This is a genomic window from Photobacterium sp. 53610 (assembly GCF_036409375.1).
GTDB lineage: Bacteria > Pseudomonadota > Gammaproteobacteria > Enterobacterales > Vibrionaceae > Photobacterium.
The window spans coordinates 1092842-1148909 of sequence record NZ_JAXOFS010000001.1; the positions used below are offsets into that span (position 1 = coordinate 1092842).

At 47.8% G+C, this 56068-nt stretch carries 70 protein-coding genes (1 of these 70 only partly in view); 17 read left to right on the forward strand and 53 right to left on the reverse strand.

Going from position 1 to position 56068, the window contains the following annotated elements:
• Nucleotide 1: a 1-nt sliver of a flagellar motor stator protein MotA gene (gene motA / locus SPK40_RS04955; RefSeq protein ID WP_248139898.1), read on the forward strand. The gene continues 857 nt to the left of window position 1, outside the view; just 1 of its 858 coding nucleotides falls inside the window; its start codon lies beyond the left edge, outside the window; the stop codon is cut by the window's left edge — 1 of its three bases falls inside, at nt 1.
• Complete coding sequence (locus tag SPK40_RS04960; RefSeq protein ID WP_248139896.1) at nt 1-966, forward strand: flagellar motor protein MotB; 966 nt, start codon at nt 1-3, stop codon at nt 964-966. The genes motA and SPK40_RS04960 overlap by 1 nt, the downstream gene beginning before the upstream one ends.
• A gap of 58 nt (nt 967-1024) precedes the next feature.
• Nucleotides 1025-1336, forward strand: a complete 312-nt coding sequence (locus SPK40_RS04965; protein ID WP_051642023.1) for a hypothetical protein — start codon at nt 1025-1027, stop codon at nt 1334-1336.
• Between the two features lie 136 nt (nt 1337-1472).
• Nucleotides 1473-2423: a M23 family metallopeptidase gene (locus SPK40_RS04970; protein WP_248139894.1), complete on the forward strand. Its 951-nt coding sequence runs from the start codon at nt 1473-1475 to the stop codon at nt 2421-2423.
• A 14-nt stretch (nt 2424-2437) separates the two neighbouring features.
• Nucleotides 2438-2923 (forward strand): bactofilin family protein, encoded by a 486-nt coding sequence (locus SPK40_RS04975; protein WP_330959624.1) that lies wholly within the window; start codon nt 2438-2440, stop codon nt 2921-2923.
• A 181-nt stretch (nt 2924-3104) separates the two neighbouring features.
• Entirely contained in the window at nt 3105-3701 is a 597-nt protein-coding gene (locus SPK40_RS04980) for a hypothetical protein (RefSeq protein ID WP_330959625.1), read from the forward strand.
• Nucleotides 3702-3753: 52 nt separating this feature from the next.
• On the opposite strand, the gene SPK40_RS04985 is transcribed toward SPK40_RS04980, so the two are convergent.
• The 8 genes from SPK40_RS04985 to SPK40_RS05020 all read right to left on the reverse strand — a co-directional run bounded on the left by SPK40_RS04985 (nt 3754) and on the right by SPK40_RS05020 (nt 9426).
• Entirely contained in the window at nt 3754-4086 is a 333-nt protein-coding gene (locus SPK40_RS04985; RefSeq protein ID WP_248139889.1) for a DUF4144 domain-containing protein, read from the reverse strand.
• 71 nt (nt 4087-4157) lie between these two features.
• On the reverse strand, nt 4158-5411 hold the full coding sequence (locus tag SPK40_RS04990; protein ID WP_248139887.1) for an MFS transporter: 1254 nt from the start codon (nt 5409-5411) through the stop codon (nt 4158-4160).
• A gap of 57 nt (nt 5412-5468) precedes the next feature.
• Nucleotides 5469-6149 (reverse strand): SDR family oxidoreductase, encoded by a 681-nt coding sequence (locus SPK40_RS04995; RefSeq protein ID WP_248139885.1) that lies wholly within the window; start codon nt 6147-6149, stop codon nt 5469-5471.
• A gap of 31 nt (nt 6150-6180) precedes the next feature.
• On the reverse strand, nt 6181-6591 hold the full coding sequence (locus SPK40_RS05000; RefSeq protein WP_248139883.1) for a VOC family protein: 411 nt from the start codon (nt 6589-6591) through the stop codon (nt 6181-6183).
• Nucleotides 6592-6639: 48 nt separating this feature from the next.
• Nucleotides 6640-7134, reverse strand: a complete 495-nt coding sequence (locus tag SPK40_RS05005) for a GNAT family N-acetyltransferase (RefSeq protein WP_248139881.1) — start codon at nt 7132-7134, stop codon at nt 6640-6642.
• Nucleotides 7135-7260: 126 nt separating this feature from the next.
• Entirely contained in the window at nt 7261-7422 is a 162-nt protein-coding gene (locus tag SPK40_RS05010; RefSeq protein ID WP_330959626.1) for a hypothetical protein, read from the reverse strand.
• A 159-nt stretch (nt 7423-7581) separates the two neighbouring features.
• Nucleotides 7582-7899 (reverse strand): hypothetical protein, encoded by a 318-nt coding sequence (locus SPK40_RS05015; RefSeq protein ID WP_330959627.1) that lies wholly within the window; start codon nt 7897-7899, stop codon nt 7582-7584.
• A 69-nt stretch (nt 7900-7968) separates the two neighbouring features.
• Nucleotides 7969-9426, reverse strand: coding sequence for an aminotransferase-like domain-containing protein (locus SPK40_RS05020; RefSeq protein ID WP_330959628.1), 1458 nt, complete (start codon nt 9424-9426; stop codon nt 7969-7971).
• A 114-nt stretch (nt 9427-9540) separates the two neighbouring features.
• On the opposite strand from SPK40_RS05020, the gene SPK40_RS05025 reads away from it, so the two are divergent.
• Nucleotides 9541-10317, forward strand: coding sequence for an aldolase (locus SPK40_RS05025; protein ID WP_330959629.1), 777 nt, complete (start codon nt 9541-9543; stop codon nt 10315-10317).
• Nucleotides 10318-10327: 10 nt separating this feature from the next.
• Nucleotides 10328-11209 (forward strand): dihydrodipicolinate synthase family protein, encoded by an 882-nt coding sequence (locus SPK40_RS05030; RefSeq protein ID WP_330959630.1) that lies wholly within the window; start codon nt 10328-10330, stop codon nt 11207-11209.
• Nucleotides 11210-11271: 62 nt separating this feature from the next.
• On the opposite strand, the gene SPK40_RS05035 is transcribed toward SPK40_RS05030, so the two are convergent.
• From SPK40_RS05035 to flgB, 38 genes are all read right to left on the reverse strand, one after another.
• Nucleotides 11272-12087 (reverse strand): hypothetical protein, encoded by an 816-nt coding sequence (locus tag SPK40_RS05035; RefSeq protein WP_330959631.1) that lies wholly within the window; start codon nt 12085-12087, stop codon nt 11272-11274.
• A 211-nt stretch (nt 12088-12298) separates the two neighbouring features.
• The gene (locus tag SPK40_RS05040) at nt 12299-12817 is read right to left on the reverse strand and encodes a GNAT family N-acetyltransferase (RefSeq protein WP_330959632.1); all 519 of its coding nucleotides are present in this window, start codon (nt 12815-12817) and stop codon (nt 12299-12301) included.
• A 63-nt stretch (nt 12818-12880) separates the two neighbouring features.
• Nucleotides 12881-13420: a GNAT family N-acetyltransferase gene (locus SPK40_RS05045; protein ID WP_330959633.1), complete on the reverse strand. Its 540-nt coding sequence runs from the start codon at nt 13418-13420 to the stop codon at nt 12881-12883.
• Nucleotides 13410-14015 carry a YdeI/OmpD-associated family protein gene (locus SPK40_RS05050; RefSeq protein WP_330959634.1) on the reverse strand — a complete coding sequence of 202 codons (606 nt, stop codon included), beginning with the start codon at nt 14013-14015 and terminating at the stop codon, nt 13410-13412. The genes SPK40_RS05045 and SPK40_RS05050 overlap by 11 nt, the downstream gene beginning before the upstream one ends.
• 45 nt (nt 14016-14060) lie before the next feature.
• The gene (locus tag SPK40_RS05055) at nt 14061-14273 is read right to left on the reverse strand and encodes a DUF3565 domain-containing protein (RefSeq protein WP_248139864.1); all 213 of its coding nucleotides are present in this window, start codon (nt 14271-14273) and stop codon (nt 14061-14063) included.
• Between the two features lie 85 nt (nt 14274-14358).
• Nucleotides 14359-14874: a hypothetical protein gene (locus SPK40_RS05060; protein ID WP_248139862.1), complete on the reverse strand. Its 516-nt coding sequence runs from the start codon at nt 14872-14874 to the stop codon at nt 14359-14361.
• 81 nt (nt 14875-14955) lie between these two features.
• Complete coding sequence (locus SPK40_RS05065) at nt 14956-15402, reverse strand: GNAT family N-acetyltransferase (RefSeq protein ID WP_330959635.1); 447 nt, start codon at nt 15400-15402, stop codon at nt 14956-14958.
• A gap of 136 nt (nt 15403-15538) precedes the next feature.
• Complete coding sequence (locus SPK40_RS05070; RefSeq protein WP_330959636.1) at nt 15539-17326, reverse strand: M28 family metallopeptidase; 1788 nt, start codon at nt 17324-17326, stop codon at nt 15539-15541.
• 474 nt (nt 17327-17800) lie between these two features.
• Complete coding sequence (locus SPK40_RS05075; protein WP_330959637.1) at nt 17801-18496, reverse strand: penicillin-insensitive murein endopeptidase; 696 nt, start codon at nt 18494-18496, stop codon at nt 17801-17803.
• A gap of 160 nt (nt 18497-18656) precedes the next feature.
• Nucleotides 18657-18902, reverse strand: coding sequence for a hypothetical protein (locus tag SPK40_RS05080; RefSeq protein WP_248139855.1), 246 nt, complete (start codon nt 18900-18902; stop codon nt 18657-18659).
• A 62-nt stretch (nt 18903-18964) separates the two neighbouring features.
• A complete protein-coding gene (locus SPK40_RS05085) occupies nt 18965-19957 on the reverse strand; it encodes a trypsin-like serine peptidase (RefSeq protein ID WP_330959638.1) in 993 nt (330 codons plus the stop codon).
• A gap of 517 nt (nt 19958-20474) precedes the next feature.
• On the reverse strand, nt 20475-20837 hold the full coding sequence (locus tag SPK40_RS05090; RefSeq protein ID WP_330959639.1) for a GFA family protein: 363 nt from the start codon (nt 20835-20837) through the stop codon (nt 20475-20477).
• 270 nt (nt 20838-21107) lie between these two features.
• Nucleotides 21108-21326 (reverse strand): VF530 family DNA-binding protein, encoded by a 219-nt coding sequence (locus SPK40_RS05095; RefSeq protein WP_248139849.1) that lies wholly within the window; start codon nt 21324-21326, stop codon nt 21108-21110.
• 173 nt (nt 21327-21499) lie between these two features.
• A complete protein-coding gene (locus tag SPK40_RS05100; protein ID WP_330959640.1) occupies nt 21500-21853 on the reverse strand; it encodes a DUF1428 domain-containing protein in 354 nt (117 codons plus the stop codon).
• A 25-nt stretch (nt 21854-21878) separates the two neighbouring features.
• Nucleotides 21879-22268 (reverse strand): YciI family protein, encoded by a 390-nt coding sequence (locus SPK40_RS05105; RefSeq protein WP_330959641.1) that lies wholly within the window; start codon nt 22266-22268, stop codon nt 21879-21881.
• A gap of 33 nt (nt 22269-22301) precedes the next feature.
• A complete protein-coding gene (locus SPK40_RS05110; protein WP_330959642.1) occupies nt 22302-23156 on the reverse strand; it encodes a YciI family protein in 855 nt (284 codons plus the stop codon).
• 118 nt (nt 23157-23274) lie between these two features.
• Nucleotides 23275-24552 (reverse strand): RNA polymerase sigma factor, encoded by a 1278-nt coding sequence (locus tag SPK40_RS05115; protein ID WP_330959643.1) that lies wholly within the window; start codon nt 24550-24552, stop codon nt 23275-23277.
• Nucleotides 24553-24621: 69 nt separating this feature from the next.
• The gene (locus tag SPK40_RS05120) at nt 24622-25035 is read right to left on the reverse strand and encodes a GNAT family N-acetyltransferase (protein WP_330959644.1); all 414 of its coding nucleotides are present in this window, start codon (nt 25033-25035) and stop codon (nt 24622-24624) included.
• Between the two features lie 108 nt (nt 25036-25143).
• Complete coding sequence (locus SPK40_RS05125; RefSeq protein ID WP_330959645.1) at nt 25144-25623, reverse strand: GFA family protein; 480 nt, start codon at nt 25621-25623, stop codon at nt 25144-25146.
• A gap of 218 nt (nt 25624-25841) precedes the next feature.
• Entirely contained in the window at nt 25842-26378 is a 537-nt protein-coding gene (locus SPK40_RS05130; RefSeq protein ID WP_330959646.1) for an RNA 2'-phosphotransferase, read from the reverse strand.
• A gap of 389 nt (nt 26379-26767) precedes the next feature.
• The gene (locus SPK40_RS05135; RefSeq protein WP_330959647.1) at nt 26768-27082 is read right to left on the reverse strand and encodes a hypothetical protein; all 315 of its coding nucleotides are present in this window, start codon (nt 27080-27082) and stop codon (nt 26768-26770) included.
• 213 nt (nt 27083-27295) lie between these two features.
• Nucleotides 27296-27544, reverse strand: coding sequence for a DUF3297 family protein (locus SPK40_RS05140; protein ID WP_248139833.1), 249 nt, complete (start codon nt 27542-27544; stop codon nt 27296-27298).
• A 456-nt stretch (nt 27545-28000) separates the two neighbouring features.
• Nucleotides 28001-28588 carry a hypothetical protein gene (locus SPK40_RS05145; RefSeq protein ID WP_330959648.1) on the reverse strand — a complete coding sequence of 196 codons (588 nt, stop codon included), beginning with the start codon at nt 28586-28588 and terminating at the stop codon, nt 28001-28003.
• A gap of 752 nt (nt 28589-29340) precedes the next feature.
• Nucleotides 29341-29607, reverse strand: a complete 267-nt coding sequence (locus SPK40_RS05150) for a hypothetical protein (RefSeq protein WP_248139829.1) — start codon at nt 29605-29607, stop codon at nt 29341-29343.
• A 30-nt stretch (nt 29608-29637) separates the two neighbouring features.
• Nucleotides 29638-30180 (reverse strand): hypothetical protein, encoded by a 543-nt coding sequence (locus SPK40_RS05155; protein WP_330959649.1) that lies wholly within the window; start codon nt 30178-30180, stop codon nt 29638-29640.
• 103 nt (nt 30181-30283) lie between these two features.
• Complete coding sequence (locus SPK40_RS05160; RefSeq protein ID WP_330959650.1) at nt 30284-30838, reverse strand: TFIIB-type zinc ribbon-containing protein; 555 nt, start codon at nt 30836-30838, stop codon at nt 30284-30286.
• 579 nt (nt 30839-31417) lie between these two features.
• Nucleotides 31418-32452, reverse strand: coding sequence for a flagellin (locus SPK40_RS05165; RefSeq protein ID WP_248139824.1), 1035 nt, complete (start codon nt 32450-32452; stop codon nt 31418-31420).
• A gap of 15 nt (nt 32453-32467) precedes the next feature.
• Nucleotides 32468-33367, reverse strand: a complete 900-nt coding sequence (flgL, locus tag SPK40_RS05170) for a flagellar hook-associated protein FlgL (protein ID WP_248139823.1) — start codon at nt 33365-33367, stop codon at nt 32468-32470.
• A gap of 10 nt (nt 33368-33377) precedes the next feature.
• Nucleotides 33378-34751: a flagellar hook-associated protein FlgK gene (gene flgK, locus SPK40_RS05175; protein WP_330959651.1), complete on the reverse strand. Its 1374-nt coding sequence runs from the start codon at nt 34749-34751 to the stop codon at nt 33378-33380.
• Nucleotides 34751-35272 carry a rod-binding protein gene (locus tag SPK40_RS05180; RefSeq protein ID WP_248139821.1) on the reverse strand — a complete coding sequence of 174 codons (522 nt, stop codon included), beginning with the start codon at nt 35270-35272 and terminating at the stop codon, nt 34751-34753. The genes flgK and SPK40_RS05180 overlap by 1 nt, the downstream gene beginning before the upstream one ends.
• A gap of 21 nt (nt 35273-35293) precedes the next feature.
• Nucleotides 35294-36415, reverse strand: coding sequence for a flagellar basal body P-ring protein FlgI (locus tag SPK40_RS05185; RefSeq protein ID WP_248139820.1), 1122 nt, complete (start codon nt 36413-36415; stop codon nt 35294-35296).
• On the reverse strand, nt 36415-37077 hold the full coding sequence (gene flgH / locus SPK40_RS05190; RefSeq protein ID WP_248139819.1) for a flagellar basal body L-ring protein FlgH: 663 nt from the start codon (nt 37075-37077) through the stop codon (nt 36415-36417). The genes SPK40_RS05185 and flgH overlap by 1 nt, the downstream gene beginning before the upstream one ends.
• Before the next feature lie 23 nt (nt 37078-37100).
• On the reverse strand, nt 37101-37886 hold the full coding sequence (gene flgG, locus SPK40_RS05195; RefSeq protein ID WP_248139818.1) for a flagellar basal-body rod protein FlgG: 786 nt from the start codon (nt 37884-37886) through the stop codon (nt 37101-37103).
• 17 nt (nt 37887-37903) lie between these two features.
• On the reverse strand, nt 37904-38635 hold the full coding sequence (flgF, locus tag SPK40_RS05200) for a flagellar basal-body rod protein FlgF (protein WP_248139817.1): 732 nt from the start codon (nt 38633-38635) through the stop codon (nt 37904-37906).
• Between the two features lie 10 nt (nt 38636-38645).
• Complete coding sequence (flgE, locus tag SPK40_RS05205; RefSeq protein ID WP_248139816.1) at nt 38646-39833, reverse strand: flagellar hook protein FlgE; 1188 nt, start codon at nt 39831-39833, stop codon at nt 38646-38648.
• Nucleotides 39834-39859: 26 nt separating this feature from the next.
• Nucleotides 39860-40543: a flagellar hook assembly protein FlgD gene (gene flgD / locus SPK40_RS05210; protein ID WP_248139815.1), complete on the reverse strand. Its 684-nt coding sequence runs from the start codon at nt 40541-40543 to the stop codon at nt 39860-39862.
• Nucleotides 40540-40977, reverse strand: a complete 438-nt coding sequence (flgC, locus tag SPK40_RS05215; RefSeq protein ID WP_248139814.1) for a flagellar basal body rod protein FlgC — start codon at nt 40975-40977, stop codon at nt 40540-40542. The genes flgD and flgC overlap by 4 nt, the downstream gene beginning before the upstream one ends.
• 5 nt (nt 40978-40982) lie before the next feature.
• Nucleotides 40983-41342 carry a flagellar basal body rod protein FlgB gene (gene flgB, locus SPK40_RS05220; RefSeq protein ID WP_248139813.1) on the reverse strand — a complete coding sequence of 120 codons (360 nt, stop codon included), beginning with the start codon at nt 41340-41342 and terminating at the stop codon, nt 40983-40985.
• Between the two features lie 174 nt (nt 41343-41516).
• On the opposite strand from flgB, the gene flgA reads away from it, so the two are divergent.
• From flgA to SPK40_RS05255, 7 genes are all read left to right on the forward strand, one after another.
• Entirely contained in the window at nt 41517-42230 is a 714-nt protein-coding gene (flgA, locus tag SPK40_RS05225) for a flagellar basal body P-ring formation chaperone FlgA (RefSeq protein WP_330959652.1), read from the forward strand.
• Between the two features lie 91 nt (nt 42231-42321).
• A complete protein-coding gene (gene flgM, locus SPK40_RS05230) occupies nt 42322-42603 on the forward strand; it encodes a flagellar biosynthesis anti-sigma factor FlgM (RefSeq protein WP_330959653.1) in 282 nt (93 codons plus the stop codon).
• Nucleotides 42604-42610: 7 nt separating this feature from the next.
• On the forward strand, nt 42611-43042 hold the full coding sequence (gene flgN / locus SPK40_RS05235; RefSeq protein ID WP_248139810.1) for a flagellar protein FlgN: 432 nt from the start codon (nt 42611-42613) through the stop codon (nt 43040-43042).
• Between the two features lies 1 nt (nt 43043).
• Nucleotides 43044-43817: a lytic transglycosylase domain-containing protein gene (locus SPK40_RS05240; RefSeq protein WP_330959654.1), complete on the forward strand. Its 774-nt coding sequence runs from the start codon at nt 43044-43046 to the stop codon at nt 43815-43817.
• 172 nt (nt 43818-43989) lie between these two features.
• Complete coding sequence (locus SPK40_RS05245; protein ID WP_330959655.1) at nt 43990-45186, forward strand: amino acid ABC transporter substrate-binding protein; 1197 nt, start codon at nt 43990-43992, stop codon at nt 45184-45186.
• A gap of 226 nt (nt 45187-45412) precedes the next feature.
• Nucleotides 45413-46072 (forward strand): Bax inhibitor-1/YccA family protein, encoded by a 660-nt coding sequence (locus SPK40_RS05250; RefSeq protein WP_248139807.1) that lies wholly within the window; start codon nt 45413-45415, stop codon nt 46070-46072.
• Between the two features lie 128 nt (nt 46073-46200).
• Nucleotides 46201-46530: a TusE/DsrC/DsvC family sulfur relay protein gene (locus tag SPK40_RS05255; protein WP_248139806.1), complete on the forward strand. Its 330-nt coding sequence runs from the start codon at nt 46201-46203 to the stop codon at nt 46528-46530.
• Nucleotides 46531-46569: 39 nt separating this feature from the next.
• On the opposite strand, the gene yccX is transcribed toward SPK40_RS05255, so the two are convergent.
• Complete coding sequence (yccX, locus tag SPK40_RS05260; RefSeq protein WP_248139805.1) at nt 46570-46842, reverse strand: acylphosphatase; 273 nt, start codon at nt 46840-46842, stop codon at nt 46570-46572.
• Between the two features lie 87 nt (nt 46843-46929).
• Here yccX and SPK40_RS05265 point away from each other — a divergent pair, with 87 nt between their 5' ends.
• Nucleotides 46930-48330 carry a methyl-accepting chemotaxis protein gene (locus tag SPK40_RS05265; protein WP_330959656.1) on the forward strand — a complete coding sequence of 467 codons (1401 nt, stop codon included), beginning with the start codon at nt 46930-46932 and terminating at the stop codon, nt 48328-48330.
• 133 nt (nt 48331-48463) lie between these two features.
• Complete coding sequence (locus SPK40_RS05270; protein WP_330959657.1) at nt 48464-49654, forward strand: class I SAM-dependent methyltransferase; 1191 nt, start codon at nt 48464-48466, stop codon at nt 49652-49654.
• Between the two features lie 162 nt (nt 49655-49816).
• On the opposite strand, the gene cyoE is transcribed toward SPK40_RS05270, so the two are convergent.
• From cyoE to SPK40_RS05300, 6 genes are all read right to left on the reverse strand, one after another.
• Entirely contained in the window at nt 49817-50680 is an 864-nt protein-coding gene (cyoE, locus tag SPK40_RS05275; RefSeq protein WP_248139802.1) for a heme o synthase, read from the reverse strand.
• Between the two features lie 13 nt (nt 50681-50693).
• On the reverse strand, nt 50694-51005 hold the full coding sequence (cyoD, locus tag SPK40_RS05280; RefSeq protein ID WP_248139801.1) for a cytochrome o ubiquinol oxidase subunit IV: 312 nt from the start codon (nt 51003-51005) through the stop codon (nt 50694-50696).
• Nucleotides 51005-51610 carry a cytochrome o ubiquinol oxidase subunit III gene (cyoC, locus tag SPK40_RS05285; protein ID WP_330959658.1) on the reverse strand — a complete coding sequence of 202 codons (606 nt, stop codon included), beginning with the start codon at nt 51608-51610 and terminating at the stop codon, nt 51005-51007. Before cyoC ends, cyoD begins: the two co-directional genes overlap by 1 nt.
• Nucleotides 51600-53627, reverse strand: coding sequence for a cytochrome o ubiquinol oxidase subunit I (gene cyoB, locus SPK40_RS05290; protein ID WP_248139799.1), 2028 nt, complete (start codon nt 53625-53627; stop codon nt 51600-51602). Before cyoB ends, cyoC begins: the two co-directional genes overlap by 11 nt.
• A gap of 8 nt (nt 53628-53635) precedes the next feature.
• Nucleotides 53636-54535, reverse strand: coding sequence for a ubiquinol oxidase subunit II (gene cyoA, locus SPK40_RS05295; protein WP_330959659.1), 900 nt, complete (start codon nt 54533-54535; stop codon nt 53636-53638).
• A gap of 527 nt (nt 54536-55062) precedes the next feature.
• On the reverse strand, nt 55063-55821 hold the full coding sequence (locus tag SPK40_RS05300; protein ID WP_330959660.1) for a sulfite exporter TauE/SafE family protein: 759 nt from the start codon (nt 55819-55821) through the stop codon (nt 55063-55065).
• Between the last annotated feature and the right edge of the window lie 247 nt (nt 55822-56068).

Sequence of the window (56068 nt, forward strand, 5' to 3'; positions counted from 1 at the left end):
ATGCAACGATACAATCAGATCATCATCAAACGCAGACGCCAGAACGACCATGATGTCGGACATGGCGGTGCATGGAAAGTTGCTTTTGCTGACTTTATGATCGCCCTGATGGCTCTGTTTCTGGTGTTGTGGATTCTGGCGATTGTGGACCAATCAGAACGGAAAGCTATTGTTGCGCACCTCAACAGCTCAAGCCTGTTCGATCAGGGAGTCGGCAACCCGTTTGACAGCTCCACCAGCCTGTCCCCGATTGACTTAGGTGGTGAAGCCTCTGATTTAAGTTCACATAACGCAGCTGTGACGGTCACCTCTTTCTATGATGGTAACGGCGATGGCCAGTATACAGAATCTCTGGTTCAGGGCACTTATGACAGCCAGGAGCAGCTCAAAGTGCTGGCAAAAGTCGTTGAAGAACTGGCAAAACAGGCTTCTGCAGAAGGAAATGTGCATGTGGATGTCACCCCGCAGGGTCTTCGGATTGTCCTGCAAGATGACTTCCGCGAAAACATGTTCCACCGCGGCAGCAGTCAGCTCACCCCATTCTTTGAGGATTTACTGTTAGCGCTGGCCCCGATTTTCAAAAAGATTGAGAATCCATTGATTATCAGTGGTCATACCGATGCCATCCGCTACAGCCGTTCCATCAGTGATAAAACAAACTGGGAACTGTCCGCTTCCCGTGCCAATGTGGCCCGCCAGACCCTGATTGCAGGTGGCGCACCTGAAAAACGTGTACTGCAGGTTGCAGGCATGGCTGATAAGGCGCCTCTGAATCCGGAAACCCCAAGTGCCAGCGAGAACCGCCGCATTGAGTTGTTCGTACTGACAGCTGCGGCTGCGCGTATGGTAGAAACCCTGTTCAGAGGCCCGGCGAAACATGAAGACGGCCCGGTGCTTCAGCAAGCACGCAAGGAAGCCGAATTTAACCAGCCTGTGATTCGACAGGATTTCGTCAAAGCGTCTTAACCTGCAGACGGCAAAGGCCCCCCCTTTGCCGTCTGCTCACCATTAGCGAAAGAAACCAATGAAAAAAGCTGCATCTTCTTCTGTTGTTGACCCCCGGGTACGCCGACCAGACGGACTGCAAAAGTTATTTCTCTGGCTGATCGTCCTGGATTACTTCCTGCTCAGCCATTTTCTGCTGAGGATGCATCAGATGACTCTGAATGCAGGGACAACAATCAGTCTGTTACTGTTTGGCTATAACGGGCTGCTGGTTTACCTGTGTTTCAAGCGAGCCCGGCGTGGTGGTGACTACTACATCATTTACCCAACGCTTGCTGCCATACTGCTGGCTTTTATTCTTTTTTTGTATTTCTTCTTTCTGGTTGCTTAATGGGACATCGCCGCAGGATGCGAAGCAGGAAACTTATGCCACAGAGCACAATTTTACATCACCATTTCCTGATATAAGTTAATTCTGCCAGCCGCTTGTCGCCTAAGCCTTAGAGATAGCGAATGAGCTTAGCGTAATGAAAGATCAACTCACAATCTCGATATCAACAATTAATGGTTCATACCATTTTCAGTTAGGAAAGTATCTGCGACGCAACCTGGTTGCCACTTTTCTGCTGTTTATTGTCACTGTCATCGTGATGGCTTTTTCCATTCAGTATTTATGGACAACCGTCAATCAGACAGAACAGGAAAAAACGCAGTTAAGTCGTCATGCGACGGAACTGAAAGATGAAATTTCAACCCTGGAAAGCGACAGACAGTCGCTGGAGCAGAATCTGGCTGATCGTCGTTATGAGCTGGAGCAGATTACAGGGCGCGTTAATGACCTGGAAAACGTCCTGGGCATTGACACTGAAGATGAACAACCACTGAATGACCGGCTGGATACGGCGGCGCTGAACTCCGCGGTTCGAGTTGCCATGCTGAAGGTGATTCCGAACGGTAGTCCGATGGATTATCGTCGCATTTCATCCAGCTATGGTTCCCGTAACCACCCGATTTTCGGGAACAAACGCCGTCATTTAGGGATTGATATGAGCGGGAATTCCGGCACACCCATTTATGCACCGGCTGATGGTGTGGTTGAGCTGGTCCGACCGAGCAAAAAAGGCTATGGCAATCTGATGAAAGTTGATCATGGCTATGGCTTTATGACCTTGTATGCGCACTTAAAGACATTCAAGGTCAAAACCGGGGATTTCGTCCGAAAAGGCGATTTGATTGCCCTATCAGGCAATAGCGGTACTTCTACCGGCCCCCACCTCCATTACGAGGTACGTTTTCTGGGTCGGGCACTGAACCCCAAATTTTTCATCAACTGGGGACCCGATAACTTTGACTATCTGTTTAACCATGAGAGGAGCATCCAATGGGACTCTTTAGTAAAAGTGCTGGAAACACAAGTAAGCACTCAACTGCAACTATCATTGCACAAGGCTGTTCCATCAAAGGGGATATCGAATTAAGCGGTAATATCCAGGTGGATGGCTATATTGAAGGGCGTATTCGTACGGAACAGACACTGTCAATCAGTGCAACCGGCCGGGTATCCGGTGAAATCTTCGCCAACAAAGTCGTGATTAACGGTCTGCATGAAGGTGCTTGCCACGCGGCCAGCATTGAGATTCTGGAGAAAGGCAAAGCCAAAGGTGTCATCTATACCAACGATATTTGCATCGAGCGTGGCGGCTGCTTCCTGGGTCAGACCCACCCGGCTGATGAAGAAAAAGTCGTGACACTGAATAAAGAAGAAGCGGCGAAAGCCAGTGCTGATTCCAAGGGAAGCCAGAAAGATGCGGCCCCACTGACACCGCCGACTCAGCTGAAACCAGCAGAAGCTGCAGGCAGTACTGATAAAAGCGCTGCTGCAGGCACTGCGTCAGTTGCAGCCAGCAAACCCGGGGCATCTCCCGCCCCTACCACAGCGGCAGTCGACAATAAAAAGCAAGCCAACGCGAGAAAATAATCCCCAAAAACCGGAACATTTCGTTCCGGTTTTTTTCGCTTTATCTTCCCTTACTGCTCAACGCTGCCTGTTCAAACTGTTAGCTGTCTCTAAAAATTTCAGCTTGCTTTGCTGCCTGCAAGCAAAGCCCTCTATTGAATACGATAATGGGTGCATCCATCATCGAACATAGGGAACATGTATGAAATCAACACTCTCCTTGGCTGCGGCACTATTGGGCAGCCTGAGCCTCACCGCCTGTACAACGACCACGCACGAATCCGGACAGACAAATGTTGCCAATGCAACCCAGGAAATCCTTGCTGTTGAAAACTGTATTGGTTCAACCGAACCTCCCGTGGCATGGGCCAGCAAATTGATAGCTGACGACGACCCGCAGCTTCTGACAAATTCACTGGGTGAGCCAAACCAGGGCAAACTCTGTCAGGGGCAGGTGTACAAAGTCAAAGACGGAGAAGCACTGACAATTTACCGCGCCTGGAACAGCACCAACCCGAACAGTCAGTATGGGGCCTGGTGGGCGACCAGTCAGCCAGACGGCAAAGTCGCCCATTATCGCGCAGGCTATGAGATTTGCTATCAGTGGTCGCCATTAGACAAAATGACACGTTGCGAACTGAAACCGGGCAGCAAGCTGGTAATCGGGAATGGCCAGAGTGCCCAGTGCTCCCAATGGCTCACCTACCCTGTTTCCGCTGATCAGCAGCTTTACCTCGAGAACACTGAGTCTCTGGTCGGAAATTGTCAGACATACGATGCCGTTTTTGGCTGGGAATAATCAGCAAAGAATATAAGCTGAGAAAAAGCTGCGGAAATATTCAATCGATTTTCTACTGCGCACTGTCAGCCAAGGCTGCAATGGCCTCAGAAAAAGTGGGAAAGGAAACCTTCGCGGCACAGCATGCGCCCTGGCAGGACTGATGAGACTGAATCATCGTAATCATTTCCGCCAGGGGCATTTGACGTTCTGCAGATAAATGCCAGATGCTTTCTCTGGCCTGACTTTCCAGACAAAAAACCTGACCGTCTGAGTCAATCAGCACATCACCCGCCTGGAATCCAAAGCAGTGCAAATCGGCATCCGATTCCCATACCGCTTGGTCAGCCAGATAAACCAGCTCCGGGTCACCGTCATATTTCAGTACAGCTGGCCAGATAACCATGAACACCCATCCTTCAAAAAATTTTGACTCATGATGCCTGTCAACAGCGTACTCTGGCAAGCAGACATCAATCAGGCTTCCACGGCAGGACCTTCTGACGGAATACGCAAATACAACAGAGAACTCAGGATTAACAGGCCACCACAAATCATCCAGTTCATACTGATACCATACACTTCAGAGATATACCCAAACAGCAAGGAAGACGCCATCCCGCCCAGCATCATGGTAAAAGAGCTGATTGAAATCATGGTGGAGCGGTTTTCATCCTCAGTGTTTTCATTGAGCAGAACACGCTCTGAGTTAATCCCCATGGTGAAAAAGAAGAAAAAGACCAGATAGCTGACAGCAAACGCTTCAAGTGTTTTCGTCATCGCCAGTACGAGCAGCACCCCACCGGCAATGATTCTGGTGGCAAGCAATAACATTCGGTGCGACCCGGCAAAAGCCCTCAAGAACTTCACGGAAAATAAAGAGGCTGCTGCCGCCATCAGAAAATAAAGTGCCGACACAACGCCGAAGAAAGACGTGCCATAGTCGCTGCCTTGAATAATTGAGGCTAAAAAAGGCTGCCAGAAGTTCTCAAGACTGCTGAGGACCACACCAAAAATCAGCATTGTCTGCATCAGTGGCTTCAGTACATCTTGGGTCATCGAAGCGCGCAGCGCTTTTTTCATTTGTCCCCTATAGCCAGGTTGCTTCTTTGCATCTGACCCTGTCATAGAGCTTCTGCAGACATCTTCCTGAATCAACAAGACCGTAAACAGGAACAGACAGAGCGTCGCGCCACCCACAACCAGCAAGTTGATATTGAACTGACCGGTAAAATCAAAAGGCTCAGACTGAATCGCATCCGGTAACCATCCGCCAAGAAAAGCACCCGCCGCAAGCCCGACCGTCACACAAATATTCACCACTGAGAGCGCCTGATGATAGGTCAGATGTCCATCAGCCCGCTGAAAGGAATCGTAAAACCATGCGTCTAACGTTCCGGAATAAATTGCACGTGCGCTCCCGAGTAAACAGGCCGCAAGTAAAATCAGGCCGAGTCCGGAAGCAAAATAGAGTGCAACCACGCCTGCCAGGTTCACGACCAGTGACCACAAATATGTAGATTTTCGGCCATACCGGTCAGCAACACCACCTAATGGAATTTCCAGCATGGCGGTACTGCCAACCCAAACCGCCATCACGAGACCGACATCCTGAAGATTGAGCCCCCGGGACTGAAACAGCAGTACCAGAACGGGGAGCATGATCCCGACGATCAACGAGTGAAAACTCTGCTGACTGGCAAAAAGGATCATTAATTTTTGTTTGTTCATTCCACATCCATGTGTTGAAGCCCAAATCCTTCTTCATTACTTGCTTAGTGATTCCTCTCACCAGGCATGCACTTTCCCTTCCCAGGTATAAAATTGACCGCTCATCTCTGGCGACAGTCTGTCCACCAGCTTCACGATCCCCGAGACACTTTCCTGCACAGTGATTTCAGCTCCCTCGCCGCCCATATCGGTTTTCACCCAGCCCGGATGAATCGGACAAACCGTGATGCCATCATCACGCAAGTCAATTGCCAGTACTTGCATCACTTTGTTCACGGCAGCTTTGGAACTTCGGTATGCATACATACCCGTTCCTTCGCCATTGAGTGAGCCCATCATACTGGAGACAGTCACAATTCTGGGCCGATCCGAACGTCTCAGATTAGGCAGAAATGCCCGGCTGACAATGAACGGTGCGATGGTATTCACGGCAAACGTCTCCAGCCAGCCTTTCTCCGTCAAAGTTTCCAGGCTTTGTGCTTCCGGTCCGATCACACCGGCATTGTTGATTAAGATATCGACATGATCAGCAATCGACGCTGCAAACGCATTCACTGCTTTTTCATCGGTGACTTCTAAAGGATGCAAATATAAATTGGATGATATCGCCAGATCATCCAGCCCCTTGCCAGGCTGACCACGGTATGTGGCGATCACTTTATCTCCCCGTGCAAGAAACTGTTTTGTCAGTTCAAGACCAATGCCGCGCGATGCGCCGGTAATCAATACATTTTCCATCGCAAAACTCCATTATGCTGAGATGAATTCTTCACTCTTTTGACGGTAAGGCCGCCATGTCCATCCACACCGCTTCCCAGACATGCCCGTCCGGATCAGCCAGATTACGGTTATACATAAAACCAAGCTCTCTCAACGGATGAATATCTGCCGTTCCGCCAAGTCTTGAGGCAGCCTCATTCATGGCATCTACTTGCTGGCGATTCTCACAGGATAACGCCAGCATCACTTCACTGGCATTCGCCGGCGGAATTGGCCTGTCGGTAAATGTGCGCCACTTGTCATGTGTCAGCAGCATGACATGTATTGCTTCGCTCCACACCATACAAACCGCCGTGCTGTCCGTGAATTGCGAATTCACAGAAAAACCCAGCGCCTGATAGAAACGTGTTGAAGCATCCAGATTTCTGACGGGCAAATTGATAAAAATCTTTCGGGTCATGTGAGATTTCCCTTTTGAATGAACAAAATAGGTACGAACCCACTAAGGCTAGCAGGCCATCTCATTCTCGCCAGAAAGATGCAGACAGAAAATATGTTGCGGACCAGCAGGCCCGCCATGATACAACTCACCTGTATCACGAAATCCTGCCTTCAAATAACACGGATAAGCAGGCATATTGCGGCAATTCACGGTTAAATACAGTGCCTGCACGTCCGGATAATGAATGCTGACATACGCTGGCAATGCGCTTATCCCCTGACTGGCAATGCCTTGCCCCTGAAATGTTTGATCGATCAGTAACGATCTCACACCCAATGCGCCTTCGGGACAAAAACGATACGTCTCGGCATAGTCTGTATCCAGAATAAAAAATCCAGCGACCTGACGATTCACTGTAATTAAACAAGCGTGCTCATGAGATCGTAAATTCGCCAGGATTTCTGGCATTCTGCCAATGTTAAATTCAGCCTGGTCCGGTTTTACTGTGAGTGCACCGGTTTCCTCTTGACGGTCGTCGGTATATTGCTCAATTCGAATCATTCCTTTTCCTTGTGTTATACGGCATGAACTAATGTTGAAACACATTTCATTGTCTGCCCTTGTTCATCCGGCTCCATTCAATCGTACACACGAATCACCGGAGAAACGTCAGACGCCAACAACCCATTAAAAAGCAGCCAGATAATAAGCACTCATCTTCGGGTCGGATTCTGCAGGCTTTTTGAAAATAAACTGCTGATTACTCAGCCAGGTAAATTCCTTCGCCCACCACATTGTCAGATATTCATGCTCTTGATTCCCGTAAACCGTCTTCCAGCGTTCATTCACTTTTTCCTGCAAATAGTGTCACTGTCCTGACCATTGTAATAATCAATATATCTGTATCGGCCATTGGTGAAGCCACTCCGGTACATCGTTCGCAATATCATCCGCAGAAGCCGTTGTTCAGAGGAGCCTCTCTGTCACAATCGCTCGACTGGTTTCCATTCACATATCTCCTGCGAGTGATTCATAGTCAGGCAGTTCGGGGACTAGCATCTGATAGACGCCCAACTTTTCCATACAAAGAAACATCTGATACTTTTGATAGCTGTACTTTTTATTCGCATAGGCTTCATAACCGCAGACCTGCTTTGCCGCTTTCACTGCCAGCGGGTTTGCTAAATTCCCCGGTTCATCAACCCACATATAATGACCCTGATAGTTTGATAATAAAGCATCAGCCCCAGCCGTATGCGCACATCCAGTCAATATCATCAGAAACAGGCCCGGTATAACCGCACCTTTCAGATTGCGAAAAATCATGATTCTTTCCCTGAAAATTTTGATTCAAAACTTGAGATCACTCGGAGCCGTCACCTTTAAAAATCAACCTCACCTTAGCACTGAAGCCAATTGATTGACAGATTCCCGGATTTCATCTTCATTTAATGCACCAAAGCCAAAACGAATATAACTCAGTTCTCTTTTTTCACCCGCATCACATCGTTCGAAATGATATTGTTTCAGCTCTGATATATTGAACGATTGATCAGCAGTCAGTTTTGAAATATCTATCCATAAAGCCATTCCGCCCGCCGGTAAATCAAAACGGACTTGATCGCCAAACACCTGCTGAAACATCCGGGCTGCAAAGTTCCGCCTGCTTTCATAACATTTCCGGACTTTCCGGATATGCTTTTTCACCTCGCCCGCTTCCATCAGATCGGAGACCGCCAATTCTGTCAGTGTATTTCCCTGCCGGTCTATCAGCATCACTTCCTGAGCGGCTCTGTCAATCCACCTTTCATCCGCGACCAGATAGCCCAACCGAAGGCCGGGGGCGAACACTTTTGACATCGAACCAATGTGAATCACATTCTCTGAACCGGGTAAGCTGGCAAGCGGAGGAATCGGTCTGGATTCAAAATGAAACTCATGGTCATAGTCATCTTCAATCACAGCGAAGTGATGAATTTTAGACAATTTTAACAGCATCAGCCGTCGCTCCATCGACATCGTCACTGTTGTCGGATACTGATGATGGGGCGTGGTAAAAACACCTGCGACTTGATGGTGCTCAAGTATCCGCTTCAGCGCTGCTGTATCCAGACCATGTTTATCCAGTTTGCAACGGACGATCTGAAATCCATTCGATTCAAAAGCAGCCATTGCCGGCGGGTAGCACCTCTCCTCAAAAACCATGACACCATTTTCAGGATTCAAGAGCCTTGAGGAGAGATAAATGCCCATCTGGCTGCCACGGACAATGCAGACCTGGGCCATTGAAACCTTCATGTATCTGTCCATCGTCAGCATGTTCCGCACGGCACTGCGCAGCTCAGTGGTTCCGCGAGGATCACCGTACCCCAGCTTTGCCAGCCGACTCGCATGAATAATTGCTCGCCGGTAAGCCCGCGATAACACTTCATAAGGGATTAGCCGGTCATCCGGTATCCCGTCGTTCGCAACCGGTACTCCATATTCAGCTGTCATGGCTACCTCAGACATCGAGCGCATCAGCGCTGATGGCAACCGGGGTTGCGTTACGCCGTTCACCAATGCCAGATTTTCTGCCGATAAATCCTGCTCTGGTAATACACAGGCGACAAATGTGCCGCGCCTTGGTTTTGTCACCAGCCAACCTTGCGATTCCAGCTCTTCATAAACAAGCTGAACGGTTTTCCGGTTTACCCCCAGCTCCGCAGCCAGAGCCCGTGATCCCGGCATCATGGTATCGGGTTGTAATCTGCCTGCCTGAATGTCCCGCACCAGCTGATTTGTCAGCCTTCGGTGGAACGACTGTCCTTGGCTCTCTTCCAGCCAGTATTTCATCTGCCAGGGTCTTTGCATGTATTCCCCCCTCCATCTGGACCATTACATATTTTAAATCTGGATGTTATTTCTGGTCCAGATGACCGTTAGTATCCCGGGACAAATGACGTGATGCAACAAAAGGAGCCGATAATGAAAACTGCTACGCTTCCCAAGCAGGAACTCATGCGAACCGCACAGGAACGTATGACCGACCTGATTGAAGATGCCGCCCTCACTGAACGGCAAAAGCTCGCACTCACATGCCGCATTCTGTTTGATAAAGGTCATGACGCCGGTCTGGCCGGACAGATCACCTGCCGCCGGGAACCCTCCGAGACTTTTCTTACGCAGCGGTTTGGACTGGGATTTGATGAAATAACAGCTGAGAACCTGCTTGAGGTTGATCAGGACCTGATCCCGCTGGATGGTGAAGGCATGGCCAACCCGGCAAATCGATTTCATACCTGGATTTACAAAGAGCATCCGGACGTCAACTGCATTATCCATACACATCCGACACACGTCGCGGCTCTATCGATGCTGCGGATGCCCCTGACCATTGCTCAGATGGATACCTGTGGTTTGTATGAAGACTGTGCTTTTCTTAGCGACTGGCCGGGCGTGCCTGTCGGCAATGAAGAAGGCGTCATCATTTCCAAATCACTGGGCAAAAACCGCGCCGTATTACTGGCACACCACGGACAACTGGTTGTCGGTAAAACCATTGAAGAAGCCTGCAACCTGGCCATTCTGATTGAGCGCGCTGCACAGCTGCAGCTGCTCGCGATGTCTGCCGGGCAAATTCAGCCCTTGCCACAGTCCCTGGCGCGTGAAGCCCACGACTGGGTCTCCACGGATAAGCGAAACAAAGCCAATTTTGCTTACTACGTCCGACAAGCACTGAAAAATCACCCTGACTGTCTTTGAGGAAAATACGATGCAACTTTCCGGTATTATTGCTTACCCAATTACGCCCTTCAGTCATGACGGGGAAAAAATTCAATTTGATGTGCTTGGTCAAACACTGGAAAACCTGATCGATCAGGACTGCGATGCGATTGCGCCACTGGGCAGCACGGGCGAAAGCGCCTATCTCAGCCTGGAAGAATGGAAGCAGGTTGCTGAATACACAGTGAAAACGGTGAACCAACGGGTTCCGGTGATAATTGGTATTGGCGAGCTGACCACCAGCCAGGCCATCCTGAAAGCACGGTTTGCTGAATCCGTGGGGGCAGATGCCATCATGGTCATTCCCGTCTCTTACTGGAAGCTCTCGGATACAGAGATCTTTGACTATTATCAGGCGATCGCCGCAGCGACATCTCTCCCAATCATGGTCTATAACAATCCGGCCACCAGTGGCATTGATATGTCCCCTGAACTACTGATCAGGATGTTCCGAACGATTCCGAATGTTTCCATGGTGAAAGAAAGTTCAGGCGACATTCAGAGAATGCACCGGCTTTATGAACTGTCTTCTGGAGAGTTACCCTTTTACAACGGGAGTAATCCTTTAGCGCTTGAAGCCCTCTGTGCCGGAGCCAGTGGGTGGTGTACCGCTGCGCCTAATCTGCTGGGCAGACGACCCAAAACTCTGTTCCGGCTGGTTTCTTCAGGTGAGCTCGCAGCCGCACAGGACATTTTCTACCGGCAGTTGCCGCTTTTAAGATTGATGGTCACTGCAGGTATTCCGAAAGTGGTGAAAGCCGGACTGGTCATTCAAGGCTTGAATGCCGGCGTGCCAAGAAAACCACTTCAGGGCACAACAGCAGAAGAACAACTTGTCTTAAGGAACCTGTTGGCCAAATTCAACCGATAACCAAACAACATGACGAGCTTTACGCTCGTCATGTCATTGTTGTAGGTTGCACCTTTTACACATCAAACTGACATCACAATCAAATCTTCAGGTAAATATTTTAATTTCACGGTGTCCCCTTCGATTTCAACCACGTTATCTAAACCGGTCATTTTACCTTCAGACACCACAAAAACGCGCTCTTCTCTCAGAGACTCCAGATACTCACGAAATTCTGCCAAATGATTGGGGTGTGCAATATCCGGATCGCGGCTGTATTTATCAAGCCGTCGCCAGAGTTTAGGGAAAATGGGTTTCATCGTTGAAAGCGACGATTCACCAGAGTAAACCGCCCCTTTATTGGTCATATCATCAGCCCAGATATTCTGGCGAGTCGCTCGGGTTTCAACGACCGCCTGTGCTAACGCGATCCGCAAATCGTCAAACAGCGTATCGTAAAATAAAGGATATGCATGGCCTCGGGTAATCTGTTGATAATTCACACTCTCTTTCATGCGATCAACGTTTAAATACACCTGAGAACCGTCGGGTTCAACTGGGTCACCCAGATACACAAACGCAATGGGGCGTCCGTTCGGGCCAATCTGATTGGTTAAAATATACCCTCGTGCAGTCCCGACACCTTCAGGCACACCACATAATTCAAGATTGCTGACTGTCGCATTCGATGAAAAAGGTGTGGCCGCCTTTGATTCCATCGTATCAATTCCCTCAAACCGCAACTGAATCGTCCCGGTGCTGGTACTGATTCTGGGTGGTCTGCCCCGACGTTTGAGTTGGAACAAGTGAGTCGGATCATCCGGCCGAAAACGGATTGAATCCCCGTCCGGTCTGCCAGCTTGCGGAACAAATTCACCTTTAATCACTGTAAAAGACATACGATTTCTCCTTACCGCTTTAACAGTTGAAGTGTTCGGATGCAGCTATTTCCAAATAAAACTAGCCCTGATTTCAGGGAAAGGAACCGGCAGACAAGGGAAAATAAGGTACGTTGATCACATCTCTGAAGAATAATACCCGGCTGTTGTTCTCAGACCCAATGAACAACCAGCCGGGTATCGTCTGAAAGCTTTCATGGCAGGCAACGACTCAGCAGTCACAGGTGACCCAATAACGGGCGATCGGTTCGGGAAACACTTTTCCCTTCACCACATTTTCAAATATTCCCCCGTTATTTTCGATCACCTTCCGGGATGCAATATTATCTTCATCCGCAGTGATCAGTGCGTTCCGGATACCCAATTCGCTGGCTTTGGGCAACACCAGTTTCAACATCTTTTTTCCATAACCCCGACCACGATAAGACGGTGCAACATCGAAACCAATATGTCCGCCCTCCAGAGCCAGAAAATCATTCTCGATGTGATGACGCACCCGGATTGCTCCCAGAATCACTGTGTTCTCAATCAGCCAGAAATGGCTGCACGGGACATAACCTTCTGGCAGGTTGATGCCTTTTTCCTCATCTCGTAATTGCTGAACATAAGCCGAGAAGTTTTCTGTCCCTTGCTGATAAAAACCGGCATTTTCAGGATCGTGATTCACAAAGTCGTGATAGAAGTCGGCAAATGCCGCTTCTAAATCAGACGAGAGCAAAACTAATTCCATGCTTAACCTTTATATTCCCTTTGTTCAAAATGACATCTTTCGATAAATACCAGAAAGTTACGCTTAGACATGAAATAATATGAAATACATAAGCAAGTCCACATCTGTCTCTGTTGAAAGTGTATAACGCTCTCCGACAATACTCTGCACTGCAGACTTCCAGAATGTCAGTGCGGGTGTGTTTTCAAGTAACACGCGAATTTGCCATTGTCCGGGATGGCGATTGACAATACATTGCAATGCTTGCCTGCCGACACCTTGCCCTTTGAACTTTCGGAGAACAAAAAACTGTTCAACATCGTACACAGACTGAGTACCGGGGTATAAACGCACCAGCGCAAAACCTGCTAGTTCATCCCCGTGAAAAATAAAGTAGGGAAAATGGTCTTTCCTTTCCCAATACTTGTGCAGGCTCAGCGCATTAAACGGATATACACCGTCGTCATTCGGGTTCCACTTCAAAAAAGCTGACAGTTCATAAAGATAATACTGAAAAAGGTTTTCGAGTGTTGGACGCTCCCGGATTGTAATATCTCTGAGCGTGACCTTTATTTCTTGTTTATTCATCAAGCTAGATTCACCAAAAGACTGATTACCTGTCATTCAGGCCCTTCCCATCCAAAATCTGAGGAATACATTGTTCAACTCTGGAGGAACGGGTCCGGGATTGTTTGGCGCCGGAAAAATGTAAAAGATAAGCTCTCTGCCGACCCGGCGTCAGAGCTTCAAACGCTTGCTTCAGCTCGGGCATTTCCTCGAGTTTTGTCTGAAACTCCTCGGGCACCTCAAAAGCCTCAGTCGTCTTAAAGTCAAACTGAACCCCTGATTTTTCAATATCAATGGCCTGACTGATATAGCGGCTGAGTGTATCCGTATGCCGTTTGACCTCATCCAGACCAGTAAACCGCGCCCTCCGGGCTAACTGTGTGTTCTCACCCGGCGCTTCCAGAATTTCAGCAGAATCATCCAGTAATGCCCCTTTCAAAAAGAGCACACAAAAAGATGCCTTAAATCCCTGCAAGATAACAATATTATTCCCCTGACAGGTATAACAGGGCTTCCCCCACTTCAGGGTTTCCGTCAACTCGCAATCCAGGGCGATCTTTCTCACCAGAAGAATTTCATCCTGCCACTGGCTGGTATTTTGGATATAGCCGTCCACTTTCGGGTGAGTCTGCCCCTTATGATGTTTGTTCATCAGTGCTTCCTTTTCTGAAAATAAACGATAGTCCTTCGTCTGAAGTCAGACGGGTTTGATATCAGCCGGTTCGCCCAGATCGCATTTCTTACAATTCAAAAGGAATCCCAGCTTCTCCTTCCGGCGCGCTGCCGTTGTGACCCAGGGCCGACATATAAACGGCGGACGATGTCTGACATGCTGAAAATGGCCACAGCCAAGTTCCGCAACCCAGTCTCCCTCTTCATCCTGATGATAGCCCACAATCGGTTGTTTCAAATGTCATTCCTTTTGAGATGCACGGCGAATACAAGGTTTTCGGCTGTTTTTGATGTACGGTACATGAGCATTCACAGTGAGCGCTTTAAATCCTTTTCCGCATCTTATCCAGCAACGCTAAACAGCCTTGCATGAGCAAGACTTCCATTTCCCGGTCGCTGAATAACGGCCGAATCCCAAAAAATCCGCGGAAGGTGAAAAACTTTTTAACAAAAGCAGACCATGGCACGGTTTGAGAAACCTCGAATGTTTCTTTCGTTTGTTTCGACCGGGCATAACATAACCGGGAAACCAGTTTGATCTTGGGTCTGTAAAACACAGAGAAAAAAAGTCCTTCCCCGGACCAGATATCGATGAAATTCCCATTCTGTAATTTCACAATGACAACATCCAGAATCAGATCGTTTTTTTGAAATTGTGTATCGGATGTAGCGCGCTGAAGACAAAAGATCTCCTCCAGCTTCACTTGCATCTCGTCTTCCATCTGATAATCCGTAACGTTCAACCATCGCTCGAATTTATTGATGTTCCCATTCGGTGCGACCGCGAGTGTACCCAGGTAAACCGCGGGCTTTTCTTTCTGAAAGAGCGTTGAAAACACAATCTGTCCTTTTCAAACTTTCGACACAATTTCACCAGATATGACGACAGGAATAGCGGTCATGAGATGGCCTGAATCTCACTATCTCACTTTCCATTCATACAAAATATCCGGCATGCCCTCTTCATTTTCACTATCACCGCCTATTGCAACGAAACCATGTCTTTCATAAAAGTTTCGGGCATTGACGTTCACCTCGAATGTCCGCAATTTTAAGGAACCCTTGGCATTTTTCTTCGCGAGATTGAGCAGTTGACGCCCGATACCAAGAGACTGGCTATCCGGATGTACATATAATTGACTGATTTCCTGATCATTTGCAGCCATAAACGCGACGGGAATTCGTGATTTTTCATTACGTGCAACATAAAGAACATAAGTCTTTGCCAGAATTTCTTTCAGGAAATATGCCTGAGACTCAAAAGAATGAAGTGGCGGAATACCTGTCGCACGCTGCATCGACATACGCCATAATTCAGTCACAGCAATAACATCACCGGCTTCTAATTCATCAATTGTGATATTCACGTTTTACTTCCGATATGATCCAGAACTCATCCCTGCTTTTAAGATAAATCATAATTGAATCACCCCACTGAAAAAAGAAAAAAGCCACGCATCGATCTGCGTGGCTTTTGTGACGTCATGAACAAACATCAAATGATTATTGACGGTCCTGATCAAAGTCTCCGTGGAAGTGGCCGTGGTCAGAATGACTTTCCGCCGCTTTCAGCTTCTCACCAATACGCAGTTTCTGTACTGGCTCAGAGACACCTTGCATACGCGTCATTGATTTCGCAGCCGGCTCTTCTTTTGGCGGGAACAGCGGCTTACTGAATGCGTAATAAGTCGTGACATAAGCCAGCGCCTGAGTATTGGTATACAGAGCTTCCTGACTAATGTTATTCAGATCATCACAAGCCTGGTGATAGCACTTGTCATAAGCAACGTCGATCTCACCACCAAATTTCTCAACTTCCTCTGCAGTCTTCACTTTCTCAGCACCAGTGAACAGACCACCGAATGCAACCCCCCAATCCGCAAAACCTGCATAGTCAGAGCGTTTGGAAAGTGCTTGCGGAATGGTTGATTCAGACTTGGCGCCGAAGAACTGATTGAAAATAGACTCGATATCCGATGTACCATAAGGCGGTTTGAAATCACCGGTATAGGCATTATCCGGGCTGTCTTTCGTATCAGACAAGTCACCATCCATCACACCATAGATATAGTTTGGCGAACCGATCATGTCGAAGTTCAGATACAGTTTCACTTTATTCAGTTTGCTGTAACGCGCTTCAACCATCTCAATCTGTTCTTCTGTCAGCTGACTCGGATCTTCCAGTCCGAGCTCTTCCAGAATTTCTTTCTGTGCCTGATCGTAAATCGGTGCGAACAGTTCGTTTGTGTAGTATTCAGAACCAACCAGACCCGCTTCTTCTGCAGCCCACCAGGCAAAACGAACCTTGTTCTTCACAGGTGCTTTCGTTTCAGCCAGCGTCACCGCATATTCCAGCAGACCCGCAGTACCTGAACCATTGTCGTTAATCCCCGGGCCTTCAGGAACAGAGTCCAAATGCGCTCCCAGCATCACAACCTGATTCGGATTTCCGCGCTTGGTTTCAGCAATGACGTTTTGCGTGACAACCATTTCATCCTTCACATTGACGGACAGTGCAACAGGTACCGCTTGCGTAACACTTAAATCAAACCACTGCTTACCCAGGTCATACCGCGCACCATATGCAGGAATTACGGCAGCTGTATCACTACCCAGAGTGCCGTTGACGACAGCCTTACGGCCTTCGCTGTTCCCCTGGTTGAAGACAATCACTGCTTTCGCACCAGCATTCTGGGCGTTGACAACCTTATCGCTGAAAGAACAGCCACCGCGCTGAATCACCGCCACTTTTCCGACCACATCTTTACCGGCAAAATCTGTCGCTTCACAGCCATCCGTGTCATCGTAATCAGGTGAACCAAAGTTGAAATCTGGCGTCACAAAAACAATAGGTCCAGTCAGCTCGCCATTCGAATTACCGGAGTAAGACATCACCGCATAATCCGGTTCTACACCTTCCCCGGCTTCACGAGTGCTGATCAAATCAACACCATTAACATTTAGCTTCGTGCCGTTTAATTCTTCCCATGCACGGAAATCAAATTCCTGAGTAGAAACACGATAGCCATGCTCTTTCATGACATCGATAATGTAATCCACCGAGTACTGGTAGCCATCGGTTCCCGCTGCACGTGTCACTGAATTGCCGTCTGTCGTTTTCGAAGCACGAGCTTCAAGTTCTTCCAGATGTTCAACGACAGCGTCACGTTCAATCTCGCTGCTCACATATGCTGCAGCGCTCGTTGGATCTTTCCAGTAGCAACCGGTAAGCATCGTTGCACTAATCACTGTCGCGAGCAGTGTCTTTGTTGTTGTCATGCATACTTGCATTTGTGACTCCTTGTTTTTAGCCAACAATTAAGAAGCGATTTAACGCACACATTGTTGACTAAACACAAGGTTAAAAAAATGTTAAATCAAATGACTTAGCAAATAAAGGAATCAATATCAAACTAAATGCGCAAAATTATGCAACAATGAACATAAAACCGACACGTAATCACACTTCGTGCAAATATTCTTAAGGTATTGTCTTATTGATAAAAATATACACTAAAGGTGGGTTTGAGATCGTCACAGTGATCGCCAATTATTACACGCCCGCACAAGCAAAACGTTTGAACAAAAGGCATCACTGCCTGAGCGATTCTGATGGCTCAGTTGATTGAGACGCCATCGATCCCATCAGGGCTGTTGATACTCAGCAAAAACATTGGCGTTTTCCGGAAAAAACGCATAGAAAGGGAAATACGAAAGGTTTCGTTGAACGCTTCATGAATAGTGATGAGCAGCTTTCCGCAAAGGTTATGCCTTATTTTTGTTGGCAGGTATTTCATCGCATGGTATTTCAAAATCAACATGATAATGATCATCATGCCTGACCCATGAACGTCGTTTTGAAAACTGAATATGCTTTTTCAAGTAATCACCATACTTAGTCTGAAACAAGTATGGTTGCAGATCAGGATCGAAAATCACCCGCCAAAGATCATATCCTCTTTTGATGGCTTCCTGATGTAACTCAATAAGATGGGCACCCATCGCCTCATAATCGATGGTCAGTGTTTGATAATGCCCCTGAAGGTCGAATTCAATATGATATCCGAATTTATTCAACGGATGAGTTGGCAAATGTACCGACTGCCCTTTCTGATTGACAACCGGCGTCATAAAGTCAACAGACAGACCATTTCGGTGAGTTTTGTGCGGATAAAATTTCCCGCCAGATTTGAAACCTGTCTCAGCATATTTAAAGACCTTGCCGGGAGCCTTTTTCTCCAGACCTGAATACGCATCCAGAATGATACTGTAAACTTCTGAATGAACATAAGTCCGCCCCAGCAACCTGGCAATATCACTATATCCAACAAAGTTTGGCCCTTCCGCCGGTAACTGCTTGCCATTTTCCAAATGACCGTTCGACGTTGTTCCAAAACACACACTTTCTGCAGCAGAAGCACCAAAAGAAAAACAGCACAGTAACGCAATTATTTTTTTCATGACCATTTATATCAAACGTATTTCCAGCCATGGGGCCACTGAAGCCCCGCAAAAATATCATTTCACTTAATGCGGCTGAGCATCTCAGAATCGTAATTTTTTCAGCAAATAACCGGATAACAATATGGCTGATTCATCCAGTCCGTCAACAGGCGACTCTTTACTTACGGGGAATTTGCTGCAAACTATCTATCGTCTCCTGTGATGCCGTCAGCCATATCTGCACCGGGAACGATTCCAGAACAGTCACATCCTTCACCAGGCCATTTTTCTCAAACACCTCCACCTGTGCCAACACAGGATCATTCGCCTCTGCACTTCCCAAAATCATGACTCGCTTCCACGAGTCTGTCGCCGTACATGCCTGCAGCAGCATCAGAAATATTATCGCAACGTATCTCATCATGTTTCCTCATGAAAGAGGCCCAACATCGTTGAGCCTCCCTCGTTTTATGATTTATGGGTTGATTAAGGATTCTTCGCGATCCAATCTTTGAGCGTGTTATAGACGGTGCTTGTAATTTGAGTACCACAGTTTCTTGTTGAAGAACCTGTCGTATGCACACCCCTGACATAATTGTTGCTATCTTTAATGCCACTACCGCTCTGACCACCAGCCGTATCAAGCGTATAGCAAACACGACGGGAAGAAATAGCATCGGTTGAACCGGAATCTGTCCACATCGTGCCAAAAGGCTTATCACCCGGATAACCGGTTACGCTGTGCGTACCACCAGAATAGGTTCCCCAGCCCGAATTACCGCCGTTAGGCTCACTGTTCAGTACAATGATGGCGTAATCATAGTTTGTATCGCCATTATTGTGCCATGCCGTCGTTGTGACCGCATTTTTCCAGGTTGCAGTTCCCCAAGGCTTATAGGAGCCATTTTGACCTGCAGTGAAATTCAGCGATTTATACCAGGTTCCTGAACCATTCGAGACACAATGGCCTGCGGTTAAAACATGTTTTTTGGTGATTAAAGTTCCCGTACAGCCAACATCAATCCGGCCATTATAGGAGTGGGGTGCCGATGTCGTGTTTGTCACCCGAACCCGATTGTCCGCCCCAATTACTTTCAGTGTTGAGAAAGTATCATCGGGCAGAACAGGCTTCGTCGGCTCATGCGGCTCTGTCGTAAAGATGCTGGCATCTAATCCTTGTGCTTGCATCGTTTTGACTGCGCTTTCTAAAAGTGCCAGAGTTTCTTCCGATATCTCTGCTTTGTATTGGGTACCATCTGCTGAAACCGCAACTGCACTCATGGCAGCAGCTTTCTCTGCGATCGAATATTCACGCGGCTGGAAGTATGCTTCTGCAGCGGGTACCTGGACGACATTCTCACCCTCAATAAAGGTTGCTTTTTCATCCATCTCAACAAAGTGAGTAAGTTCATTTGCATTTGCATTTGCACCGGAAATACAGATTCCTGCTAATGCAAGTACGATCAGTTTCCTGTTCATTCTTTTATCCTGTTATTTAAAATAATAAAACCATTCAATTCCATGAATGATGCGAAATCATTTTCAAGCCAACTGTTTTCGCAGGTTTAAATATAGAACAGAAGAACTCACCGTCCACAAACCAATTTTGAATCCACTCAATTTAAAACATTTCATTTCAATCAAACCAATTTTCACAATAAAACAATATGTAATTATCTAACTTTCAGTTAATAATTTCACAACATCATGAAAAATGACAGCATCATTAATAACAGCGAACCCGGATTTAAGAACAATACATAATGACAACATTACCTGTAGTTAAAATAATAAAAATATAAATTCACAAGCAATAATTACACTTTGTTACAATGTTTATGCATCCCCCAGAGATGAATCAATACCTCGGGGGAAGCACTGTCATTTCAAATTATTTTCACATGATTCAGAAGAAAAGAACCCACGGTATGACTGTGTTTTCTGTACGCAACCATCAAGAAAAGCATTCATCCGTTGGTTCATCAGCCCTTCTCAGTTATTCATCCAGGAATTTCCAGCTATCTGCGCCATCAAAATGACGTACATGCACAGACGATGTCACTGCCATTGGAAACATATGATAATTCACTGCGACCCGATCACTTTGAGCTTTCGGTGTTGATGTGTAATGCGTCATGCAGCCACAGTTTTGACAGCGGTGGAACGAAATGTAGCGGTCCCCGTGTTCATAACTTTCAAGACCAGATTTGCCAACAGTGATTTCAACTTCTGACTCTGTAAAATAACCCCATAATGCAGCATATCGACGACAAACAGAGCAATTACAGCGTGTCGCTGTTTTCGTTAAATGACTAATTTTTAATTGTACATTGCCGCAATGGCATTCTCCGGTATACATCGTTGAAACTCCTTTTCACTTCAGACGCGATGTTGATATCGCATGGCTTAGTCACCATACCTTCAACAACTTCAGAAAAATATGCCTGAATAACACTTTCTAAAACAGGAACTCAAAAATATGGGACAACAAAAGGCATCATTCATCGTCAAAACAAGATTTGCTCCGAAACTACGTCCGGAGCAATATTCCAGTTCCCATCAGAAGAACATCAGCAACCGTGACAAATCGTAATACTCATCGCCGATAGCATGATGCTATTTCATTTCCTTAATGAAATGTATTGATGTACAAGGTCTCGACCTTGTCTCTTGCCCATTGGGTTTTGCGCAGGAACTTCAGCGATGACTTGATGGAAGGATCGTTATAAAAACAGTTGATGTTGATTTTGTCATATAACCCATCCCAACCGTAATGTTCGACCAAACGGGTTAGCACCTTCTCAAGTGTTAATCCATGTAAAGGGTTATTGGGTTGCTGTTGGCTCATTGAGTCATTTCCAGGCTAGTTTCAGATGCCTTCCCCGTGTTCAGAGTTGGCTGCAGGACCAGAATTCTACCAGAGAACGTCAACTTGCCTAGTCTGACGATGAATGAGTTCAGAAAAGGTCTGAACTCATTCGTGGATATCTGCTTGCTTTCCCATTTAAAGTTCAGCTGAAACTAACAATCGACGATGGTTTCAAAACCACCATAAATCAGGCGCTTCCCGTCAAAAGGCATGGGATTTTCTTTCGGGTCACAGAATGGGTCTTTCATGAACTTCGTCATACCTTCATCCCGTGCCGCTTTTGACGGCCACTGAATCCATGAAAACACCACAGTTTCATTCTGCTTACACTGAACCGCCAACGGAAATGAAGTCACTTCTCCGTCCGGTACATCATTTCCCCAGGTTTCCACCACACGTTCAGCACCGTACTTTTTGAATAACTGCGCGGCCGCTTCAGCATGCTGCTGATATTCGTCTCGTTTATCTGTCGGCACAGCACAAACGAAGCCATCTACATAACTCATGGTGATTCTCCTCTGCAAATGATGCTCACCGAACATCTGCGTCTTGATAACCCACATTATTTTCTGCCTGAAGCTCGCGTACCGGCCGGATTTCAACGCTGCCATAGCGTGCCGGCGGAATTTTACTCGCCACCTGAATCGCTTCATTCAGATCCCGGACATCCAGCAAATAAAAGCCGGCCAACTGCTCTTTGGTTTCAGCAAACGGCCCGTCCGTGATGTCAATCTTGCCATTCCGGACACGCAACGTCGTTGCTGTCTGAGTGGAAAGCAGCGCCTCGCCGCCAATCATATAGTCCCGGGAACGCAGTGATTCACCGCAATCCATGCACTCCCGATTCAGCGAATCCCATTCGGCTTGCGTCAGTGATTTCATTTGAGACTCGTCGTAATACACCAAAGCCACATATTTCATGACAGCCACACTCCTTGTTTGAGTTAAGAAAGTTTACTGCGGGTTGGTGTCGCTGCCTGGCAGCATCACCATCCAGCCAATACCAAACTTATCCGTCACCTGGCCATACAAAGGTGACCAAAAAGTTTTCTCAAGGGGCATCCGCACAGATCCACCATCAGCCAGCGCATCAAATACCCGGCGCGCTTCGTCTTCAGAATCAATCGTCAACGTCAGGTTAAACCCGGTAAAAGGCCCTTCATCACCACAACCATCTGAAGCGAAAATTTTCATATCCCCGATCCTAAACTCACAGTGCATGACCTTCTCTTCGAAGCCCGGAGGTAACATACCCTCAGGTATCGGGTCAGGACTTTCATTGAACCGGAACATCAAACCAACACTGGCACCCAGATGCTTCTGATAATATTCAAGTGCTTCGTCACAACGTCCGGAAAAAAACAGATAGCAGTTCGACTGAGCTTTTTGCATCGAAAGTGTTTGCCGTAATTTGTCTTCCTGCTCCCGAACCGAGCCATCAGAATCGATCCCGGCAAAATCATCCATTTCAAAATAAGGACGGATTTCAATGTCAGAGGCTTCTTCCATCGGATTCGGGCATTTTTTCACCCACGCGATCGCGTCTTCCATTGAGCGCACATTCCACACCCAATAACCGGCCACGAGTTCATTCGTTTCCGCAAAAGGCCCCTTCGTTACGGAACGGTCTCGTCCATCGAAACGCACCCGAACACCTTCACTGCTGGGCTTCAATCCTTCGCCGGCCTCCATAATGCCTGCTTTGACCAGGGTTTCATTAAAATCACCCATTGCCTGCAATAACGCCTGACTTGGCATTTTACCGGCTTCCGAACTTTCACTTGCTTTCACGATGACCATGACTTTCATTGTGCTTCTCCAATATGTGTGGATTCAGATGAATTTCAGAGCACTCCTTTCTGCTCTCTACACAATAGTCGAGTGGAGATTCGTGAAATCGACAGCGCGTGAAAAAAAATTTCACTTTTTATTTCGATGAGGAAAGTTCCGCCAGTTTACGCTTGAGAATACGTTGCTCAGGAACTTGCTGGGTCAGGCTCAAAGCGTGTTCAAATGCCGCAATCGCCTCTTGATTTCGACCGGCCCGACTCAACAATTCTCCGTAGGTCGCATAAGTCAGATGATATTGTTGCAGGACTTTTTGCGTCAGCAGACGCTCAACTAAAACCAGACCAGCCTGAGGCCCCTCACACATCGCCACAGCAACGGCCTGGTTCAGTTCAATCACGGGAGATGGTGCGACCTGAAGCAGCAAAGAATAAAGTGACACGATTTGCTGCCAGTCCGTGCTGTCAGCATCCGGCGCTTGAGCATGGACGGCAGCGATTGCAGCCTGAATCGTGTAGTAACCAAAATCTCGGGTCCCCAGAGCGCTCTGGACCAATGCTATCCCCTCCTGAATCAGAGATGCATCCCATAAGGTTCGATCCTGCGCTTCAAGCAGAACGATGTCGCCATCCGAATCCGTTCTGGCTGGCCGACGGGATTCGGTGAGCAGCATCAGTGCCAGTAAACCAGAGACTTCAGCATCCGGTAACAAAGACAGTATTAAACGCGCCAAGCGAATCGCTTCTGCCGTCAGCTCGCACCGTATCACATGCTCCCCCGCAGAGGCGGAGTACCCTTCGTTATAAACCAGATAAATCACAGACAGTGCAGACTCAATTCTGTCCGGCAGTTCACTTTGAGACGGGATTTGAAAGGGGATCCGGGCATCACGGATTTTGGCTTTCCCTCGCACAATGCGTTGCGCCATTGTGGATGGTGTTGTCAGAAAGGCGCTGGCAATTTCTTCCGTGGTTAAGCCACAGACTTCCCGGAGTGTCAGCGCAACCTGCACTTTAGGATCAATCGCCGGGTGACAGCAGGTAAAAATCAGACGCAGCTGATCGTCTTCAATCACATCGGCATCCGGTTCGCGCGAGTCTTCGCTGCTTTTGGATATCACGGGTGAATCGATCGGGGATTCGAGCAGTTCTGAAAGAATCTCACCCTGGCGTTTCTGACGGCGCAAATGATCAATCGCTTTGAAGCGGCCTGCAGAAACCAGCCAGGCACTGGGATTGTCCGGAATTCCTTCCTGTCGCCACTGCGTCAGCGCGGCACTGAAAGCATCATGAAGTGCCTCTTCCGCAAGTTCGAAATCGCCCAGCAATCGAATTAAGGTTGCATACACTTTACGGGCTTGATTACGGTACAGATCATCAATTTCTTTTTGTACCCGATCATTACTGTCATTCGTCATCCATTTATCTTCCTTGCGATACAACGAACGATGATGCAAGCGCCTCGATTTCAATGGTGTACAGGCATCTCAAAGCACCATCTGATAAATCCGGCTCGCCTCTCCATGAAGATCATAGCCGTCTTCGATTCGTTGCCAGCCAAATTTTTCATACAAACCATCATGTCCGGTTGTGAGATATAACTTTTCATATCCCATTGTTTTTACAATTGCTTTGGCATGTTCAAAAATTCTCCCGGATAAGCGTTGTCCCCGATGCTCAGGGGAAACATAAACACTCGAGAGCCAGGGATATAAATCATGCCGGCTGATAAAGTCATTCATGATCAGACCAAAGCATCCCACGATCTCTTGCCCGCAGAGCAGTAAAAAGAACTGCGGAATGCGCTTCATATCTTTCTCTGAGTTCGAAATTGCATCAGCATAGAAAGCATAATTATCTGGCCCGCCCCAAATCGCGTGGATATAGTTGATGCCTTCCACCAGGCCGCCAGTGTGGTCATGGATACAAACAATCTTGTACATTTCAGACTCCGATGAAGACGGACACCTGAATATGGTCATTCAGGAGCCTTAAGTTTTTCTTATCCTTCACTTTTCTGGCCAGTCGGTTGTCTCATGGTCAGGATGCTGACGGTTTGACACTTTTATGGCAAGAAATCCATCGGGATCATTGTCTTCAGTTGTCCCGTAATCTTTGAGCTCACGAAGCTGGTCAACCTGTGGAAGTCGATTCTCCATACCTAACTGAAATTTCAACGGGATTTTCTTCGGTTCATCGAAAGAAGCAATTGAGAGTGAAATATGTTTATTCTTGTCATGTTTAAAAAATAGTGGCGTCCCACAGTTTGAACAGAACCCCCGCTCGACAAATTCAGAACTTCTGAACACAGAAGGCTGCCCCCGAGTCCAGGCAAAATCTGATAATGGAGCACCAATTAAAGCGGCGAAAAGATTCCCCACTGCTTTTTGACACATCCGGCAATGACAAACATGCGGGTTGTTTAATAGGCTGTGTGCAACAAATCTGATTTTGCCGCACTGACATCCACCGAATAATGCTTCAGACATGAAATCTTCTCCCTGATTTTATCTAACGTCTTAGTATAAGCTACATCTCGAAAAATCAAACCGGGAGATTTAAATTATCACATCAGAACCCTTGACGATAATTGGCATACAGAATCAGGTAGAACCATACAAAAACACACAGACTTAGCAAGATGGATGTACACATAAAGCATCACAGAAATAATCAATTCACATGAAAAACCATTTCTGACTATAATTTAAATCTGTTCTAAGTATTCTGCTGGAACAATATCTGTCAGCCATACATTGTTATATGTTTTATAGAATAAAAATCCATCTGTATGCATTCGTTCAGAATCAATTTTGAATATAACTGGTTTGCCGTATCGTTTTCCAACAGTCTCAGAGATTTCAATAGACTCAGTTAGATGTACATGATGTCTTTCGCCTTTCACTAGTCCGTGGTTAAATATTGAGCTCACATTTTGCTCAGCTGTTCCATGAAAAAGTTGGCCAGGAGGCTCTGTGGCGGTGAGATCCAAGTCAACTTGAATCGTGTGTCCCTGATTTGCCCGGATTTTAGTACCCGTCTCATCAATCACGAATCGACGCTTGTCATTTGTTGCAACAACAAATTCTAATATTTCTTTGGACAACCGTATATCTTGAGAAAGTCTGATTAAATCGTCAATCGAAGCCCAACCATTACGGTCAAGAACTAAAGCAATTGATTCTGGCTTATGTCGTAGAATGAAACTCAAGTACTTTGATATCTTTGTAATTTCTTTATTCATGAATCACTCAACTCAAATAATATGTGTATAAACCTTTGGGGATTTTGTTTTAAATCATAGCAAATTGAAACACTTAACAGAATCATCCCTTCTGAAATGATTTAATTCATTTAACAATAGTCATTTTTAGTAAAACTAGATGCTAATATTTGCTGAGATGTCGCTGGATTAGCATCTTCAAGTTTCTCACCACAATTAGGACAAGTAAATTCTGACTTACATACAGTGAATAGGCGCATAGCATAAAAATTATGGTATTCATCACATTGTAGATAAACTGTTCTACATTGCGTGCAACAAATGAAGACTAACCCAGATTGGCCCTCGCATAAAGGACAATATCTATGCTGTGTCGATAGATACCATACTGGCTGATTTATTTTCATTCATCAATACATATTGGCAATATCATAAGCGATAGTTAATACCTGTCCTTTGCTTGGAGAATCACTCGGAATAACTTCAATCTCTTGTACTTCAAGATCGCCACCATATTTTTCATTGGCAATTCTCACCCCAGAAATAACTTCTCCTATATATTGATTGAGATCAAAATTCAACTTCGAATCAACGTTATCTGCAGTAATTATTTTTATAACAGCGACACCTTTTGCTAATGTCTGATCAAATTTAATTGATACCAGAACCCAATTGGATCCTGTAATGTTCGACTTTCGATAATGGATACTTTTTTGTATATTCATATAACCTTTAAATAATATTTAATGTAAATTAATTCATCACCGCACATATTCTCCGAGAAAGGAATTAACCATAGAAAGAATGTTGTGAAAATTTTTAAAACGTAATATTTATTTGTAGAATGGAAAACCTGATTGCAAGAAAATGATTTAAAGAATAGTACATAGAGCCTGATAAAACTCTATGTACTTTATTGAGCAGTTAAAGGTGCAACATTACTTGTAGAATGCTTCGACTTCACCTTTCAGCTTGATCAACATCGGTTGGCCCCAACGGTCCTTCGCTTTCGGTGATGCGATTTTCACCCAGCCTTCACTGATGCAGTATTCTTCAACATCGGTACGTTCTTTACCATTTAAACGAATGCCAATCGCGTGTTCAAAGCACTCTGCCACATAATGCGGGCTGCGCGGGTTACCTGCCAGATGATCTGGTAAAGCTGGTTTCGAGTTGTTGTCGCTCATCATAATGACCTGATAATAGTTATCAAAAGGTGCATTCTAGACAAGTAGCACCATTGGCTCAACTGTTCTAGCTGACAACAAAGCTCGATTAAGCTTTTGATCCTAGCCGTAAATGCAATAGCGAGCATAAGGTAGATCATGGAACTCACTCTCATACGCCAATTTACATACCAAAACTGCCAGCTCTTATTGGATATGTCTCCAACACCTGTGGACATAACTCATAAAAAACATCAGACAATTCAGAACTATTGTGTAAGTGTTCATGTTATCCGCATGCTGCAAAGTCCTGTTGTTGAGAACGCTTTTCAACGCATGCTGGCTATGCCTCTCAAGTAATGACCATGAAATACAACAGAATAATAGTTTTGACTTCATGAACTATTTTATTCACCGTATTTTATCATGAAAAACATAAACATTTCAGTCATTACCATGTATGGATTTTTAACAAACTCAATCAAATACCTTTGATAAATATGGTTCCAACGCGCCTGGTGTCATGGAATATGCAGAGTAATATGTATCACTTCCAAAATCTTTACTATGTAAATACCATTCCCCAGAAAAAAGACCCATTAGTACTTTCGAAACTTGGTATAACTTTATAAGCATGAATATAGCCACCAAGACAAAAATAAAATAAATCGGAAAATGCATTATTGATTCATGATTTTCATAAACATTTATACCTGATAATACTGTCAAACCAAATATAATCATAGCCTTTGGTAAAATCATCAATAAATATTTCCTTCTGAGTTCTTGCTCACTCTTACAATGTAAATTGAATAAAGAGCTTCTTGACTCGGTAATGGGAATACCATGGATATTAATATTCCAACGAGTTTCAGAAGTTTCTACTAATGTAGTCTCATCTTTTTTCCAACCATCAATTGTAATAGAAACAACAATAGCATATATCAACTTTACGACGATTAGATAAATCAACATCGCTTGCGCATTCAAAGCAGCCCCAACACATGCCAAACCTATTGAGAATAAATGAATAATTGGTCCAAACATTATTTTTTTGTCACTCATAATATACCACAAATATTTTATTCAAATAAAAAATTGAGAACGTCGCATTAAAAAACATCTTACTCTTCCCTTATCCCGGACTTCATCATTTCCAATCAGGCAGATAAAATATCGAGTTAAGATAAGTTTTTTCATAAAAAATGAATTTTTAAACCCAATAATTAATTGATATTTCCACCTCTATAATCGATATCACCTTGAGCAAGCATGAATAATTTGCTTCTGTAAGTCATATTCTTCAAACTAAACTGCAAACAGATAGCTTACCATTATTCAAACTGACTCATATATTCGGGCAAGACTACTTTGTTCCAACATGTTGTCTAATAGCATTCCCCCTTCGGTTGAATATGTTCAATGCCATATGCAAGCCGGGCACAGTCACACAAGCACGCTACCGCCCCTGACAATCAAATCTCGTGTCAGAAAATATGTTCAATTAGCAGACAATATAGGCGGATAGCAGCACGGTATTACTAAACGTATTTATTTAATTTATGAATCTGTGCTGGAATACAAAGTGACAATCATAAGAAAGAGAATTGAACCGTTGAAATGACCAATGTGACAATGCCAGAGCTGATTCAACCTTGTAAGCAATGCTTTAAATCCCCCATCGAATTGATATTAAAAGTTATCGTAACCTAACAGAAAAAAGAAAGGACACCACGATGCTTGATTGTTGCATCACGTCGCCCTTTCTCAGTTTCTGACTTGAAATCAGTCCATCCATCAGTACAGGAAAATTTCTGTTATTCCTCGACGAACTCTACTTTGCCTTGAATGACACCTTGCAGGATCAGCACACCACGAATCACAGCGATCGCCATAATCAATGACATCACACCACTACAAGCAGCCAGGACATAGATGAGCATACGTTCATCTGAGAAGTCATTCGCATTGGCTTCTAAAATATGGTTATAAGAAACTCTGCCTAGAATAAAACTCATTAAAAATGGAATCAGCAGGCTGAGTTTAAACTTTTCACGGGTGACTTTTTTGACTTCATCTGACATACGACTTTTCCTGCTCAAATATAAATATAGTTAAGGTGCAATTTGCAACGCATCTGCAACGAAAAAGTCGCTTTTTAATACAACAGACCCCATGGCCTTGCTGCTTTCAAATCCGACCCATTGCATCATTGCGCCAAACTTTTTTTCATCATGATGATAAGTCAGCGTATCAATCAGTTCGCCACTTGCTGTATATGCCTCAAAGGTAATATAAGGCGCTGAAGCACAACAAGATGTGAACGCCCAATATCCCCCAAACCGGGTAACGGGTTGATTAAATGTGAATGTAGACTGGTTACCATCACCGTTTACCCCCAGAAACACGCTGCCTTCAATTGGTTTTGGACGACCGGCAGAACCAAAACTGAAACTCTGTTCTGTTGCATAGCCGTAATAAGGCGATGTTGAACGAAATATGCCTTGTTCACCAAAAATCGATAAATCACCTTCGACTTTTTTATCAATCCCTTCCCAGCCTTCCTGCCACTGGCCCTGAAAAACATCGATTTTTTCCAGCGAGGCATTTGCACTTCCCATGGCCAGAATAAAAGCCATGTAGATCATCTTTTTCATATTTCTTACCCAAACGATGATTCATGACAACGTCATCAGTGAAATTGAATTCGGAAAAATCAGCGGGAATAACAACCCGCTGAACTCAACAATGAATTTGTGTTTACTTTTCTGCTGAATACGGATCTTCCGCCAGAAGATAAGCTCGTAAATCCGCTTTTTGTGGTTGCTGTTGCAGCCATTCACGGAAAGCTTTCACTTGGGTGTAGTTTTCTTCTCCGAATTTATCCCGGTAGATATCGCTGAAGTTCTGTTTAGTACTTTGTTCACGAATCTGGTGCTGCCATTGCTTGGTGACTACAGCGTTCAATGTACCTGCCAGCCCCTCAGTTTTCAGCAGTTCCCATTCGCCACGGTCGAGCCACAAACCACCCACCGCTGCACTGTAATCCACCCGGTGATCATTCTGCGCAGAAATTCGGAATTTATGCATAATTGTGCCAGTCACCGGACACAACAAGGCTTTCTTCGTGTCAGCTGCTTCTTGCTCGAAGCTGATTTCATCTGAAAACTGATAGTCCGGATTTCTGTCTTTCCAGGCGACGAAATCTTCAATTAAAATCCAGTTCCCCTCACAGCCCGAACAGGTATGGGCTCTGAACTGGCCTTCAATAAAACTGGGATTCAAAGTTCCTTGTTTACAACTTGTACACTTCATTTTATTTCCTTCATGATGCGGTCAAACAAAACTGCTGCAAAAATGTTCATCATCGCAGTCGTTTTATTTCACAGTATTTTTTCAGAATGTATTTCCAGTCGGATTCTACCGAAATCAACTCAACCTGCTGAATCTCTTTCAGGATAAAAATATAGCAATAGCGATGCTAAGCACAGAGCAAATACAATGACAATTGACTTTACATCCGAATTTCGCTGCAAGATGAGTTTGTATATCTGATGATTAATTTCGGTTTGTCTGTCCTAACAGCCAAGGCTGCGCATTTAAATTTCACGGCAATGCTGAGTGAAGTGTAAACATCTGAAGTACGCCAAAGTAACATTCAGTTCTGTTTAGTTCTGTGCAATCAAACACCGTACACACTGTGTTATAGGCGACACGTCTTCAGCTTTATTAACCTTTTCTGAATTAGAATCTGGGCAGGCAGAAAAGACGCCATTCAGACCTCACAAGAACAGGCTGATTCAAGTGGGAGGTAGAGATAAAAAAACGGCCTGCATTGCAGACCGTTTTGAACCGGAAGTTTTATTTCCGCTTCCGGGTGTTTCAGCAACACCGCTACTTCAGCAGCGCGACGACCGTATGACGATGGACATTCGCCTGAGCGGTTACCACCTGATAGGTTGCGGCAAACGAACGGTTGCTCCGGATCGTTTGAAGCTTCTCGTCAATATGATCTGTACTTTGAACCGCCATCGCTTTGCCGACTTTGCTGTCGACATCCGCCTGGAAGTTTCTGAGCTGATCCAACCCTTTTTGTACCTGTTGCAACCCCTGATTGACCTGACGCATGGTGTGACGGATTTGTTCCCCGTCAGCCAGCTTCAGCGCCATATTTTCAATGCCCTGCGGTTCAGGTTGCAGTTTAATCCGGTTGGGTTGCCCGGCCGGGTAACGATGCCCCTGGCCGCTGATGGTTACATGATTGCCAATCGCCTGAAAATCGGAATGACGTGCAGAAAAAATCACCTCGCCTTTATCGGTCGCGGCTGCACGTAAACCCAGAGGGATCACTGCTTTGTCGATCATCTGTGACAACTGACGATCAGTCTTCGTCGCATCCATGGTCAGCAAGGCGGTGCCTCGGTCCGGAATGCTCAGTTGCAGCTGCTCGCTTTGCTGGCGCTGACGAACCAGGTTCAGTCCGTTCACCGTAAAGCTTTGCGTCGGTTCACCCTTCGACTGAAATTCAAGCTGCGTATTCAGAACACGATCACCGTCAAAGCGGCTGCCATTCAGCGTCTGATTGACATTGTTCTGATGGCGCTGGAGCTGATCGATACGTCCCTGCGTGACAGCCGTTGAGCTGCCCAGCATCTGCGTCAGGATTTTTTTCATTCCTTGCAGATCACGGCCGACACTCACCAGGCCCTGATACGCAATTTGCCCGCGTGTTAGCTGCTGCTGTCCCTGAGAGAAAAGTTCGCTGGCTGTCGCATACCCATTCTGGACCACAGCCGGACGCGCAGCAGGCTGATATTCCTGTATCGCGGAAACAGTTCCACCGGCCGGAGCCGGTGGTGCAATCGTTGCTTTGTCATTTTTCAGCAGAGATACCGACTGTTGCCGGATCTCTGCAGTAGAGTTCACCATAGTGTTCTCTCTTCCTTATAAGCGATCGAATAATGACAGATCGTTAATTTTGGTAAAGCTGGCCTGAGTCGCCTGCAGCGCAGACAAATAATTGCTCAGTCGCACAGAGGCTTCCGCGTAATCCAGATTTTTCAGATCACCTTCAACCTTGTCGACGAACAACTTGTTATCCGCATGGCCATCGGACATCAGATCCAGGTTGTTATGACGACCACCCATGTCGGTCATTGCGCCCAGCACATTGCCGTAGGTGTCATCGATCGCAGCCAGAGTCGCATCCACTTCCGTGCGGAAGTTTGCAGTCGGTGCCTGGAACTCAGCGATCAGATCATCAATCTTCTGGAAAACCGTCGCACCACCGCCTAAATTCAGCAGCTCCTGAGCGGTCACGTTTGATTCCATAGTCACGCCTTTCGCAACAGTCACCAGACGTTTGTCAGTGTTGCCGTTCAGCGTATAACCCGCACCGGTATCGGTCAGCGCCTGAGTACTGGTCAGGGTACCTGAGAACAGGTAAATCCCTTCTTCATCCTGTGCATTAAAGGTGGCAATCATGCCATCTTTCAGGCTTTCCATCTCAGAGATAATGCCTTGGCGATCTGCGGTTGTCATGGTGCCGTTTGCACCCCATAGCACAAGATCACGTAAACTCCTCAAACTTTCACTGGAGGTGCTTAAATACGCTTCCTGGCTTGACAGCGTGGTCTTCACGTTGGCGATGTTGTCCTGATACTGAATCAGGGCACTGCCTTCGCGGTTCAGGTTCAGCATTTTGATGGAATCGATCGGGTCATCCGACAGTTTGGTCAGACGGTCGCCGGTCGACATTTGCTGCATCACTTCGCCCAGACCAACGTTATTTTTGTTCAGGCTGGCGAGCATCATCTGGCTGAATTGAGTATCACTGATACGCATGAGTCATTCCTTAAAACATTGCGAGCACGGTATCGAACAGATTGTTCGCAGTACTGATTACCTTCATATTCGCCTGATAAGCATTGGCGAAGACCATCAGGTTCGCAGCTTCTTCATCACTGTTCACTGAGCTCAGGTTTTCTTTCACGGCAATAGCCTGTGAATTCAGGCTATCCGCTGCCTTGGCGTCTGAAGACACCTGACGGGCCTTAATCGCGGTATCGCCAACCATTGAAGTAAAGGCATCGCTGATAGAAATATTGCCGTAACCTGTCACCGCAAAAGTCTGGTTACTCAGGCCGATCAGCGAGGTCAGTACATCACTGTTACCCGGTGTACCATCGGAAGACAGTGCCAACTCATCTGGCTGCAGCGTTGTAATTTTCAGGCTCGAAGACGGGCTGGTCGGATCGTAGGCAAACAGTGGCTGACCCGCGTTACCGTTCAGGTCCTGACCCGTGGCCAGCGTATTGTTGAATGCATCTGCAATCGCAACCGCCATGTCATCCAGTGATTCGCGGAATGGCAGCAGTGTATCCACCTGATAGTCGCTGATCGCACCCAGTTCACCGCCAATATCACCGTTAATCGGGAAACGCTGACCGATAAAGTCAATTTCCATATCCGCCAGATACGGGTCTGTTGCGTCCGGAACGGCTTTCAGTTGCGAAGCCTGATCACCAATCACCAGCGGCTGACCGGATGCCAGCGTCACCTGCATGCTGCCATCCGGCTGCATATTGGTTTTAATCGACATCATTTCAGACAACTGACCAATCAGCGCATCGCGCTCATCCAGCAAGTGCGACGGGTTACCACTGGTCGCACTCATCTCGACGATACGTTTGTTCACATCTGCGATATTCACCAGCAGACTGTTGCTCAGTTCAACGGCGGCAGTACGCTGATCGCTCAGGTCTTTATGCTGTGAATAATAGGACTCAGACAGCGTGTTAAAACGGCGTGTCAGCGCATCCGCTTCACTGATAATCTGCTGACGCAAAGGTGCAGACTCTGGCTTGACCGAAGCATCATTCAGCGCTGCATACAGGTTGTCTAAACCCATTGAGATATTGAAGCTGTCGGCACCCATAATGCTTTCCAGCTGTGACATATTGCTGAGATAGCGAGAGTTATATGATGCCTGACTCTGAGTTGCCCAGGTTTGTTTCACAACAAATTCGTCAGACACGCGGCGAATACCAGTGACTTCCACCCCACGGCCAGCCGAGTTCGCCATTGGCGAACCCGGGCCGACCGCAGCATACATAGCCTGCTGACGGCTGTATCCCGGTGTGTTTACATTGGCAACGTTCTGCGCGGTAACGTCAAGTCCAGCACGGTTTGCATTCAAACCGGATAACGCAATATTGATAATACTCATTAAGATCCGCGCTCCATTTTCTTCGCATCAATCTTAGAAATTAGCGGCTGCTGAAATGCCATGCTGCTGATCGCAGAAGGGGATTTGCCAGCCTTCAACTGCTCTTGATTTATGGCGACCTGGCTTTGGTTGGCGTTAAACTTGCCCGTTGGCATCAAAGAAGCGTTATTGGCTGCAATTTGATCCCGGTTCAGTTTTGTATCCATTGCCTCTTTGGGTCCAAGCTGTTTGACCAGCATGTCTGCAATTCCGGCACTCTGACGTTTCGCCATTTCCATCGCCATCTGACCGTCATAAAAGTCACGGAATACGCCCTGCTCCTTACTGGAAAAAGGGCTGTCTTCCGCAGCCAGTACATCGCTGCTGCTCCGCATCTGGCGAAGAACCATCTGCAGGAACATCGCTTCAAACTGTCCGGCAACTTCATGCAAAGCCTGCTTTTTGTCAGCCTGATACTTCAGGCTGTTCACTGCACTGTTATCGTGATAAAGCATGGCATTTGCCTGACCATCAATTTTCATTGTGTCTCCTTCCCCGTCAGGTTAAATGACCACCAGCTCAGCATTCAGCGCGCCGGCTTCATGCAGTGCCTGCAGAATGGACATCAGATCATCCGGTGTTGCGCCCAGGCTGTTCACCGCATCGACAATCGTGCTCAGCTCAGTGCCTTCCGGCCAGATATACATCGGCGCTTCGTCCTGATTAATATCTACCAGTGAGTTATTCACCACTTTAGTTTCACCGTCGGCGAACGCATTCGGCTGACTGACCGCCTGCATTTCCCGGATGGTAACCGTCAGACTGCCGTGGCTCACAGCAGCTGCACTGACGGTGACATTTTTACCCACCACCACAGTACCGGTGCGGGAGTTGAAGACCACACGCGCCGGACGGCGGCCTTCTTCAACCACCAGCTCTTCCAGCATCGACATAAAAGTAACGCGCTGCTGTGTATCCATTGGTGCCTGCACTTCAACCTTGGCTTTGTTGATGGCCGTTGCGACACCCGGACCAAATGTGCCGTTGACGGCACGGGCAATGTTCTTGGCCGTAGTAAAACTTGGCGTACGAAGGTTCAGGGTGATATTCGGCTTCTTGTTGAAGTCGGTCGGGATTTCACGTTCCAGCGTCGCACCATTCGGGATACGGCCAGTCGTCGGGGTATTGATGGTGACTTTCGAACCGCTCAGGCCCTCAGCACTCGCACCACCGACAATCACGTTACCCTGCGCCACCGCGTAGACTTCACCGTCAACACCACGCAGTGGCGTCAGCAGCAGCGTACCGCCACGCAGACTTTTCGCATCACCCAGCGACGACACAACAATATTCAGTTCCTGACCTTTACCTGCCATCGGATCGACAAACGCCGTCACACTGACGGAGGCAACGTTTTTCAGTTTCGGGTCTGTCCCTTCACTGATCTGAACGCCAAACTGACGCAGCATGTTCGTCACAGACTGGCTGGTGAATTTCACCTGGTTCCGGTCACCCGTACCATCGAGACCAACCACCAGACCGTAACCGACCAGCTGGTTGCCGCGAATGCCCTGCACATCGACCAGATCCATGATCGGCATGGCCGGCGACGCTTTGGCAGACACTGAATGTGCGCCCCACAGAGCCACGGCCACGAACAGTAAAATGATTTTGAAAGATTTCATCAGAACGGCATCCATGGACTGTTGAAGAATTGAGTGAGCCAGCCTGACGCGTTGCTGTCCGCCAGTGCGCCACTTCCGGAATAAGTAATGCGCGCATCACCAATCCGCAGTGAAGACACCTGGTTATTCCGGTTAATATCATCCACGCGGACAATCCCGGTCAGACGGATGAACTCGTCACCCTGATTCAGACGCAGCCATTTTTCACCGCGAATCCGTAGCACACCGTTCGGCAGCACTTCATTCACCGTCACGGTAATCGCACCCGTGAGCTTATTGCCCTGTGAGCTTTGTGCGGAACCGTCGAAAGCCCGGCTTGCATCAATGCTTGCACCAAGGTTTGTCGCGGTAAAGTTGCCGATCACAGGTGCCGTGATGCCCACTTCCGAATCTTTTGAATATTTGGTGTCTGCTTTCTTGCTCGACTGCGTCTCTTCATCCAGCATGATCGTCAGAATGTCCCCAACCCGGTAAGCACGACGGTCCTGAAACAACGTCATCATGTAGTTGTTCCGGTACAGGCTGCCGTCAGTCGCTTGCGGCAGAGAGTAATCCAGTACCGGTGGCGCGAAAGCTTCATCATCTGGTTTCGGTGTTGTGAATTCAGGGCGCAATGTGCACCCTGTCAGTAACACCATGAGAAATGGAGTCAGCCACTTCATAGGATTTCCTTTCGGTGTAAGCATTAGATGGACTGTGCGACGAACTTCAGCATGTCATCAGCCGCAGATACGACCTTGGCGTTCATTTCATAAGCACGTTGCGTTGTGATCATATCGACCATTTCTTCCACAACCTGTACGTTTGAACCTTCCAGAGCACCCTGCTTAATGGTGCCTGCGCCATCCAGACCCGGAACCAGTTCATCTGGCTGGCCGCTGGCTTCTGTCTGGCGATACAGGTTTCCGCCCAGTGCTTCCAGACCGGCCGGGTTCACAAACTGCGCCAGCGTGATCTGACCCAGTTCCTGTGGGGTCGCATCACCGGCAACCTGCGCTGAAACCGTACCATCCACAGCAATGCTGATTCGGGTGGCCGTGTCCGGGATTTCGATTTGCGGAACCAGAGGCAGACCCTGAGTGTTCACAATCAGACCTTCAGAGTTCACGTGGAACTGACCGTTCCGGCTGTACATCACCTCACCGTCAGAGTTTTCAATCTGGAAGAAACCGCCGCCCAGAATGGCCATATCCAGCTCCTGGCTGGTATTTGAGGTGTTCCCCTGTGTGAAGACTTTCTGAGTACCGACAACGCGGACACCACTACCCAGCTGAACACCAGTCGGCAGTTCATTGACCTGATCAACCGGCGCACCAGGCTGACGCTGAATGGTGTAGAACAAATCTTCAAACACCACGCGGTCGCGTTTGAAGCCAACTGTATTTACGTTTGCCAGGTTGTTCGAAATGGCGGTCATCTTGGTGTCTTGTGCCGCCATACCTGTTTTACTGACCCATAATGCAGAGTGCATGCGAGTTCTCCTTATTCTTAGCCGTTGCGCAGCAGGCGGTTACCAGCCTGAGCGAGTTTTTCTGCGGTTTTCATCATCCGCACCTGCATTTCAAAATTACGTGTCAGTGACATCACACTGACCAGCTCATCAATCGCGGAAACGTTACTGCCTTCCAGATGTTCCGGTGCCAGTCGCACTGTGGCATCTGCTGCGAAGTTGTTTCCGTCACGCGCCTGAAGGAGGCCGTTATTGATTTTCTGAACGGTATTGATTTCCGGTTTCACCAGCTTGATCTGACCGACGGCCAGTTCCGCACCGCCACCTGGCGGGATCACGGAAACCATACCCGTTTCGCTGACTTCAATGCTCTGGTACTCAGGCACGACAATCGGGTTACCCTCAGCCATCACCGGGAAGCCATTGATGGTCAGGTTGCCTTCCTGATCCAGTTTCATGTTACCGGCGCGGGTATACGCTTCTGTTCCGTCCGGAAGCTGCACCGTCATGAAACCATCGCCATTGATTGCGATATCCAGTTTACGGCCGGTTTTCACCATGTCGCCCGCATCAAAACGCGTGGAAGCCGAGTTGGTGACTACCATGGTGCTGCCGTCAAAACCATGCCCTTTCACGGCATAGCTTCTTGCTCTTTCCATGTCAGCACGGAAACCTGTGGTGTCAGCATTCGACAAGTTGTTCGAGCGCACTTGCTGTGCGCTCAGAACCCGGCTGGCGCCACTGGTTGCTGTGTATAACAAACTATCCATGACCTAACCCTTAAATCGCGTTGAACAGCGCCTGAGTCAGCTGCTCAGTGGTCGAGATCGTCTTGGCATTCGCCTGATAGTTACGCTGAGCTGTCATCAGATTCACCAGCTCACTGGTCAGATCCACGTTCGAACCTTCCAGCGCGCCAGGTGTCAGGCTGCCCAGAATACCGCTGCCAGGCTGGCCCGTGATTGGCGCACCAGAAGCGAAGCTTTGCTGCCATCCGGTGTTGCTCACTTTCACCAGTGCCTGTGGGTTTGCGAAATCAGCAAGCATCACCTGACCTTGCAGCAGAGACTGACCATTGGTGTAAGTCGCATAAACCATGCCGTTGTCTTCAACACGAACACCCGTCAGTTCACCGGAAGAGTAACCATTCGGGTTGTTGGTGCTGGTTCCGAAATCGGCACCGAACTGCGTGGTACCCTGCAGGTCGATATCAACACTCATCGGGTCAGCACCCGCCGGGTTGAATGCAACGTTATAAGGCGCTGCCGGAGTCGCCATCGTACCGTCAGTATTGAATGTCACGGCCTGTGCTGCGCCTGGTGCGGCACCATCAACAGAAACGTGAATATCCCAGGCGTTTGCACCGGTCTTGACGAAGTACTGCGTCATGGTGTGCGGGTTACCCAGCGAGTCATAGACCTTCGTGGTGTAAGACGAGTTGTAGGTGTCGTGGTCAGCCATGTTGAATGGCGCAACTGCAGGAACATTGACGCGAGAGTCAAAGTTCGCAACAAAGTCGATGCGGTCCGTTGCCTGTGCAGCCAGTGAAGCCGTCTTGATTTGCAGATCGCCAGTCGCACCGGATTGCAGGTTGTTGTTGGCATCAACGGTGTAACCCTGCAGCTTCATGCCGGTGTTGCTGGTGATGTAGTTGTCTTTGTCGGTATTGAACACACCAGAGCGGGTGTAAACCACCTGACCTGAAGTATCTGTGGTCACAAAGAAACCGTTACCACCGATGGCCAGATCCAGAGAGCGGCCGGTACCGGACACAGAACCGTTTTTATCAAAGTTCTGGGAGATAGCAGCAACTTCCACACCACCGGCCTGAAGGCCGTTATACACAGATGCGAATTCGGTACGGGACTGCTTAAAGCCCGTGGTTGAAACGTTCGCAATGTTGTTACTGATGGTATTCAGTTGTGTGTTGGTGGCACCCAGGCCACTCAGCGCGATATCAAAACTCATGTTATCCTCGTTATCCTGTATGAAAATCAGCTGCCGAACTGGCTAATCTGGTAGAAAGGAATACTGCCGACACCAGCAACGTTCACCAGGGCGGAGCCCCCATTACTTGGCACGCGGACCTGTTCAACTTTGCCGGCCAGCAGCATGTTTGGCTGAGCCTGACCTTTTTGCACTTCAACAGAAACGGTGTAGTCGCCTTTCGGTAACCCAAGCTTTTCTGCATCAATGGTAAAATCCACATCACCGGCACCATGCGCACCCAGCGGGACTTTCGTCTTACGACCATAAGCATCTTCCAGCACCAGGTTGACCTGGTTCGACGCATGCTCCAGTTCGATTTTTCCGCTCTGGACACTGTCTTCAGACAAAGTCATCTCGTTGGTTGCGACATACACGGTCTGACCGACCAGACCGGCCGTTGCCAGCACTTGCATGTTGTCCATCAGGACCATGCTGTTTTGCATCATCTTGGACATGTTCTCGGTACTCTGTACCTGTGAGAACTGTGCCAGCTGACCAACGTATTCCGTGCCGTCCAGCGGGTTCAGCGGATCCTGGTTCTGGATCTGCGCAACCATCAGCGTCAGAAATTCATTTTGCAGTGCATCGGCACTGTTCGCGCTGGCCGGGTTGGACTGAATGCCGCCGTTTGAACCCGTTGTTGTGGTTGGTGAATCACCGTTCAGCGCGGTGTATTGTGCGAGACTCATCGGCTACCTTCCCCCAGTCGCAGCAGACCCTGCTGCATACTTTTCACATTCGCCAGCACTTCGACATTGGTCTCGTAGCTGCGCGTCGCCGACATCATGTCTGCCATTTCTGCAACGACATCAATGCCCGGATAGAAGACGTAACCTTCATCGTTTGCCAGCGGGTTATTCGGCTCGAAACGTTTGTCGACTTTGCCTTCACTTTTCACAACATCCACAATGCGGACTTCCGCATTCGGATACACATCTTTGTCCGCAGACAACTGTGTCTGGCTGTAAACCGTGGCAAAAACAGGTTTCAGTGCCTTGTAAGCATCATTCGGATTGCTGGCGACTGCATCGGCGTTCGCCAGGTTACTGGCCACCGTGTTCAGACGGACGGTTTGTGCCGTCATTGCAGAACCAGCGATTGAGTAGATGTCCGTAAAAGCCATAGTGATTAACGACCCTCAATTGCTTTAGCCAGCCCGCTGAACTTCATATTCATGAAAGTCAGGCTGGTTTGAAAATCCATGTTGTTCTGGGCAAACTTGGCTTGCTCGACGCCCAGCTCAACGGTGTTACCGGTTTTACTGTTCTGGTATGGCACCCGGTATTTCGCGCTCACAGCCATTTCCGGTGGTGGTGTATCCACACGTGAGCTTGTGTTTTGCATCACGGTTTCAAACGCCAGGTCTCTGGCGAGATACCCAGGGGTATCGACATTTGCTAAGTTGCTTGCCAATACTTTGCTGCGCTGTACCCTGAAGTTAAGCGCATCAGGATGAACACCCAGCGCATTTTCAAAACTGATCGCCATTGTTGTTCCTTAAATTCGGTCACACTTACGCAGAATTCACGCAGTACCTATAAACAAGAAACATGCCAAATTTTTATGCCTTATTTTTCAGTTAGTTACAAAAAGGAAGGGAAGCGGAACTTCCGCTTTTCAGCAAGCAAGCGGAAATCGGGAAACAGTATCCTGACCCGGAAAATGATGGTGTTCATCGCCAGTCTGATGCTGGCCCCGGGAGCGCTGGCCAGCGGCAAAGACAATCAGGATAAAACTGAGCTGGTCCGATGGGTGAAGACAAAAATCGAGCAGGAAATCGCCGGTTATGCAAACCGTCAGCGCTGGTCGGACTATAAAGCCGATATTGATATCAATGTGCCATCAGCCGTGACACATCTTCCGGCCTGTCCGATCCCACTCTATATCAGTGCCGCGGATCAGCAGAACCTGCCTGTCGGTTATTTACGGCGTCAGGTGGAATGTCAGTCTGGTGATCAGCCGTGGAAACTGAACATCACGGTGCAGGTCAACCTGCGCCTGCCGGTGATTGTGGCGACCACGCATATTCGCCGGGATACCAAACTGACAGCAGACATGCTCAAAACGCAAACCCTTACGCTCAGCCGTGCAGAGGCCTTTGCGACCCGTCCTGAAGAGGTACTCGGACAACGGACATTACGCAGATTCCGCAGCGGTCAGATCATCAGTCCGCTTCAGTTACAGCCCTTGTGGATGGTTGAAGAAGGCGAAAGTGTCATGATTATTGCAAGTAAAAATGGCATGGCCGCGAGCATGGCCGGTGAAGCGCTGCAAAATGGCGTTAAAGGTGAACAGATTTCTGTCCGCAATATCAGTTCTGGCAAGGTCATTCAGGCCATCGTTGTCGAACGCGGAAAAGTTGAAACTATTTTTTAATTTCCGGCGGAAGTGGTCGCCCTTCCCTATTAAGAAACATTTTTAACACTTTTTCTAAATTTAGCGGTAGTAAAGCGAGCAGGATCAGTTCATGAAAATTGACAAAGTATTTAATTCTCAAGTGGCGTCTTCAACACAGCGCCCATCCGGCCCGGCACAAGTAGAAACCGCAGGTAAAGCGAAAGGTCTTGAGCCGGTCATCAGCACCAGTAATCAGGTGATTGCCCAGGCACAGAAAGAACTGGCTGAACTGCCAGAGATCGCTATGGAAAAAGTTAGTGCAGTGAAAGCAGCACTGGCGAAAGGCGATCTGAAACTGGACATCGAAACTTTATCCAGCGCGATTCTTGAGTTCCATACCGGACACAAATGAGGTCGATATGAGTAAACAGCAGGTAGTGAAATCGCTGATTCAGGGCATCCGCCGAGATTTGCATGCTTATCAGCAGCTCGGACAACTGATGATCCGACAGCAAGCCAGTTATCTGCAATTTAATGGCGCAGCCCTGACTGAACTGGTCAGCCGGCAGGAGCCATTACTGTCCCAGTTGCAGCAGAGCGCAAAACAGCGCTCAGACATGCTGCTGTCGCTCGGCCTGCCAGGCGACAAACGCGGTATGGCAATTTTGCTGAAACGGCTGCCATCTCCGCTGAATATGAAGGTCCGCCAGAGCTGGCAACAACTGGAAACCCAAATCCAGTCCTGTCAGAAAACCAATCAGGTGAATGGCAATCTGTCGGCTTCGTACGGCGAAGTCCTCAGACAGCTCAAAGGTGAACCGGATTACGGGACAGCACTCATGCAAAATTAAGATGTACAAGACATCGAAAACCGGCCAAAGATTTCTGGCCGGTTTATGTTTATGGTTCACCCTGATTATCATTCCGGGCAAAGCTCTCGCCAGCCCGGCGGATACCCCTTTTTCTCTCAGCGCTGATGCCCTTCAGGCTCAGGTCGACCGTTTACTGCCCCATCGCAGAATCATTGAAAGCCACCTCCTGCGTCACCGTGACACCCTGATTGATATCGAAAAGGTACTCAGGCAGAAAGCGCTGCCAAAGAGTCTTGCGCTACTCCCGATGATTGAATCGACCTTCCGGGTCGATGCAATATCCCACGCCAATGCTGCAGGCCTGTGGCAACTTATTCCAGCGACAGCAAAGCGATTTGGCCTGCAGGTCGAATCCGGCAACGATGAACGATTTGACGTCACAAAAAGCACACAGGCTGCCACCTCTTATCTGGCTTTTCTGTATCAGAAATTTGATCAGAATCTGGCTCTCACTCTGGCAGCTTATAATGCCGGTGAAGGCCGCGTCGGCCGCGCCATCAAGCGAGCCGGCAGTCACCAGTTCACACAACTCACACTGCCGCAGGAAACCCGGGATTATGTCCACAAGTTCCACGCTCTGCTGTCAGTAGTGGATCTGGATGCGCTCACCCGCCCGGCCGCAGACAATACTTCATTTTTATTGCTCGATGCCCGACGTCCTCCGACCGATCTGGAAACCCGTATCCTCACCGATCTGTTCGCAAAGCGTGAAGTCATTAATATGGCGCCGGTTCAACCGCTGATCCCTTTGTAAACTATCATCACTTAATTTTCTGCAAATGGCAGAATTCAAAGCATTCTGAGCTTTATTGTGTCAATTCGCACATCTGTGAACGGTTCCTATACTGAAGATTGATATATTTGTTAATGCGCTGTTTGCAATGTCAGGCGTGCCGATTCAGACAGCATTATCAGAAGGACACGTTATGGCAAAGATGATTCAGACTTGTCTGGTGGGGACCTTGTGCCTGCTGCTTTTCACGGGATGTGACCGGGAGAGCGCTCAGGATAAAGCGTTAATCAAAGCACTCCAAAATAAAATCGACATGCTCGAACAACAATTGGATGCGCAACCCGCAGGATCAAATCTGAGTCTGGATGCAGAACGGGCAGACGAACTTGAAAAGGAAGTGAATACACTCAGAGAAAGGCTCAGCAAACAAATCAGCTTTTCTCCCACGCTGAAAAACATTCAGGAAAAGGGATATCTTGAATGTGGCGTGAGCACCGGTTTACCGGGGTTTTCCATGCCAAATCAAAAAGGCGAATGGCATGGATTAGATGTTGAATTTTGTCAGGCCCTCGCAGCAGCCACATTAGGCGATAAAAACAAAGTGAAGTTCATTCCGCTCAACGCACGCGAGCGTTTTAAAGCGCTGCAGAACGGTGACATTGATATTCTCTCCCGCAATACAACCTGGACACTCCAGCGCGACACTGCACTCGCCCTGAATTTCGCCGGTATTCTTTATTTTGACGGTCAGGGGTTCATGGTGAGGAAGTCATTAAACGCCAATACCGCAAAAGATTTATCCGGCGCCACCATCTGTGTCCAATCCGGGACGACGACTGAGCTGAATCTTGAAGATTACTTCAAGCTTAATCATCTGACATATACGCTGGTGCCGTTCGATACGGCCAAAGAAACAATTGATGGATTTGAAACAGGCCGCTGTGACGTACTGACTGCGGATCAGTCCGGGCTGTACGGCTTAAGACTGAATCTTAAAAAATCTGAAAATGCCGAGATCCTGCCTGACATCATCTCTAAAGAGCCCCTTGGCCCGGTTGTCCGTCAGGGCGATGATCAGTGGTTCAATATCGTGAAGTGGACGCTGAACGCCATGCTCAACGCTGAGGAAATGGGGATTAATTCTCAGAATATTGATGAAATGAAAAACAGTGATGTCCCGGCAGTCCGCCGTTTCTTAGGCTTAAATGGCACGCAGGGAAAAAGTCTGGGTCTCAATTCTGACTGGGCATATCAGATTATCAAACAGGTCGGCAACTATGGCGAGAGCTTCGAGCGTACCGTTGGCGTGCATTCACCGCTCCATATACAGCGGGCACAGAATAACCTCTGGACACAGGGCGGCCTGCATTACGCCCCGCCAATCCGTTGACACCTGAATGAAAACAGGTCAGCCCTGACGACGGTCAACCTTGTAACACACTGTTACATCTTTAACTTAGGGATTCACAAGACCTCCAGTATGATTAACCCAATTGTCTGAAAATGTTTTTTTCAATTTCGCTTTAAAATTTCAATCGGTTACTATTGAAATTCCATGAAATTGTCGCCATATAAGGCAGAGTAGATTTCAACACTAACCCTGAGGGGAAGATTATATGAACGATCGTATTGTCCGTAGCAATGGCTACGAAGGCGTACTGTCAACCAACAAGGTTTTGCGTAACACGTACTTCCTGCTGTCACTGACTTTACTGTGGTCAGCTGTCGTTGCTGGTGCTGCCATGGTGATGAACCTGCCGCACCCTGGCTTTATCATTACACTGGTTGGCTTTTATGGCCTGCTGTTCCTGACTGAGAAAAACCGTAACAATGGTCTGGGTCTGGTATTTACCTTCGCGCTGACCGGCTTCATGGGTTATACCCTGGGCCCGATTCTGAACATGTATGTCAGTGCCGGTCTGGGTGACATGATTGTTCTGGCGCTCGGCGGTACGGCAGTCACCTTCATGGCCTGTTCTGCATATGCGCTGACGACGAAGCGTGACCTGTCTTTCCTGGGCGGCATGCTGCTGGCTGGTTTCATTGCGATTGTCGTGGCAATGATTGCAAACATCTTCCTGAAACTGCCAATGCTGTCGCTGGCAATCAGTGCAATGTTTGTTCTGTTCTCTTCTGCGGCGATTCTGCTGACAACTCAGTCAATCGTTCGTGGTGGTGAGACCAACTACATCTCAGCGACTGTGACGCTGTATGTATCAATTTACAACCTGTTCGTCAGCCTGCTGCAAATTCTGGGCGTGATGAATGACGACTAATCTGGTCGGTCAGTGATGAATTGAACAAGCGCCTTTCGGGGCGTTTTTCTTTTATGGCTCACACGGAATGCTTGCACCCGCCGGGTCGAATCACTATCCTTGCCGGGTAAACAATCTCGGGAAGTACCATGCTTGAATTTGACGGTAAAGTCATCGATACCGATGCTCAGGGTTATTTGAAAAATGTCAGCGACTGGACACCGGCATTAGTGCCTGTCCTGGCGCAGGAAGAAGGCGTCGCATTAACGGATGCTCATTTGGAAGTTGTTCATTTTGTGCGTGAATTCTATCTTGAATTCAATACATCACCAGCCATTCGAATGCTGGTCAAAGCCATGGCCAAACAATATGGTGAAGAAAAAGGGAATTCAAAATATCTGTTCAAACTCTTCCCGAAAGGCCCTGCCAAGCAAGCCACAAAGTTAGCCGGATTGCCCAAACCAGCCAAGTGCCTGTGAGCAGGACTGGCATATCAGCCGGAGTCCCACGGGCTTCGGCTAAATAATTTCAAAACCGTCAACCGCCCGCCATTCCACCTCATCGCTGCTCAGACTGTCGACTCGGGATGCTCTCGGACCGATTTTCAGCCATTCGACCAGTCCTTCGACATGCTCTGCTTTACCGCACGCCAGCACTTCCACACTGCCGTCAGGTAAATTTTTTGCGTAACCGCTCACTCCCTTTTTCAAACCCTCATGCGCCGTATGAAAACGAAATCCCACTCCCTGAACTTGGCCGGTCACTCTGACCATGACACAAATCTGTGACATAAATCACCTCAAGATTAGTCTGTTTTATTAGATAAAAATATTAATATTCACTGACGCCACAACACTTCATTTATTCAGGAAGAAAACATGAAAGAAGTTGCATTTAGATGGATAGATAAATACCTCATCCACCTCAAACTCCAGGAAAAGTTCTATCTCCTCTTCCTGCTCCCTTTGTTTGGAATCATCACTGTCAGTGCAATTTTAGCTGATGCCGGAGAAAAGCAGCATGAAGCATTGATTTCACAGAAACTTCATTCGACAGCAAACCTGCTCGCTGAAATGAAAGTCTCTCAAATTGATGCACCAACTTTGTTGAATGGCACCCATATTACCTTAGGCCGTGGCGAGCAAGCCGTCTCAGTCCCGGGAATGAGCTACAGCCTGATATCCACGGATCAATCCAGCCTGTTTGATTACCTGTCCGGCTTTCAGATGACGATGGGCATTGCAGTGATCCTGCTGACACTTGCTGTGGTCTACTACATCATGACCTTTATTGGCGGTGCAATGTTCACCACGCACAAAGCGCTGAATACACTGGCAGAAGGTGACCTCACGCAACGCCTGAACTTTTTCAAAGTCCGGGACGAGTTCAGTACCATTGCACTCACAATTGATAAAGTGGCCGACCGCGAGCAGAAGCTGGTGCTGGCGACTCAGGAGGCAACTGCGCTGATGCAGCAAATCAGCAGTGAACTCCGCCAGCGCAGTATTCAAACCGAGCATCTTTCTGTGGAACAACAGGAACATTTAGACTCTCTGGCCAGCGCGACAGAAGAGATGGCTTCTTCAATTCGCGAAGTGGCCGCACACGCGCACCACACCTCAGAACAGACCCAGGAAGCGCAGGAGGTGACTGAACAAGGTCGTGCTCAGGTCAGTGATACCAAACAGGCGATAAATCAGCTCACCCGTGAAATTCACCAGGCTGCAGAAGCGGTGAATGAGCTGGACAGTAATGCTGCGAAAATTGATGCTGTTGTCACAACCATCAATGCAATTTCCGAGCAAACCAACCTGCTGGCCCTGAACGCTGCGATTGAAGCAGCCCGCGCCGGGGAACAAGGGCGCGGCTTTGCCGTTGTTGCAGATGAAGTCCGTACACTGGCTGGCCGTACCCAGACAGCAACGGTAGAAATTCAGCAGATGATCGAATCATTACAGAAAAACAGCCGGACGCTGATGACCGTCATGCAGAGTACAGTCTCGAATGCGGGCGAAAGCGAAACGCAGATGGATTCTGTTGATCAGCAGATCACGCAGATTGCCGACCGGAATCAGCATATTTCAGACCGCAGTACAGAAATCGCAGCGGCGGCTGAACAGCAAGGCACGGTTGCCGATGGCATCGCCAGCAGTGTTGAACAAGTCCGTGAACAATCCCGCCAGGTGAGAAATGTCATTGCACAGACAGCCAGTGATATTGAACGTCTGAACCAGCAAGCCCAGCAACTTGAAATTCTGATGAACGGCGTGAAAGCCTGACCAGATACAGTACCGCCCTCTCCTGCTTCAGAAAGAGGGCGGAATTCCTGCCTGCCAGACTGGCTTCCGGTTGATTTTCCTTCCTGCGAACAAGATAATACGCCCCCATTCTTTTACAGCTTCTGGTCCGAACATGACAGCTTCTATCTATCTGGTGAAAGGGCGTGAAAAATCACTGCGCCGTCGCCATCCCTGGGTTTTTTCTCGTGGTATTCAGCGTGTTGAAGGCACTCCGGGTTTAGGCGAAACCGTTGACGTCTATGATCACAAGGGCGAATGGCTTGCCCGTGGCGCCTATTCTCCCCAGTCTCAGATCCGTGTCCGTGTCTGGACTTTTGATCAAAACGATACCATTGATACCCAATTTTTCATGAAACGCCTTCAGGCAGCTCAGGGCCTGCGTGACATTCTTGCAGAGCGTGACGGCTTAACCGGCTATCGCCTGATTGCAGCAGAGTCTGACGGTCTGCCGGGTATCACCATCGATCGCTATCAGGATTTTCTGGTCTGCCAGCTCCTGAGTGCCGGTGCTGAAGCACAAAAAGACAATCTGGTTGAAGCGCTGAAAACCTGCTATCCGGAATGCAGTATTTATGAGCGCTCTGATGTGTCCGTACGGAAAAAGGAAGGTCTGAAACAGCGTACCGGTGTCCTGCACGGCGAAGAGCCACCTGCAGTTGTAACCATTGAAGAAAACGGCATCAAAATCAATGTTGATATCGTTGGCGGCCACAAGACAGGTTTCTACCTGGATCAGCGTGACAGCCGTCAGGCAGCGATCAAGTACGTGAAAGGCAAACGTGTCCTGAACTGTTTCTGCTACACCGGCGGATTTGGCCTGTACGCCCTGAAAGGTGGTGCTGATCAGGTCATCAACGTGGATGTCTCACAACCAGCGCTGGATACAGCCCGCCAAAACGCAGAAATCAACGACCTGCCGGTCGAAAACGCCGAGTTCGTGAATGCAGACGTATTCAAACTGCTGCGCGAATACCGGGAGCGAGGCGAGCAATTTGACGTGGTGATCATGGATCCGCCAAAGTTTGCGGAGTCGAAAGCACAACTGGTTGGCGCCTGCCGGGGCTATAAAGACATCAACATGCTGGCGATGCAAATTCTGAAACCGGGCGGCACACTGCTGACCTACTCGTGCTCTGGTCTGATGGACAGCAATCTGTTCCAGAAAATCATTGCGGATGCGGCGCTGGATGCAAAACGTGAAGTACAATTCATTGAACGATTCAGTCAGGCTGCGGATCACCCGCTGGATTCAGCCTATCCGGAAGGTTTCTATCTGAAAGGCTTCGCCTGTTACGTGAAATAACAGTTGATAGAAATGTAAATTACAGGCAAAAAAAAATGGTTTTTCACTGACTCGATGGAGATAGTATCGAGTCAGGAAAAACCAAAACCGTAATAAAAGTAGCTAATTAAAGTTGTTAGCCAAGAGAGTGTTGAATCGGTACATGCAGTGATTCGTTTGCTGTCAAACGAACGGAATTAACTCCAGTCCCAGCACACAGCTGATGCCGGTCACTACAAACAGTGATGTCTTGAATACTGATTTTGACCACTGTACAAAGTTGTTCTCATTCAGAGAACGGAATGTGACGACGCACCACCACAGGCAGACACCCGACGTCACCAGTAAATATTCATAACCGCTGTAACCCAGTCCGAACATGGCCAGAGCAACAACTGTAAAAGCCACGACATAAGCCATCATATGACGACGGGCTTTATGAATGCCTTCCACAACCGGCAGAACCGGAATGCCGGCATTTTTATAGTCCTGCATGCGGAACATCGCAATCGCGTACGAGTGCGGCATTTGCCACAGGCAAAACATCGAAAACAGCAAAATAGCTTCCAGGCTGATGTAATTTGTGACAGCCAGATAACCCACTAATGGCGGTACCGCACCGGACACACTGCCCACTAACGTACCGTACACTGAGTTCCGCTTATACCACATGGTGTAAAAGAACACGTAAAACACGAATCCCAGTAGAACCACTACGGCAGACAACGGATTCGCCTGCTGATACAGCACTGCAGTACCAGACAGAAGCAGCACGATGGCGTATATAAACGCAGCATCTGCATTGATTTCCCCTTTCGCCAGTAAACGGCTCTGGGTGCGAGACATCTTCTGATCGATATCCCGGTCAAAAATATTGTTGATCACGCAACCGGAAGCAATCACAAACGCAACGCCCAGCAATGTGTAAATCAGGAGGGGCCCGTCGAGCCCCTCCGTTTTCGCAGCCAGAAAATATCCGGCCAACACAGAGATGAGGTTACCGATGATGATCCCAGGTTTGGTAATGGAAATATATCCTTTGATCATATCGTCATCCGGCTTACAGCAGCATGTTCACGTGCAGATTGACCATGATCCAGATGGAACCGGCAATCAGAATCAGCACGATAATCGCTGTGAAGATAAAGGACATGGAGTTCCACAGTCCCTGTTCAGAGCGATCCATGTGCAGGAAGTACACCAGATGCACCACCAGCTGAACCACAGCACACACCAGCAGAATCGCAACGGTTGTTGTGGTTGGCAGGCTTTTGGTTGCTGCGAAGTAAAAAGGAATAATGGTCAGAATCAGTGACGCAATAAACCCTTTAATGTAATCACCGTAACCGGTTTGATGCTCTTGCTTCGCCATTACAATACTCCCAGCAGGTACACGATGGTGAATACGCAGATCCAAACGATATCCAGGAAGTGCCAGAACATACTCAGACAATGGAAACGGGTTTCCATCATGTCATTCAGGCCTTTGGTATTCAGTTGAATCAGACACACAACCATCCAGATCATACCGGCAGTCACGTGCAGACCGTGGGTTCCGACCAGTGTGAAGAATGCAGACAGGAACGCGCTGCGATCCGGGCCGAAGCCTTCTTCAATCAGGTGATGGAACTCATACACTTCCATGGCCAGGAAACCAAAGCCCAGCAGGAAGGTCACGTACATCCAGCGCTTCAGACCCGCAATGTCTTTGCGTTTCATCGCGATCATACCGAAGCCGAAAGTGATACTGCTGAACAGCAGCATCATGGTTTCAGTAAATACAAACGGCAGCTCAAAAATATGCTTGCCACTCGGACCACCAGCCGTATTGCCACACAACACGGCATAGGTAGCAAAGAGCGTTGCGAACAGAATGCAGTCGCTCATCAGGTAAATCCAGAAGCCTAGCTGCTTGGTTTCACCGATGTCGTGATGGTGTTCGTCGTGCTCGTGATGATCAACCGCATTAGTGTGCATAGTCGACCTCCATCTCGTCTTCGTCGTCTTTCGATGTTGGTGTCGTGGTCGCACCAGCAACACGTGCTTTATGGGCTTCCTCAATCGCTTTCACTTCTTCAACTGTGACGTAGTAGTCCACATCGTCGTTGAAGCTGTGCTTGATCCATGCGCCGATCATACCCACCAGACCGACTGCAACCAGCCACCAGATGTACCAGATCAGACCAAAACCAAACAGCAGTGCGTATGCAGAGATGATGACACCTGTCCCTGTGTTTTTCGGCATATGAATAGGTTCATATTTCACAGGCTGATTCGTTTCACCACGTTCTTTCTGATACCAGAATGCATCCAGTTCGTTACCTTCAGGCAGTTTGGCAAAGTTGTAGAACGGTGGCGGAGACGAGGTCGCCCACTCCAGCGTACGGGCATCCCACGGGTCACCGGTGACATCACGCAGAGCTTCACGGTCACGGAAAGTGACGTACAGCTGCATAATCTGACACAGAATACCGCACAGAATCAGCACCGCACCGCAGGCAGCAACGGCCAGCATCGGGAAATACTGTGGTTCAATATGCTGGCTCAGACGACGGGTCATGCCCATGAAGCCCAGGACGTACAGCGGCATGAATGCAACGAAGAAACCGATGATCCAGAACCAGAAGGCACGAACACCCCATTTCTCGTCCAGCTTGTAGCCAGTCGCTTTCGGGAACCAGTAAGCAAAGCCTGCAAAGCAGCCGAAGACCACACCGCCGATAATCACGTTGTGGAAGTGCGCAATCAGGAACAGACTGTTGTGCAGTACAAAGTTCGCTGCAGGCACTGCCAGCAGAACGCCGGTCATCCCACCAATGGTAAAGGTGAACATGAAACCGATGGTCCACAGCATAGGCGTCGTGAACTTAATCCGGCCGCGGTACATAGTGAACAGCCAGTTAAAGATCTTCACTCCTGTCGGGATCGAAATCACCATGGTGGCAATCCCGAAGAAGGCATTCACGTTCGCACTTGCACCCATCGTGAAGAAGTGGTGCAGCCATACGATGAAGGCCAGGAAGGTAATGACACCAGTTGCCCACACCAGAGAGGTATAACCGAACAGCTTCTTCCGCGAGAAGGTCGCAACCACTTCAGAGAACACACCGAATACCGGCAGCACCAGAATGTATACTTCCGGGTGACCCCACGCCCAGATCAGGTTGACGTACATCATCATGTCGCCACCCATATCTACAGTGAAGAAGTGCGTGCCCAGATAACGATCCAGCGTCAGCAGCGCAATGGTCACGGTCAGGATTGGGAACGAAATAATGATCAGAATGTTTGCACACAGGGATGCCCAGGTGAATACAGGCATCTTCATCATTGGCATCGACGGTGTACGCAGACGCATGATGGTGGTGAAGAAGTTCACACCTGACAGAGTCGTACCGATCCCGGATATCTGCAATGCCCAGATCCAGTAATCGACCCCGACCCCAGGACTGTACTCTTTACCCGACAGCGGCGGATACGCCAGCCAGCCCGTTTGAGCAAACTCACCCACAAACAGAGACATGTTGATCAGTACCACACCCACAACGAACAGCCAGAAGCTCAGGGAGTTCAGGAATGGGAAAGCAACGTCACGTGCACCAATCTGTAGTGGAATCACGATGTTCATCAGGCCGATGATAAACGGCATCGCCATGAAGAAAATCATGATCACGCCGTGTGCAGAGAAGACCTGATCATAGTGATGTGGCGGCAGGTAGCCGGTCTCACCCGCGGCAGACAGCACTTGCTGGCTCCGCATCATGATGGCATCCGCAAAACCACGCAGCATCATCACAAACGCGACGATGATGTACATCACACCAATTTTTTTGTGATCGACAGTAGTGAACCACTCTGTCCAGAGGTAGCGCCATTTACCCAGATAGGTAATGCCGCCTACCAGGGCGGCACCGCCCAGCAATACGATCGCCAGCGTCACCATGAGGATTGGCTCATGGAAAGGAATGGCGTCCAGTGTTAATCGTCCAAACATAATATGTCCTAGAATGTTTGCTCAGAAGAAAATTCCGGCGTGATCGTACACGTCAGCGAACCTTCAAACTGATTCAGGATGGTAAGCAACATGTCAGAAGGCACATGTGAGTAATAACTCACTGGCACGTTCTCACTTGGCTTCGCGATGGTCTGGAAGTCACTCAGGGTCTTCATCTGATTGTCAGATGCCTGAACTTTTTGCACCCACTCGTCGAAGGTTGCCTGATCTTCCAATGCCAGCGCTTTAAACTTCATGCCAGAGAAGCCGTGACCGCTATAGCCCGCTGAAATACCATCGAAAACACCAGCTTCATCAGCAATCAGATGCAATTTGTTCAGCATACCGGTCATGGCATAAATCTGACTGCCAAGCTGTGGAATGAAGAACGAGTTCATGACGCTGTTTGAGGTGACATGGAACTCAACTGGGACACCTTTCGGGAATGCCACTTCGTTGATGGTCGCAATGTTTTGATCCGGATAGATAAACAGCCATTTCCAGTCCAGAGAAACGACTTCGATTTTCATCGGCTCCACTGTACTTTCAATCGGTTGTCTTGGATCAAGTGCGTGAGTAGAACGCCAGGTAATCGTGCCTAAAATGGCGATAATAATAATTGGCACAGTCCACACAACCAGCTCAATCTTGGTTGAGTGAGACCACTCTGGCGTATATGTTTCGCCGGTGTTTGATTCACGATACTTAAACGCAAAGTAGAACGTCATCAAAATAACCGGAATAACGACAATCAGCATCAGTAACAAAGATGTGATTATCAAATCTTTTTCTGCAACACCGATCCGACCTTTTGGATCAAGCAGCGCAAATTGACATCCTGACAGGAATAGGCTCATAAAAAATACAAAGCCACCCGACAAGATATTCTTATATCTTGAGGTTTTCATGTTCTCTCTCAGCTTTTTGGGCAAAAGTCGTCATTCAAAAAGTCACAAGCACAGATCGAACGACTACATGAGTTATTATTTTGATCTGAATCAATACGCAGTTGCTGCGTCCGGAGTCTAATAAGGTAACCCCCTGACTAATCAGTGGTACGCTTTATAAACGCTCACTGGTTAACCAAACGATCAGGCTTATTCGTACGCCACACCCAGCGTCGGACACACCTCCTCACAGATTGTTACATTTGAAATATTTTGCCACTTTCACTTCTGAGTTAACACTCACTAAAAATGAAACATTAGATCTAGCATTTGAAATCTTGCTTAAAGAGTGACCATTCAGACAAAAAAATCGCAATTAACCATATTTAAAGTATGGCTAATCACGGTTTTTAAATCAGAAAAACAGAGTAAATGTGTAATGCGTTGAATAATATTCAGTTCAATGCATTTGCAATGAGAAGAGTAAATTTCAATATATTATTGTTAATTTTATTAACAAATAAAATTAAATAAATTAACCAGAAATTTTAATTTAGCATTGCTGCAATACAGCCGCTGAGCGTCATTAAAAATAAAAACCACTTCAATGTTTTCGCACTGGCATGAATCGCAAACTTCACAGCAAGGTGAGTTCCGAGAATTGTTCCTGCCGCAAGTACAAGCCCGGGAAGCCACAAAACCAGTCCTTCATAAATAAACAAAGCCAGAGCGACAATCGTGAACATCAATGTACACAGCATCTTCAGTGCGTTCGCTCTGATCAGATCGTAGCGCAGCGTCCCGGCAAGCGCAGCTAGAAGCACAAAACCGACTCCCGCCTGGACAAACCCGCCGTAAAAACCCGCAATCCCCAATCCCCACCAGGAGCTTGGCGTTTCTGCCACTTTCCTGGCAATGGTCCCGGGCTCAGGTGCAACCACACTCGGCTTCACCAAAATGATCAGCGCCATCAGCAGCATCGTGCCCAACAGCAAAGGCTTGATCCACTCAGAAGGAGCATATGCAGCAGCACCGGCTCCAATCAACCCGCCAATGACCGTGGGAAGTATGATTGGCCCTGCATCGCTGAACTCCAGTTTTCCATGCCGGCGGAATCCGAAAACGGCCGTGATTGCCTGTAAAACGACACCTAACCGGTTGGTCGCATTTGCCACTTCAGCAGGCATCCCCATCACCATCAATGCAGGCAGCGTCAGGTTCGACCCGCCACCAGCCAGGGTATTGATGATACCGGCAAGAAACCCTGTGAAGAGTAACAGTGACGCGTGGAACAATGTGATATCCATATTCATTCCTAATCAGCCCGAAGAAGTCAGCAGTTATAACTGACACCATAACATTTTGTATACATGAAGCATTCCTAATTCCCTGATCAAACAGCTTATTTCTACCTAAAAACCAACCAGACAATTTGTTTACCAACGCAAAGTAATGGTGAATATGTTACAGAATCTGGCCAAATTTGTGTGATCATTGACCAATATCCGAACAATTAAACTCGGAATAACAAGAAAAAACCTATAGTTATTTCAC

Bases quoted from the DNA above. Each gene is read 5' to 3' on its own strand.
- SPK40_RS04960 (WP_248139896.1), top strand. From the start codon at position 1: ATGCAACGATACAATCAGATCATCATCAAACGCAGACGCCAGAACGAC.
- SPK40_RS04965 (WP_051642023.1), top strand. From the start codon at position 1,025: ATGAAAAAAGCTGCATCTTCTTCTGTTGTTGACCCCCGGGTACGCCGA.
- SPK40_RS04970 (WP_248139894.1), top strand. From the start codon at position 1,473: ATGAAAGATCAACTCACAATCTCGATATCAACAATTAATGGTTCATAC.
- SPK40_RS04980 (WP_330959625.1), top strand. From the start codon at position 3,105: ATGAAATCAACACTCTCCTTGGCTGCGGCACTATTGGGCAGCCTGAGC.
- SPK40_RS04985 (WP_248139889.1), bottom strand. From the start codon at position 4,086: ATGGTTATCTGGCCAGCTGTACTGAAATATGACGGTGACCCGGAGCTG.
- SPK40_RS04990 (WP_248139887.1), bottom strand. From the start codon at position 5,411: ATGAACAAACAAAAATTAATGATCCTTTTTGCCAGTCAGCAGAGTTTT.
- SPK40_RS04995 (WP_248139885.1), bottom strand. From the start codon at position 6,149: ATGGAAAATGTATTGATTACCGGCGCATCGCGCGGCATTGGTCTTGAA.
- SPK40_RS05000 (WP_248139883.1), bottom strand. From the start codon at position 6,591: ATGACCCGAAAGATTTTTATCAATTTGCCCGTCAGAAATCTGGATGCT.
- SPK40_RS05005 (WP_248139881.1), bottom strand. From the start codon at position 7,134: ATGATTCGAATTGAGCAATATACCGACGACCGTCAAGAGGAAACCGGT.
- SPK40_RS05015 (WP_330959627.1), bottom strand. From the start codon at position 7,899: ATGATTTTTCGCAATCTGAAAGGTGCGGTTATACCGGGCCTGTTTCTG.
- SPK40_RS05020 (WP_330959628.1), bottom strand. From the start codon at position 9,426: ATGCAAAGACCCTGGCAGATGAAATACTGGCTGGAAGAGAGCCAAGGA.
- SPK40_RS05025 (WP_330959629.1), top strand. From the start codon at position 9,541: ATGAAAACTGCTACGCTTCCCAAGCAGGAACTCATGCGAACCGCACAG.
- SPK40_RS05030 (WP_330959630.1), top strand. From the start codon at position 10,328: ATGCAACTTTCCGGTATTATTGCTTACCCAATTACGCCCTTCAGTCAT.
- SPK40_RS05035 (WP_330959631.1), bottom strand. From the start codon at position 12,087: ATGTCTTTTACAGTGATTAAAGGTGAATTTGTTCCGCAAGCTGGCAGA.
- SPK40_RS05040 (WP_330959632.1), bottom strand. From the start codon at position 12,817: ATGGAATTAGTTTTGCTCTCGTCTGATTTAGAAGCGGCATTTGCCGAC.
- SPK40_RS05045 (WP_330959633.1), bottom strand. From the start codon at position 13,420: ATGACAGGTAATCAGTCTTTTGGTGAATCTAGCTTGATGAATAAACAA.
- SPK40_RS05050 (WP_330959634.1), bottom strand. From the start codon at position 14,015: ATGAACAAACATCATAAGGGGCAGACTCACCCGAAAGTGGACGGCTAT.
- SPK40_RS05070 (WP_330959636.1), bottom strand. From the start codon at position 17,326: ATGCAAGTATGCATGACAACAACAAAGACACTGCTCGCGACAGTGATT.
- SPK40_RS05075 (WP_330959637.1), bottom strand. From the start codon at position 18,496: ATGAAAAAAATAATTGCGTTACTGTGCTGTTTTTCTTTTGGTGCTTCT.
- SPK40_RS05080 (WP_248139855.1), bottom strand. From the start codon at position 18,902: ATGATGAGATACGTTGCGATAATATTTCTGATGCTGCTGCAGGCATGT.
- SPK40_RS05085 (WP_330959638.1), bottom strand. From the start codon at position 19,957: ATGAACAGGAAACTGATCGTACTTGCATTAGCAGGAATCTGTATTTCC.
- SPK40_RS05090 (WP_330959639.1), bottom strand. From the start codon at position 20,837: ATGTATACCGGAGAATGCCATTGCGGCAATGTACAATTAAAAATTAGT.
- SPK40_RS05095 (WP_248139849.1), bottom strand. From the start codon at position 21,326: ATGAGCCAACAGCAACCCAATAACCCTTTACATGGATTAACACTTGAG.
- SPK40_RS05100 (WP_330959640.1), bottom strand. From the start codon at position 21,853: ATGAGTTATGTAGATGGCTTCGTTTGTGCTGTGCCGACAGATAAACGA.
- SPK40_RS05105 (WP_330959641.1), bottom strand. From the start codon at position 22,268: ATGAAATATGTGGCTTTGGTGTATTACGACGAGTCTCAAATGAAATCA.
- SPK40_RS05110 (WP_330959642.1), bottom strand. From the start codon at position 23,156: ATGAAAGTCATGGTCATCGTGAAAGCAAGTGAAAGTTCGGAAGCCGGT.
- SPK40_RS05115 (WP_330959643.1), bottom strand. From the start codon at position 24,552: ATGACGAATGACAGTAATGATCGGGTACAAAAAGAAATTGATGATCTG.
- SPK40_RS05125 (WP_330959645.1), bottom strand. From the start codon at position 25,623: ATGTCTGAAGCATTATTCGGTGGATGTCAGTGCGGCAAAATCAGATTT.
- SPK40_RS05130 (WP_330959646.1), bottom strand. From the start codon at position 26,378: ATGAATAAAGAAATTACAAAGATATCAAAGTACTTGAGTTTCATTCTA.
- SPK40_RS05135 (WP_330959647.1), bottom strand. From the start codon at position 27,082: ATGAATATACAAAAAAGTATCCATTATCGAAAGTCGAACATTACAGGA.
- SPK40_RS05140 (WP_248139833.1), bottom strand. From the start codon at position 27,544: ATGAGCGACAACAACTCGAAACCAGCTTTACCAGATCATCTGGCAGGT.
- SPK40_RS05145 (WP_330959648.1), bottom strand. From the start codon at position 28,588: ATGAGTGACAAAAAAATAATGTTTGGACCAATTATTCATTTATTCTCA.
- SPK40_RS05150 (WP_248139829.1), bottom strand. From the start codon at position 29,607: ATGTCAGATGAAGTCAAAAAAGTCACCCGTGAAAAGTTTAAACTCAGC.
- SPK40_RS05155 (WP_330959649.1), bottom strand. From the start codon at position 30,180: ATGAAAAAGATGATCTACATGGCTTTTATTCTGGCCATGGGAAGTGCA.
- SPK40_RS05160 (WP_330959650.1), bottom strand. From the start codon at position 30,838: ATGAAGTGTACAAGTTGTAAACAAGGAACTTTGAATCCCAGTTTTATT.
- SPK40_RS05165 (WP_248139824.1), bottom strand. From the start codon at position 32,452: ATGGTGAACTCTACTGCAGAGATCCGGCAACAGTCGGTATCTCTGCTG.
- flgL (WP_248139823.1), bottom strand. From the start codon at position 33,367: ATGCGTATCAGTGATACTCAATTCAGCCAGATGATGCTCGCCAGCCTG.
- flgK (WP_330959651.1), bottom strand. From the start codon at position 34,751: ATGAGTATTATCAATATTGCGTTATCCGGTTTGAATGCAAACCGTGCT.
- SPK40_RS05180 (WP_248139821.1), bottom strand. From the start codon at position 35,272: ATGAAAATTGATGGTCAGGCAAATGCCATGCTTTATCACGATAACAGT.
- SPK40_RS05185 (WP_248139820.1), bottom strand. From the start codon at position 36,415: ATGAAATCTTTCAAAATCATTTTACTGTTCGTGGCCGTGGCTCTGTGG.
- flgH (WP_248139819.1), bottom strand. From the start codon at position 37,077: ATGAAGTGGCTGACTCCATTTCTCATGGTGTTACTGACAGGGTGCACA.
- flgG (WP_248139818.1), bottom strand. From the start codon at position 37,886: ATGCACTCTGCATTATGGGTCAGTAAAACAGGTATGGCGGCACAAGAC.
- flgF (WP_248139817.1), bottom strand. From the start codon at position 38,635: ATGGATAGTTTGTTATACACAGCAACCAGTGGCGCCAGCCGGGTTCTG.
- flgE (WP_248139816.1), bottom strand. From the start codon at position 39,833: ATGAGTTTTGATATCGCGCTGAGTGGCCTGGGTGCCACCAACACACAA.
- flgD (WP_248139815.1), bottom strand. From the start codon at position 40,543: ATGAGTCTCGCACAATACACCGCGCTGAACGGTGATTCACCAACCACA.
- flgC (WP_248139814.1), bottom strand. From the start codon at position 40,977: ATGGCTTTTACGGACATCTACTCAATCGCTGGTTCTGCAATGACGGCA.
- flgB (WP_248139813.1), bottom strand. From the start codon at position 41,342: ATGGCGATCAGTTTTGAAAATGCGCTGGGTGTTCATCCTGATGCGCTT.
- flgA (WP_330959652.1), top strand. From the start codon at position 41,517: ATGATGGTGTTCATCGCCAGTCTGATGCTGGCCCCGGGAGCGCTGGCC.
- flgM (WP_330959653.1), top strand. From the start codon at position 42,322: ATGAAAATTGACAAAGTATTTAATTCTCAAGTGGCGTCTTCAACACAG.
- flgN (WP_248139810.1), top strand. From the start codon at position 42,611: ATGAGTAAACAGCAGGTAGTGAAATCGCTGATTCAGGGCATCCGCCGA.
- SPK40_RS05240 (WP_330959654.1), top strand. From the start codon at position 43,044: ATGTACAAGACATCGAAAACCGGCCAAAGATTTCTGGCCGGTTTATGT.
- SPK40_RS05245 (WP_330959655.1), top strand. From the start codon at position 43,990: ATGGCAAAGATGATTCAGACTTGTCTGGTGGGGACCTTGTGCCTGCTG.
- SPK40_RS05250 (WP_248139807.1), top strand. From the start codon at position 45,413: ATGAACGATCGTATTGTCCGTAGCAATGGCTACGAAGGCGTACTGTCA.
- SPK40_RS05255 (WP_248139806.1), top strand. From the start codon at position 46,201: ATGCTTGAATTTGACGGTAAAGTCATCGATACCGATGCTCAGGGTTAT.
- yccX (WP_248139805.1), bottom strand. From the start codon at position 46,842: ATGTCACAGATTTGTGTCATGGTCAGAGTGACCGGCCAAGTTCAGGGA.
- SPK40_RS05265 (WP_330959656.1), top strand. From the start codon at position 46,930: ATGAAAGAAGTTGCATTTAGATGGATAGATAAATACCTCATCCACCTC.
- SPK40_RS05270 (WP_330959657.1), top strand. From the start codon at position 48,464: ATGACAGCTTCTATCTATCTGGTGAAAGGGCGTGAAAAATCACTGCGC.
- cyoE (WP_248139802.1), bottom strand. From the start codon at position 50,680: ATGATCAAAGGATATATTTCCATTACCAAACCTGGGATCATCATCGGT.
- cyoD (WP_248139801.1), bottom strand. From the start codon at position 51,005: ATGGCGAAGCAAGAGCATCAAACCGGTTACGGTGATTACATTAAAGGG.
- cyoC (WP_330959658.1), bottom strand. From the start codon at position 51,610: ATGCACACTAATGCGGTTGATCATCACGAGCACGACGAACACCATCAC.
- cyoB (WP_248139799.1), bottom strand. From the start codon at position 53,627: ATGTTTGGACGATTAACACTGGACGCCATTCCTTTCCATGAGCCAATC.
- cyoA (WP_330959659.1), bottom strand. From the start codon at position 54,535: ATGAAAACCTCAAGATATAAGAATATCTTGTCGGGTGGCTTTGTATTT.
- SPK40_RS05300 (WP_330959660.1), bottom strand. From the start codon at position 55,821: ATGGATATCACATTGTTCCACGCGTCACTGTTACTCTTCACAGGGTTT.